We start from the raw sequence: 56,928 nt of genomic DNA, 5'->3' as shown, positions 1-56,928 counted from the left end.
CGACGCCCCTGGTGGCCCCGGCACGGGGCCTGCCGAGCCGAACGGCGGCGAGACCCTGAGCAACAAGGCCGCGAAGAAGCGTCGTCGGCGCGAACCACCGCCGGACCCGGCTCCGCTGGCCGGTCTCGTCGACGCGCACACCCACCTCGCGGCGTGCGGCGGACGCGACGCCGACGCGGTCCGCGCGATCTGCGACCACGCGCAGGCCGTCGGCGTCGACCATGTGGTCACCGTCGCCGACGACATGGTCGACGCGCGCTGGGCGGTCGCGGCCGCGGAATGGGACGATCGGGTCTACGCGGCGGTGGCCTTGCATCCGATGCATGCCGGGGATCTGAACGACGAGACCGCGGCCGAGCTCGAACAGATGGTGCGTCACCCGCGGGTCGTCGCGGTGGGCGAGACGGGTCTCGACTACTACTGGCCCGGGAAGTCCGACGAGTGCGCGCCACCCGGGGTGCAGCATGAGACGTTCCGCTGGCACATCGACCTCGCGAAGCGGGTGGGCAAGCCGCTGATGATCCACAACCGTGAGGCCGACCGGGATCTGCTGGACGTCCTGGCCGCGGAGGGCGCGCCCGAATCCGTGATCATGCACTGCTTCTCCGGTGACCGAAATGTTGCACGCGAATGTGTCGAGCGTGGCTTCATGCTCAGTTTCGCCGGCACTGTGAGCTTCGCCAACGCCGAGGAACTCCGGATCGCGGCCGAACTCGTGCCCGACGACCAGCTTCTCGTCGAGACCGACGCGCCGTTCCTGACCCCGCATCCCTACCGTGGCCAGCCGAATCAGTCGTATTGCCTGCCGTACACGGCGCGGGCGCTCGCCGAGGTGCGCGGGGTGACGGACGCGGAGATGGCACAGACCCTCGGGGCCAACGCGCGCCGGGTGTACGGCATCCCTTTGCCATAATCTGGCCGGTTCGTTATCGTACTGTGATCCGCCTGGCCGGCGTGCAGATCCAGTCGGCCGACGTGGTGCCAGTGTTGCCTATCAGGATGTCGTGCCCTTGCCTTCCTTGCCGAACCCAGAGTCGTCCACCCCGGCGTCGCCAAAAGCGGTCTTCTCCAAGATCAACGGATCGAACTCGTTGCGTGTCCGCGTCGCGGTCGGCGCCGTCTGCGCCACCGTCGCGGCCGGCGGGATCATGGGCGTCGCCATGCACAAGAACGTCGCGATCGACGTCGACGGCGACGTTCGGCACGTGTCCACCATGGCGATGTCCGTCGAGAGCCTCCTCGAGTCCGAGGGGCTCGCACCCGCGGACGGTGACAAGGTGAGCCCCGGCCTGGACTCCGGATTCGGCGACGGCCAGACCATCAAGGTCAACCGGCTCAAGGAGGTCACCCTCGACGTCGAGGGCAAGCCGGAGAGGATCGTCACCAACGCCTCTACCGTCGATCAGCTGCTGGCCGAACGCGGGCTGAGCCACGCCGCCGAGCAGGCCGTCTTCGGCAACGAACTCCCGGTCGACGGCGGCGAGATCGACGTCGCGCTGCCCAAGCCGGTGACTCTCGTCGACGGCCCGGCCAAGAAGCGTCCGACCGTCGCCGCACACACCGTCAAAGATCTGCTCGAGTCACTCGGGACGCCGCTGGGCGCCGAGGACAAGGTCACCCCCGCGGCCGACACCAAGGTCACCCCGAACCTCAAGATCGTCGTCACCCGGATCAAGACCGAGGACGTCACCCTCACCGAGCCCGTCGCTCCGCCGGAGGTCAAGAAAGAGGACCCCACCCTCGTCCGCGATCGCAAGGTGGTCGAGAAGAAGGGGACTCCCGGCGAGGCGCGTGTCACCTACAAGGTCACCACCGTGAACGGCCGGGTCGTCAAGCGCGACAAGCTGACCAGCGAGGTGCTCAGCGAGCCCGTCGCGGCCACCGTCCGCATCGGCACCAAGCCGGGTGCGCCGTTCGTGCCGCCGGGGTCGGTGTGGGACGCGCTCGCCGCGTGTGAGGCGACCGGCAACTGGGCGATCAACACGGGCAACGGCTTCTACGGCGGCGTCCAGTTCGACCAGAACACCTGGGAGCGCTGGGGCGGTCTCGAGTACGCTCCGCGAGCCGACCTCGCCAGCCGCGAGGAGCAGATCGCGATCGCGAAGAAGACCCAGGCGGTCCAGGGCTGGGGCGCGTGGCCGTCCTGCTCGTCCAAGCTGGGCCTGCGCTGATCGGCGAGACGCCCGCGGGCACACCCGACGAGTCACCTGCGGGCACGCCCGACGAGGCCCCGCGCCTGCTCGGACCCGCGCAGATCCGGGAGCTCGCAGCCGAGGTCGGTGTCCGGCCGACCAAGACGCTGGGACAGAACTTCGTCCACGACGCGAACACGGTGCGACGCATCGTCGCGGCGTCGGGTGTCGGCGCCGGCGACACCGTCCTCGAGGTCGGCCCGGGATTGGGCTCGCTCACCCTCGCGCTACTCGGGACGGCCGGCAAGGTCGTCGCGATCGAGATCGATCCGGTTCTCGCGCAACGTCTTCCGGACACCATCGCGGAGTACGCGCCGAGCCGGCAGGACAATTTCGAGGTCATCCTCGCCGACGCCCTGCACGTGACGCGCGACGACCTCCCGGTGGTACCGACCGCCCTCGTCGCGAATCTGCCGTACAACGTCTCGGTGCCGGTCCTGTTGCACCTTCTCGGACTGTTCCCCGAGATCACCACCGCGCTCGTGATGGTGCAGGCGGAAGTCGCCGACCGTCTCGCCGCGGGTCCGGGCAGCCGGACCTATGGCGTACCGAGCGTCAAGGCGCGTTACCACGGACGCGTGAGCCGGGCGGGTTCGGTGGGACGCAACGTGTTCTGGCCCGAACCCAAGGTCGAGTCAGGACTCGTCCGCATCGAACGCACCGACGACCATTCGACCGACCCGCTCGACCGGCAGCAGGTGTTCGCCGCGATCGACGCCGCATTCGCCCAGCGCCGCAAGACGATGCGCTCGGCCCTCGCCGGCTGGGCGGGATCGGCGGCCGAAGCCGAACGCCGACTGCGCGAGGCCGGTATCGATCCCGGCGAGCGGGGCGAGAAGCTCGACGTCGACGACTTCGTCCGGCTCGCACGCACCACCTGATGGGGTTTGCTGCCTGCGCCTGCGCCTGCGCCTGACGAAAACCGCCCCTGGAATCCACCCACAGGAGGCGTCGCGGCGACACATCGTCGCTCGCGGCCGCCCGCGGGGCGGATCTCAGGGGCGCTTTCGGACTCAGTTCGACGCGGCTCGCAACTTCTCCAGCAGCGCGGGTGCGGCGTCGCGTAGGAACTCGTCTTGCGTGTCGCCTCCGATCTGGACGAGCGCGATGTCGGTGAAGCCGGCCTCCCAGAAGGGTTTCACGGCCTCGACGATCTGATCGAGGTCGGGGCCGCACGGGATGTTGCCAGCGACGTCGTCCGGCGTGACGAACTGGGTCGCGGCGGCGAATCCCGCGGTGGTCCGCAGGTCGGCGTTGACATCCCATCCGCCGGCGAACCACCGGAACTGATCGTGCGCACGTTCGATCGCCTTGTCGCGGTCGGGATCCCAGCTGATGGGGATCTGCCCGATCGCGCGGGACCGCTGTCCGTCGACGGTCGTCGTCGACTGGTGCGCGTTCCAGGCGTTGATGAAGTCGGCGTCGGGTTCGACGGCGATCAGGTGGTCGGCGAGCGGGCCGAACGTCTCGATGCCCGCGTTGCCTGCGACCGCGACACCGATCGGGACCGGCTGATCGGGGAGATCCCAGATCCGGGCGGCGTCGACCTGGAAGAACTCGCCGCGGAAGTCGACGAGCTCGCCGGTGTGCAGCTTGCGGATGATCTCGATGGCCTCGGCGAGCATGTCCTGGCGGTCGGCGACCGACGGCCAGCCCTCGCCGACGACGTGTTCGTTGAGGTTCTCGCCCGAGCCCAGACCGAGGGTGAAGCGACCGTCGGCGAGGATCTGCAGCGTCGCGGCCTTCTGCGCGATGATCGCCGGGTGATAGCGGATCGTCGGGCACGTCACGTACGTCATCAGGTCGACCCGCTCGGTCGCGTGGGCGACGGCTCCCAGGACCGTCCACGCGTACGGTGCGTGACCCTGGGCCGAGAGCCACGGAAAGTAGTGGTCGCTCGACACCTCGAAGTCGAAGCCGGCGTCTTCGGCGCCGACGGCGTACCGCACCAGCTCTTTCGGGCCGGCCTGCTCGGTCATCAGGGTGTAGCCGAATCGCGTTGCCATGGGGTTCTCCTCTGCGAGATCGGTCGCTTCGGTGTAGGCGTTGAGTCGTAGGTCCGAATCCGGGACGCTCGAGACGGTGGTGCCCGGACGGTGGACGTCCGACGACGGGGCGCGGTTCTCGACCCCGGAAACGAGGTGCAGATGCCGGACCACAAAGCGGATGGGTCGATCGACACCGTGCTTCTCGATGTCGACGGTACCCTCGTCGACTCGACCTACCTCCACGCGTTGGCGTGGATGCGGGCCTTCGCGGGCCACGACCTGATCCCGCAGTGGTGGCGGGTGCACCGGGCGATCGGCATGGGCGGCGACCGCCTCGTCGGCGAGATCTGCGGCGACGAGGTGGAGGACTCGCTCGGCGATACGCTCCGCGACGACTGGGAGGGGCACTACCGCCGGCTGCTACCCGACGTCCGTCCGCTCCCCGGCGCAGCCGACCTGGTCCGAGGGTTGCTCGACGCCGGGTATCGGGTGGCTCTCGCGTCGTCGGGGAAGTCGGAGTTCACCGATGCGGCGCTGGAGTCGATGGGGTTGTCGCGGAACGACTTCGCCGCCGTGACGACCTCGGACGACGCCGACTCGTCCAAGCCGGCGCCCGATATCCTGTCGGTCGCACTCGACGAGGCCGGCGGCGGGCGGGCCGTGGTCGTCGGCGACACGGTGTGGGATGTGGCGTCGGCGCACCGGCTGCCGGCGGAGTGCGTTGCGGTGCGCTCCGGCGGGTTCTCGGAGGGTGAGTTGCGCGACTCGGGGGCGGTGCTCGTCGTCGAGCACGTCGGTGAGCTCGTCGACCGCGACTGGCGTCCCTGAGCGACGGCGTCGATTGGCGCGAGGCCGACCCCGGGGCGCTAGTCTGGATCATTGTGTCGCGTACGTCGCTGTCGGTGGTGTCGGACTCCGTCACCGCACGGGCTCCGTCGAAGGTCAATCTGCACCTCGGGGTCGGTCCGCGCCGCGAGGACGGGTATCACGACCTGGTCACCGTCTTCCAGGCGCTGTCCCTGCACGACGACATCCGGGTGGCCCGTGCGAACGAGACGACCGTGACCGTCCGCGGTGAAGGCGCCGGGTCGGTCCCGGCCGACGAGTCCAATCTCGCGGTACGCGCGGCGTTGGCACTGGCCGACTGGGCGGACCGGTCCGGCAAAGTCGCCATCGACATCGACAAGACGATCCCGGTGGCCGGCGGCATGGCCGGTGGCAGCGCCGACGCCGCGGGGGCGCTCGTCGCACTCGCCGCCCTCTGGAAACTCGACATCGGCCGGGACGACCTCGCCACGATCGCCGCGGGTCTGGGCAGCGACGTCCCGTTCGCGTTGCATGGCAACACCGCGCTCGGCACCGGGCGCGGCGAACGGTTGATGCAGGTCCTCTCCCGCGGGGAATTCCACTGGGTCCTGGCACTCGCGCGCGAAGGGCTGTCCACGCCGGCGGTGTACCGCGAACTGGATCGGTTGCGCGGCAGCCGTTCTGGCGAGTGCGCCGACGACGACGAACGCGACCTGCTCCGACGCCCCGACGAACTGATGCAGGCGCTGGCGTCGGGCGACCCGCGCGCGGTGGCGCCGCTGCTGCACAACGATCTACAGCCCGCGGCGCTCTCACTGCAGCCGACGCTCCGCCGGACGCTGCGTGCCGGGATCGACGCCGGAGCGTTGGGCGGCATCGTGTCGGGGTCGGGTCCGACGTGCGCCTTCCTGTGCGCCGACGAGACCAGCGCGGTGAACGTCGCGGCGGAACTGTCCGGCGCCGGAGTTGCTCGCTCGGTCCGCACCGCAAGCGGTCCGGCTGCCGGGACGCGAGTCCTGGGAGCCGATCTCCGGCGCTGATCACCTACGGTTGATCGATGCCCCGTAGACCCTTCGCAGTCGTCGCGTCGACCGTCGTCGCCCTGCTGCTCGGGCTGTCGGCGGTCGCCATGCCGGGCTCCGCCGTGGCCGCCGCACCCGCCGACGGGTTCGTGTTCACCACCACCGAGGTCGCCGACGACGAACTCCCGTCGTCGGCCCGAGCGGGGACCCGGATCACCTACGCGACGCGCGATCAGAACGGACGTCCGGCGATGTCGAGCGGCGTGTACTGGGTGCCCGAAGGCGTGCCGCCCGCCGGCGGCTGGCCGATCGTCTCCTGGGCGCACGGGACGGTGGGCCTTGCCGATGAGTGCGCGCCGACCCTGCACCGCCTCGGCGACGGCGTCGAGGCGCCGGTGCGGGCGGCACTCGACGCCGGCTACGCGGTCACCGCAACCGACTACGCCGGGCTCGGATCGGCGGGGGAGACGGAGTACCTCGGCGGCCGGGCGGCCGCGTATTCGGTACTCGACATGATCCGTGCGGCACGGTCGGTCGACCCCTCACTCGGGTCGCGGTGGGTGTCGACGGGTCATTCGCAGGGCGGTCACGCCGCACTTCATGCGGGCCGCCTCGCCGCGGAGCACGCACCCGAACTGCCGGTCGCCGGCATCGTCGCGATCGCCCCGGTGTCGTCGCTGGAGAACCTCTTCGGACTGTTCGGCCCGCGCGTCCCGGGTCTCGGCGCGCTGAATGTCCTGAGTGCGCCGTTCCTGTTCACCCTCGCCGGTCTCGACCACGCCCATCCGGAGCTCGGTGTCGCCGACTTCCTGACCGCCGACGGCAAGCGTTTCCTCGACCGGGCGCGCGCCCGGTGCAACGGCGATCTGGTCGACGCGCTGCGGTCGGTGTCACCGGGTTCACTCGTCGCGTCGTCGTTCACCGACGAGCAGGAGTTCCGGAACGCCCTGCGCGAGTACGCGGAGGTCCCCACGTCCGGATACCCGGCGAAAGTCACCCTCGCACACGGGTTTCTCGATCCGGTTCTGCCCTACCCGCTGTCCCGGTCCCTGCGGTCGGCGATGCGCGACGCGGGCACCGACGTCGACCTCAAGACCTACGCGCGTGCCGATCACAGCAGCGTCGTCGACGAGTCGCTGCCCGACGTGATGACGGCGATCCGGGAGTCGTTCGGCCGCTGACGAGATCCTTCGCCGACGAGCGGGCCCGGGCCGCCGGTCATTCGAGGGCTTCGCCGAGCTCCATCCAGCGGTCCTCGACCTCGGCCAGCTCGGTCTCCATGGCGCGGATGCGTTCGGTCTCGGCGGCGAGCCCCTGGTAGTCGGACTGATCATGGTCGGCCAGCGCCGCTCGCGCGGAGTCGATCGTGCTGTGCAACTTGTCGATCCGACGCTCCAGGGCGGCCAGCTCCTTGTTCGCCGCGCGCAGCTCCGCGCCGCTCAGGGCCGAACCCGACCCACCGCCCGTCGACGTCGAACGGCCCGAACCCGAACCGCTCGAACCCGATCCGCCCGAGCCCGATCCGGAGGCGGCCGCCTTCGACTGCGCCGCACGGAGTTTCAGGAACTCGTCGACCCCGTTCGGGAGGTGCCGCAACTTGCCGTCGAGGACGGCGAACTGCTGATCGGTGACCCGTTCGAGGAAGTACCGGTCGTGCGAGACGACGATGAGCGTGCCCGGCCAGGAATCGAGGAGATCCTCGAGCGCGGCGAGCATGTCGGTGTCGAGGTCGTTGGTCGGCTCGTCGAGGATCAGCACGTTCGGGGCGTCGAGGAGGATCAACAGCAGCTGCAGGCGTCGCTTCTGTCCGCCGGACAGATCGCGGACCGGGGTGGAGAGTTGCGCGCTGTCGAAGCCCAGCCGTTCGAGCAGCTGCGACGGCGAGAGTTCCTGCGCCTTCGACCCGGCGCCGAAGGTGTAGGTGGTCTGCAGTTCCGTGATGACCACGCGGACCGGATCGTCGAGGTACCGGTCGAGGTCGTCGAGGCGCTGCGTGAGGGTCGCGACCTTGACAGTTTTGCCGCGCTTGACCCGTCCGCCGGTCGGCTCCACCGTCCCGGCGATGAGACCGAGCAGCGTGGACTTGCCCGCGCCGTTGACCCCGAGGATGCCGGTGCGCTCACCGGGCGCGAGCCGCCACTCGACGCCGTCGAGGACGTTGCGCTCGCCGTAGGACACCGACACGTCGAGCAGGTCGACGACGTCTTTGCCGAGACGTGCGGTGGCCAGGGACTGCAGGGCGACGGTGTCGCGAACCGGCGGTACGTCGGCGATCAGTGCGTTGGCCGCGTCGATTCGGAACTTCGGCTTGGATGTCCGTGCCGGGGCGCCCCGACGCAACCAGGCCAGTTCCTTGCGTGCCAGGTTCTGCCGGCGCGCCTCGATGGTCGCGGCCTGCCGGTCGCGTTCGACGCGCTGCAGGATGTAGGCGGCGTATCCGCCCTCGAACGGTTCGACGATCCGATCGTGCACCTCCCAGGTGACGGTGCAGACCTCGTCGAGGAACCACCGGTCGTGGGTGACGACCATCAGTCCGCCGGCGTTGGCCGGCCAGCGGCGCTTGAGGTGCTGTGCGAGCCAGGTGATGGCCTCGACGTCGAGGTGGTTGGTCGGCTCGTCCAGCGCGAGGACGTCGTGCTCACCGGCCAGCAGCCGTGCCAGGGACACCCGGCGTCGCTGACCACCCGACAGCGACGCGGTGGGCGCGGTCCACTCGACGTCCCCGAGTAGTCCCCCGATGACGTCGCGGACGCGGGCGTCGCCAGCCCATTCGTGTTCGGGACGGTCACCGACGACGGCGTGCCCGACGGTCTCGTCGTCGTCGAACACGTCGACCTGATCCAGCACGCCGACCCGTACGCCGCCCCGGACGGTGACGCGACCGGAATCGGGCTGCATCCGTCCGGCGAGCATCGCCAATAGGCTCGACTTGCCGTCGCCGTTGCGCCCGACGATTCCGATGCGGTCGCCCTCGTTGACGCCGAGGGACACCGACTCGAAGACCTTGGTGGTCGGGTATTCCAGGCCTAGGGTTTCCGCGCCGAGTAGATGAGCCACCCGACAAACGCTAGTGGGTGGCCGGTGTCGGGCTAACGGCGGATGGCCCCGTTGATCATGGCTGCGAAGGCGACGGCGCCGGCCTGGTTGACGTGGAATGGCAGGGCGATGCGATTCGACAGCGAGCTCTCGTACCAGGGGCTGATCAGGTTGCACGCATCGTGCCCCGCCGATCGGCGGTTGGCGTCGATGAAGGTGCCACCGACCTTGGTCGACGCCCGCCAGAGCGCGCCGTTGGCGCGGTTGAAGACCTCACGCATCCACCGGGCGTCGGGGTCGCTCAGCGGGACGAGCGGCCAGCATCCGCTGAACCCGATGAAGCCACCCAGGCCGACGACGATGATCTGGGCGTTGGGTGCCTTCTTCCGGACTGCGCGCAGCGCCGGGGTCACCCGGCTCTCCATCAGGTCGATCCGACGCCGGACCTCGTTCTCGAGGCCGCGGTTGTGGCGGCAGCGCCGGTCGGTGAACGCGGGCGTCCGGCATTGGTTCAGGATCGCGTTCCATCGCATGTCGTTGCCGCCGATGCTCACCGTGATCAGTTGCGCGTCGCGCGGGACCAGATGCAGCTGAATCGGCTTCGTGCCACCGCTGGTGTGCTGGGGGGCCTGGTACAGGTGCGCCGCCTGGGCGCCCGCGCACGAGGCGTCGATGAAACGTCGCGGCAGAGTGGCCCCGGCGACGAGGGTCGGGTAGTTGAACGCCGACCGCTTGCAGCCGCCGAAATACGCGGGGGTCGGGGTGTAGAAGCTCCCGGACGCACGCGAATCACCGAGCGCCACGTAGGTGCCACCGGTGTACCGCGCCGGGGCCGCCTGCGCGGGCGCGGACACCGCCGCCATCAGCGACACCACGAACGCGGTGACCAGCACCGTCGCCAATACACGGACCCCACCCCGGACAAACCCCACCAACGCACACCACTTCCGCTACCCGCCGATTGCTCAGGGAATCTTAAGGCACGACCGGCGGACGGGAAACCGGACTGGGCTGAGCGTTCACCGGTGTTGTCGGTACGCATCGGTCGACTGTTACCGCGGGCTGCGCGAACCCTGCCGCGGGCGTGAGCGGCGGATATCACACGAGCAGGCTGAAGACCACCCGTAGGAAACGGACAGCTGCCGATGGGTTGCCCGGCCCGGCTCCGTGGGGTGGTTTTCAGGGAGCGACAGTCGGAGCGGCGACCTGCATGACACCTACAGGCCGAGGTCCTTGGCGATGATCGTCTTCATGACCTCGCTGGTGCCACCGTAGATGCGGGTGACGCGGGTGTCTGCGTACAGCCGGGCGATCGGGTACTCCAGGACGTAGCCGTACCCGCCGTGCAACTGCAGGCACTTGTCGATGACCTTGCCGGCGGTCTCGGTGGCGAACAGCTTCGCGCGGGCCGCGTCCGGGACGGTGAGTTCGCCCTCGTTGTGGAGTTCGAGTGCGCGGTCGACGATCGCGCGGATCGCCTCGACCTCGGCAGAGCACTCGGCGAGCACGAACTTGGTGTTCTGGAACGCGGCAACGGGTTTGCCGAAGACGTCGCGCTCCTTGGTGTAGGCGATCGCATGCTGGACGGCTGCCGCGGCGGTGGCCGACGCCCCGATGGCGATGGTGAGTCGTTCCTGCGCGAGGTTGTGCGCGAGGTACGAGAACCCGGCTCCCTCCTCGCCGAGCCGGTCGGACACGGGAACCTCGACCGAACTGAACGAGAGTTCGGCGGTGTCGGAGGCCTTGAGTCCGATCTTCTCGATCTTGCGGCCCACCGAGAATCCCTCGGACTTGGTGTCCACCACCAGGATCGACAATCCGGCACGACGGTTCTCGGGATCGAAAGGTGCGGTCCGGGCGACGACGAGGACGCGATCGGCCAGTGCGCCGCCGGTGATGAACGTCTTCGCGCCGTCGAGTACGTAGTGCGATCCGTCCTCGGACAGCTTGGCGGTGGTCGAGATGTTGGCGAGATCAGAACCGGTGCCGGGTTCGGTCATCGCGATCGCGAACATCAGCTCGCCGGAACAGAATCCGGGCAGCCAGCGCTGCTTCTGCTCGTCGGTGGCGTACTCGACGAGGTAGGGGAGGATCAGGTTCGAGTGCACCGAGTAGCTGCCGAAGGTGACACCCGCGGCCGAGGTCTCCTCGGCGATCACCATCGAGTAGGTGAAGTCGGAGACACCGCCGCCGCCGTACTCCTCGGGCGCCTCGATGCCCAGGACGCCGAGTTCGCCGAGCCGGTTGTAGAACTCACGCGGCGGATGTCCCTGTTTCTCCCAGTCGTGATAGACGGGCGCGACCTCCTTGGCGATGAAGTCCCGGACGGTCTTGCGGAACGATTCGTGGTCCTCGGTGAAGATGCGACGCAGCATGTGGTCCCTCGAAACTGTTGTGGGCGGACGGGTCTGACGAGATTCGACTCGCGGCGGTCATTTCTCGCGATATTCGCGCAGGAGTCCCTTGGAGATGATCTGTTTCTGTATTTCGCTGGTGCCCTCGCCGATCAGCAGGAAGGGTGCGTCGCGCATCAGCCGCTCGATCTCGAACTCCTTCGAATAGCCGTAGCCACCGTGGATTCGAAAGCTGGCCTGGGTGACCTCGGCGCAGTACTCGCTGCACAGGTATTTGGCCATCCCGGCGGCGACGTCGTTGCGCTCGCCCGAGTCCTTCAGGCGTGCCGCATTGACCATCATCAGGTGCGCGGCCTCGACTTTCGTCGCCATCTCGGCCAGCGAGAACGCGATGGCCTGGTGTTCGGCGATGGGCTTGCCGAAGGTGGATCGCTGCTGCGCATACTTCACGCCGAGTTCGAATGCGCGCTGGGCGATCCCGCACGCGCGGGCGGAGACGTTGACGCGGCCGACCTCGACGCCGTCCATCATGTGCGCGAACCCGCGGCCGCGCTCGCCGCCGAGGATGTCGGACGCGGATGCGCGATAGCCGTCGAAGATCAGCTCGGTGGTGTCGATGCCCTTGTAGCCCATCTTGTCCAGCTTCCGCGGGATCGTCAGCCCGGGCCGCACCTCGCCGAAACCGGCGGGCTTTTCGACGAGGAAGGTGGTCAGGTTCTTGTGCGGTTTCTCGTTGCCCTCGTCGGTCCGGACCAGCGCGGCAACGAGAGTCGACGATCCGCCGTTGGTCAGCCACATCTTCTGTCCGTCGATGATGTATCCGTCATCTCCGTCGCGCTTGGCGCTCGTCTTGATCGCCGCCACGTCCGACCCCAGTTCCGGTTCGGACATCGAGAACGCGCCGCGCACCTCGCCGGTCGCCATCCGGGGGAGGAACCGCTGCTTCTGGTCGTCGGTCCCGTGCTGCCGGATCATGTACGCCACGATGAAATGGGTGTTGATCACCCCGGACACACTCATCCAGCCGCGTGCCAGTTCCTCGACGCACAGCGCATAGGTCAGCAGGGATTCGCCGAGCCCGCCGTACTCCTCGGGGATCATCAGACCGAACAAGCCCATCTCGGCCATGCCGTCGACGATGGCCTGCGGGTACTCGTCGGCGTGCTCGAGCTCCTGCGCGGTGGGGATGATCTGTTTGTCGACGAACGAGCGGACATTGGCCAGGATCTCCGTCTGGATCTCGGTGAGGCCGAGGGTCTGCGCGAGGCGGGTCATGGTGGTGGCTTGTCTCCGAAGTCGGTCGGGGTGCGATCGCACCGTCGGGCGGGCGCGTGTGCGACTTCACACAGGTCCGTCTCACAGCATGCACTCATCGACCGCGCTGAAGTAGTCGCGCTGAACTAAGGGAGTGATAGCGCGAGCCAATGGCACGCGCGCCTCCCATAGGCAGGGCCTCATCGACCGTGAGTGTGAACCGACTTGTCTGCCAGGCGCCCCGGTGGTCGGCTCGTCAGAACGGGCGATCACGTCCGCCGGCGTCGTACACGTCTGACACAACCGTCATCCTTGCCCCGACATCGAGGAGTCCTCATGCGTGATGCAGTGATCGTCGACGCGGTCCGCGCGCCCATCGGCCGCCGTCGCGGCGCCCTGTCCGGGATCCATCCCGCCGACCTGTCCGCCCATGTACTCGAGGCGCTCGTCGAGCGGACCGGCATCGATCCGGCTGTCGTCGACGACGTCGTCTGGGGCTGCGTCAGCCAGACCGCCGAGCAAGCGGGCAACGTCGCGCGAACGGCCGTGCTCGCCGCCGGCTGGCCCGAGAGTGTCCCCGGAACCACCGTGACTCGCGCTTGCGGGTCGAGCCAGCAGGCGGTCAGCATGGCGGCCGCGGCGGTCGCCTCGGGCCAGCAGGACGTCGTCATCGCCGGCGGCGTCGAGTCGATGAGCCGGGTCCCGATGGGCAGCGCCGCGCCGAACGGCGAGCACCAGCCGCCCACGGTCCTCGACCGTTACGGCGTCGACAGGTTCAGCCAGGGGATCGGCGCCGAGATGGTCGCCGCGAAGTGGGGATTGGATCGCACTCGCCTCGACGAGTATTCGCTGCGATCACACGACCTCGCCGCGCAGGCGGCCGACCGCGGAGCCTTCGACGCCCAGCTGGCCCCGATCCCGGGCGTGCTCGAGGGCGACGAGGGAATCCGGCGCGGCGGCACCCTCGAGTCGTTGGCCAAGCTCGCGCCGGCCTTCAGCGAGGACGGCGTCATCCACGCCGGCAACTCCTCACAGATCTCCGACGGGTCCGGTGCCCTGCTGATCATGTCCGGCGAGACCGCGAAGTCGCACGGTCTCACGCCGATCGCCCGAATCCACACCGCGGTCGTCGCCGCCGATGATCCGGTGATCATGCTGACCGGGCCGATCCCGGCAACGGCGAAGGCGCTCAAGCGTTCGGGGCTGTCGATCGACGACATCGGCGCCTTCGAGATCAACGAGGCGTTTGCCCCCGTGCCACTGGCCTGGCAAGCCGAGGCCGGCGCCGACATCGAGAGACTCAACCCGCTGGGCGGCGCGATCGCCGTCGGCCACCCCCTGGGCGGGTCCGGCGCGATCCTCATGACCCGGCTCGTCCATCACATGCGCGACAACGGGATTCGATACGGACTGCAGTCGATGTGCGAGGCCGGCGGGATGGCCAACGCCACCATTCTCGAACTGATCTGACCACGGAGCCTCCGCCCTGAGATGCGAGGAGCGCAGGCGGCCCCCTCTGCTCCCTGAGGTGCGGGGAGCGTCGGCGGCCCCCCTGTTCCCTGAGGTGCGAGGAGCGTCGGCGGCCCCCTCTGCTCCCTGAGGTGCGAGGAGCGTCGGCGGCCCCCCCTGTTCCCTGAGATGCGAGGAGCGTCGGCGGCCCCCTCTGCTCCCTGAGGTGCGAGGAGCGTAAGCGACGAGCCTCGAAGGGTCTCGTACGGCGACCCGCCAGACCCTTCGTGACGCTCGCAAGCTCGCTCCTCAGGGGGCAGGGGCGGGCTCGCAAGCTCGCTCCTCAGGGAGCAGCAAACATCACCACGAAAGGTACTGAACAACAATGGAACTCAACGGACTGTCGGTGGCGATCACCGGTGGCGCATCCGGTCTCGGCCTCGCGACGGCCCGACGTGTCATCGACGCCGGCGGCCTGGTCACCCTGATCGATCTGCCGACCTCGGACGGACAGGCCGTGGCCGACGGGCTCGGCACCGCGGCCTCGTTCGCCGCCGCCGACATCACCGATCCCGAACAGTTCGCCGCCGCACTCGATGTCGCCGACGACCGCGGTGGCCTGCGCGGACTGGTGCACTGTGCCGGAGCCGGCCGGCGCATGCGCATCCTCGACAAGGAGGGCAGGGCGGGTTCGGTCGAGGACTTCGAGTTCGTCGTCAAGCTGAACCTCGTCGGGTCGTTCCATGCGCTGTCGCTGGGCGCGGAACGCATCGCGCGGCTCGAGCCGATCGAGGGCGAACGCGGCGCCATCATCATGACCGCGTCGGTTGCGGCGTTCGAGGGACAGATCGGCCAGATCAACTATGCGGCATCGAAGGCGGGCATCGTCGGGATGACGTTGGTCGCGGCCCGCGACCTGGCCGGCAAGCTCATCCGGGTGAACACCATCGCTCCCGGCACGATGGACACCCCGCTGCTGGCACGCCTGCGCGACGACGTGCGTGCGTCACTGGAGGCGAGCATCCCCCATCCGGCACGACTGGGCCGGCCGGAGGAATTCGGGCAGCTCGCGGCCTCGATCCTGGAGAACTCCTATCTCAACGGCGAGACCATCCGCCTCGACGGGGCGATCCGGATGGCACCGCGCTGAGCCGACCGATTCGAGAATCAGCGCTGGGCGCGCTTGACCAGGTTGCGTCCGATGATGAGCCGCTGGATCTCGCTGGTGCCCTCGTACAGGCGGAGCAACCGCACCTCGCGGTAGATGCGCTCCACCGGGACGTCGCGCATGTAGCCGCTGCCGCCGTGGATCTGGACCGCGAGATCGGCTACCTTGCCGACCATCTCGGTGCAGAACAGCTTGGCGGCTGACGGGGCGATGCGCCGGTCGGTGTCGTCGACCCAGGCGCGGGCCGCTTCGCGCACCAGTGCTCGCCCGGCCATCACGCCGGACTGCTGGTCGGCGAGCATGGCCTGTACCAACTGGAACTCGCCGATCGCGGTACCGCCCTGGGTCGCCGTCGCGGCCCACGACACCGACTCGTCGAGGGCGCGCTGCGCGGTGCCCACCGAGAGGGCGGCGATGTGAACCCGGCCGCGCGCCAGGCTCATCATCGCGGCCTTGTAGCCCACGTCCTCGCTGCCACCGACCAGCGCCGACGCCGGGACACGCACATCGTCGAAGTGCACGTCGGCGGTCCAGGCGCCCTCCTGGCCCATCTTGCGGTCCTTGGCGCCCACGCTGAGCCCCGCGGCGTCGGCGGGGACGAGGAACACTGCGATGCCGGTGCCGTCGTCGTCGGCCGGGCGGGTTCGGGCGAACACGACGAACAGATCGGCCAGCGGGGCGTTGGTGATGAACCGTTTCTCGCCGGTGATCACCCAGTCGTCGCCGTCGCGGACGGCCTTAGTGCGGAGTCCGGCCGGGTCGGAGCCGGCCCCCGGCTCGGTCAGCGCGAACGAGGCGACCACCTCGCCGGACGCGATCTTCTCCAGCCACGCGGTTTTCTGCTCATCGGTGCCGAAGTGCACGAGTACCTGGCCGGCGATGCCGTTGTTGGTGCCGAACATCGACCGCAGCGCCAGGGAGGTGTATCCCAGTTCCATCGCGAGTTCGACGTCCTGGGTCAGGTCGAGGCCCAGACCGCCCCATTCCTGCGGGATGGCGTAGCCGAAAAGACCCATGTCCTTGGCCGTCTGGCGGATGTCGTCCGGGATCGCGTCCGTGTCGAGGATCTCCTGCTCACGCGGGACCACCGCCTCGCGGACGAACTCACGCGTCGCGGCGAGAATGTCGGCGAAATCCTCGGGTCCCACCCGGGAGGTCGAGGCTGGTTGCATCACACCGGTCATGCGCCCACTCTGCGCGTTCGCACCTCGGCCGTCCAATACGAAACCGGGATCGATCCGATAGCCGCTGCGTATGAGCGTGGAGGGGTTCGACGGGGGACGATCTCGATAGATTGAGTTCACCCACCCGCCGGCGCGGCGCCCTGTCGCTGTTCGCCGTTCGCTCTCCACCGACCTCACGGGGCGGTGGGACCCCGGAAGGACGACACGACACATGTCACGCACCACCGCGCAGCCGCTGCTCGAAGGACGTACCGCCGTCGTGACCGGTGGCGCGCAGGGCATCGGTTTCGAGATCGCCAGATCGTTCGTCGAGGCCGGCGCTCGAGTCGTCCTCGGCGATCTCGGCCTCGACGCCGCGCAGGCTGCCGCGGACGAACTCGGCGGTAGCGAGGTGGCCCGGGCGGTGCGGTGTGACGTCGTCGACGCGGCCGAGGTCGACGCACTGCTGGCGACGGCGGTCGAGGTCTTCGGGTCTCTCGACGTCGTGGTGAACAACGCGGGGATCACCCGGGACGCCACGATGCGCACGATGACCGAGGAGGATTTCGACCAGGTCATCTCGGTGCATCTCAAAGGCACCTGGAACGGCACGCGTAAGGCGGCGGCGATCATGCGCGAGGCCAAGCGCGGTGCGATCGTGAACATCTCGTCGCTGTCGGGCAAGGTCGGCATGGTCGGGCAGACGAACTACTCGGCGGCCAAGGCGGGCATCGTCGGCCTCACCAAGGCCGCGGCCAAGGAGATGGCCCATCACGGCGTACGGGTCAACGCGATACAGCCCGGTCTGATCCGGTCGGCGATGACCGAGGCGATGCCGCAGAAGGCATGGGACCAGAAGATGGCGGAGATCCCGATGCGACGCGCCGGCGAGGTCGGTGAGGTCGCGAGCGTCGCATTGTTCCTGGCGTCGGACATGTCGTCGTACATGACGGGCACCGTCCTCGAGGTGACCGGCGGCCGCTTCATGTGAGAGTCGCTCTCACTTAGACAACTTCGCACCATCGAACCCGAAAGGTCATCCATGCGCGACGTGGTCATCTGCGAACCGGTACGGACCCCGATCGGCCGCTACGGCGGGATGTTCAAGAATCTCACCGCCGTCGATCTCGGGGTCGCCGCGTTGACGGGGATGCTCGATCGCACCGGACTCGACCCGGGGAAGGTCGAGGACGTCATCCTCGGTCACTGCAACGGCAACAGTGAGGCGCCCGCCCTGGGACGAGTGATCGCCCTCGACGCGGGGTTGCCGATCACGGTGGGCGGCATGCACATCGACCGTCGTTGCGGCTCGGGACTGCAGGCCGTCATCCAGGCCGCATACCAGGTGTCGTCGGGCGACAACGACGTCGTGGTCGCCGGTGGTGCCGAATCGATGAGCAATGCGTCGTTCTACTCGGTGGACATGCGGTGGGGTGGTGCACGAACCGGGATCGCCATGCACGACAGTCTGGTTCGCGCCCGCTCGACCGCCGGCGGAAAGAACTACCCGGTGCCCGGCGGCATGATCGAGACGGCCGAGAACCTGCGCAAGGAGTATGAGATCTCCCGGGAAGAGCAGGACGAGCTGGCTGTGGCATCGCACGAACGAGCGGTCCGCGCTCAGAAGGACGGCGTACTGGCCGAGGAGATCATCCCGGTCACCGTTCCCTCGCGAGGACGCGACCAGGTCATCGACACCGACGAGCATCCGCGCCCGGATGTCTCGGTGGAATCGTTGTCGAAGCTCAAGCCGATCATGGGCAAGACGGACCCGGATGCGACGGTGACGGCGGGCAACGCCAGCGGCCAGAACGACGCCGCGTCGATGGCGATCGTGACCACGCCCGAGGTCGCCGAGAAGCTGGGTCTGCGCCCGCTGGTCAAGCTCGTGTCCTGGGGTCTGGCCGGGGTACCGCCGCGCACCATGGGGATCGGGCCGGTGCCGGCGACCGAGAAGGCCCTCGCGAAGGCCGGACTGACGCTCGCCGACATCGACGTCATCGAACTCAACGAGGCCTTCGCCGCGCAGGCGCTCGCCGTCACCCGCGAGTGGGGTTTCGGCCGGTTCGGCGCCGGCGGCGATTTCGATCGCACCAACGTCCATGGCTCGGGAATCTCACTGGGACACCCGGTCGGGGCCACCGGCGGCCGCATGCTGGCCTCGCTGGCGCGCGAGCTGCACCGGCGCGGGGCGCGATACGGTCTGGAGACGATGTGCATCGGCGGTGGTCAGGGACTCGCGGCGGTCTTCGAACGCGTCGGCTGACCCCAAGACTCACCGGACCCCACCCGAGTCGCTCCGGTGGGGTCCGGTGTTCCAGTCGGTCATCCCACCGATTCGCGCACGAGGTCGACGAAAGCCTGGCCGACGGCCGACAGGGACGGCGGGTGAAAGGCGATCGCGAAGGGACGCACGACATTCGGTTCGATCTCGCGGATGACGACCGGGGAGTCCGCCGACTCCGCGACGGACCGCTCGAGGAGCGTGCCGCCGATGCCGGACTCCACCATGGGGAGCCGTTCCTCGCGGATCTCCGACAGCACGGCGAGCGGCGGCCGGACGCCGCCGACACGGATGGCCTCCTCGAACTCGTCGGCCACCGAGTAGCCGCGCGGCACGAAGACCATCGGGATCGGCGGCAGGTTGTTCAACGGGATCGGGCCCTCGGGTACCTCGGTGCCCGGCGGGTAGACCAGGACGTGTTCGTGTTCACCCATCACGATCACCTCGAGGTCGTCACCGGCGATCGGCAGGTGAGCGACGGCGAACTCGCAGTGACCGTCCTCGATCGCCGACGCGGCCCTGGTCTCGTCGCGTAACTCACCCAGCCGCACCGACACTCGTGGATACGCGGCACGGAACCGGGTGACGAGGTCGACGACGGGTCCGACGGCGGTGGCGGCGAAGGCGAGGATGTCGAGATGACCGGTGAGTTCGTCCTCCGACGCCGAGAGCAGGTCGTCGACGGCATCCATGTCGCGCACGATCTGACGTGCGGGACCGACCATCGTCCGCCCGGCCGCCGAGAGCACCATCCCGCGGCCGATGCGGTGGAACAGCTGCACCCCGAGTTCGCGTTCGAGCGCCCGGAGTGCTTGGGACACGGTGGGTTGAGCGACGCCGAGAGCCGAGGCCGCACCACCGATGCCCTTGTTCTCCACCACCGCCAGGAAGTACTCGACCTGCCGCAATTCCATGGTGGAAGTCACCAGTCCCGTGGTTCGGCGGGATCCGGAGCGATCCCGCAGTGGACCTTCGCCGCGGAGATGAAGGCGAGCGCGGCCGGCGAGGGGAGCCCGGATCGCAGCACGAGTCCCCACGCCCGCGTCAGCGGCGGGTCGAGCGCGAGTCGCCGCAGTCCCGCGAGCTGCCGTTCGGCCACGGTGCAGGGGAGAACCGTTGCCCCCGTTCCCTTCTTGACCAGACTCCACACCGCGGAAGGCAGCTGGCAGTCGACCACCACGTTCCTTCCGTCCTCGTCGAGGAGCCCGTCGAGCAGCCCCGCCGTGATCGGGTCGCTGTGATCGATGACGAGGGGTAGTGAGCGCACCGCCGAGTGCGGTATCGGATCCGGCAGTCCGTCGGCGAGCGGCGCCGGCGCCGCGACGACCAGTTCCTGCTCGGCCATCGGGATGGCGGTGAAAGTCGCGTGCTCGGCGGTCGAGTCCATGATCCCGACCTCGGCCTCGCCGGATCGCAGCGCCGACAGCACTCCTGCGGGGCTGTCCGCGGAGACGACCCGTACGGACAAGTGCGGGAAGCGTTCCCGGAACAGACGCACGACGTTGACCACCGGGTCCACGCTGAACGCCGCGTAGGTCACGACGTCGACGCGGCCGGCACGCAGCTCGCGAACCGCGTCGACCTTGGCCTTGGCACGGTCGACGTCGGCCAGGATGCGGCGGGCGGCGACGTCGAGTTTGCGTCCGGCCTCGGTGAGTTCGAGCCGGCGCCCGGTGCGGTCGAACAACGTGACGCCGAGGCGCTTCTCGAGCGTGCGGATGGCCTGGGACAGCGACGGCTGTGATATGTAGAGGGACTGGGCGGCCTTCGTGATGCCGCCGTGGTCGACCACGGCGACGAAGTAGGTCACGAGGTGCAGGTCCACCCCGGTCACTCTAGTGAACCCGGCGGGAGGTCATTTGCCGGTCCATCGCGGCGCCCGCTTCTCCGCGAAGGCGACGGCACCCTCTCTCGCGTCGTCGGAGGCGAACACCGGGCCGAGATGATCCCACTGCTTCTTGATCAGTTCGGGATCGGTGTAGCGGATGGCCATCGAGGTGACCTGTTTGGTGGCACGGACGGCGAGCGGGCCGTTGGCCGCGATGACGGCGGCCAGTTCGCGTGCGCCGGCGAGCGCCTCGCCGGGCTCGGTGACGCGGTTGACCAGTCCGAACTGGTGGGCGCGTTCGGCGGTGAGCGGGTCGCCGGTCAGCGCGAGTTCCATCGCGACCTGGTACGGCAGGATCTTCGGCAGGCGGAGCAGTCCGCCGGCCGCGGCGGCGAGTCCGCGCTTGACCTCGGGGATGCCGAACTTGGAATTGCTCGCCGCGACGACGAGGTCTGCCGACAGCGCGAGTTCGCATCCGCCGGCCAGCGCCCAGCCCTCGACCGCGGCGATGAGGGGCTTGCTCGGTGGCGCCTCGGTGAGGCCGCCGAACCCGCGGCCCTTCAGCGACACCTGCTCGCCGCGGGCGAAGGCCTTGAGGTCCATTCCGGCGCAGAACGTGCCACCGGCGCCGGTGAGGATGCCGATGGTGAGGTCGTCGCGCGACTCGAGTTCGTCGATCGAGGCGGCGATGCCCTCGGAGACCTCGAGATTCACGGCGTTCTTCGCTTCGGGACGATTGATCGTGATGACGGCGACGCCGTCGGCGAACTCGGTGAGCACTGCACTCATGGGATCTCCTGGAGTTGGTGGACGGAGGGGACGTCAGGTGCCTTCGGACGTGGAGACCGATTGTGGCGCAGGCGGTGTGTCGCCATCGGCGAGGAACCAGCGGACCGGGCCCGGTGCGGCCGGGTCGTCGGCGGGTACGCGAGCGTCGAGGATGCCTCGCTCCTGCAGGACGATCAGGTGGGCGTGCGTCTCCCGCAGCGCGAGTCGGCTGAGGGTGAGCGACAGCTCCTCGAACGGGCGTGACCAGGTCACCGACCGGGTGATCTCCCAGGCCGAGCTCTCCGGATGCCGGGCGACGGTCGCGGTGATCTCGGCGAGCCGGTCCTCGTGGTGCTCGAGCAGGCCGGTCACCCGGTCGCCCAGACCTCGGAACCGGTACTCGTGGGACGGCAGCGCCTCGTGGTCGCGCATCTTCTCCGTGTTGGCCAGCGAGATCAGGTAATCGGCGAGGGGATTGTCGGTCTGCATGGGGTTGGTCGAGATGTTCGGACTGATCCGCGGCAACAGGTGGTCGCCGGTGAAGATGACACCGGCGGTGTCGTCGGCGAAGCAGAGATGTCCCGCGGTGTGGCCGGGCGTCCAGATGGCTCGGAGATCCCAGCCGGGGATGTCGAGGGGGGCGTCGCCGGTCAGTTCGCGGTCGACGGTCCGGCCGTCGGGCATGCGGATGAAACCGATGAACCCTTCGTCGGCGACCTCGGTCGGTGCGCCGAGCATCCGGAGTTCGGACCGCGCCTGCCGGAGCTGGCTCTCCACCTCGTCGTCGGAATGGTGGCGCAGGTAGCGGGCGTCGTCGCGATGCATCCACAGCTCGGCGTCGACGTGCTCGAGGAGACGCGGCACGAGCCCGAAGTGGTCGGGATGGAGATGGGTCACACCGATGGAACGGACGTCGGTGATGTCGTGTCCGGTGGAGCGGATGCCTGCGACGAGGACATCCCACGACTCGTCCGACGGCCAGCCGGCGTCGATGAGCGCGAGGCCGCCGTCGGGCAGTCCGAGGGCGTAGACGAGGATGTAGCGCAGCGGATTGGGACCCATGGGCACCGGGATCGACCACAGTCGCGGCCGGACCTCCTCGACCGGCGGCAGCACCTTGTCGGCCCAGGCCTGTTTCTGCAGCACACCGGTGACCTCGATCGGGACCATCCAGCCTCCTCCTCGGGTGCGTCGTTCGCGCGAGGGCACCGCGACGAGTGTTGCAGTGATCTGTGCCATCCGATCACGAGACGACTTCGAGGCTCAAACTGGGTGCGGCTCAGACACCCTGAGGTAGGACCTATGAGTCGAGTTCGTGCCCGAGCGCACCGGCATGGTCGCAGCCCGCCGCCACCTCGCCCACGAGGCGTCCCGCGAGTTCGGGCTGGATGAGCGGGAAGAGATGACTCGCGCGCGGGACGATGGTGAGGGTCGCGTCCGCCGCGGCTTCGACGAACCGTCGCTCGTGGACCCGGAACTGATCCTGACGCCCGTTGACGAAGACCGTGCGGCCCGGATAACGACCGACCTCGCCGAGCGCGTCGAAGTGCTTGAGCTCGGCCACGACGTCGGCGATGGACCCGAGCGACAACCCGCCGATCTCCATGTCCTCGGACACCTGCCTGCCGACGGCCAGGCGGGTGAGCGCCTGGCTGATGACCGCCGCCTGGCGTGGCAGGAGCGATGTCACCGCCCCGAATGTCTCGAACGGTGCCGCGAGGATCCGACTGGGTTGCGCGGTCGCGCACATGGGCACCAGCGCCGCGACGTGATGTGGATGGCGACTCGCGGTCGCCATCGCCACATAACCGCCCATCGACATGCCGGCCACGACCGCCGGCCGGCCGAACCGCTCGATCTCGGCGACGACGGCGTCGACGGCACCGTCCATCGTGAACCTCTCCGCCCGACGCCGTCCGTGCCCGGGGAGATCGGGGGTGGCGACTTCCCTGCCCGCAGAGGCCGTCGACGCCACCGCGGCAGCCACCCGGTGCAGTGTCGCTCCACTCACCCGTATCCCGTGGACGAGGACGACGGGGGTGGGTTCGTCCACCGGCGGATCGGTCGCGGCAAGGGCTGACGGAGGCATCGCACGCAGTATGAGGGCACCGCGGCCACGGCGCGGGCCGTGTCACCGAGTGTTCGTCAGCGGTCTTCCTGGACGTCGACGGCGGGTTCGGCCGAGGGGGCTTCGTCATCCGCGCCCGTCGGGGAGACACGCCGCTCGATTCCGATCCGGTCGAGGAACCCGGCGTCGTGGGAGACCACCAGCAGCGCGCCGGACCATGCCTCGAGAGCGTCGACGAGCTGCGTGACGGTGTCGAGATCGAGATTGTTGGTCGGTTCGTCCAGGATCAGGAGTCTCGGTGTCGGGTCGCCGAGCAGGGCGTCGGCCAGGGCGACGCGCAGGCGCTCGCCGCCGGACAGTTCGGCGAGCGCGCGATCGGCGCGGGCGCCCCGGAACAGGAAGCGCGCGAGGTGCGCCCGGACCTCCTGGGTGGAGATGTCCGGGTGGGTCCGCGCCAGGTGTTCGGCGATCGAGACGGTCGGGTCGGCGAAGGTGATCTGCTGGGGCACGAACGCGTAGGGCACGACCACGGATTCGCGGGCGATCACGTCGGCGATCAGCGTGGATTTCCCGGAACCGTTGGGCCCGACGAGCGCCACCCGCTCGGGTCCGTCGACGCGCAGGCGGTCGTCGACGATGATCTGGGCACGAGGGGCGACCTCCGGCGTCGGTACGACGATCCGCGCGGTGCGATCGGCCCGGATGTCCTCGCGGGCCTCGTCGAGACGTGTTGCCGCGGAGGCCACGTCGTCGCGATGGGCGTTGCGCAGTTTGCCCGCCGACACCTGGGCCTCGCTCCGGCGATTGTGCGCGACGATCTTCGGCACCCGCTTCTCCCGCTCCGCGGTGGCACCTGTCCGGGCCCGCCGGTCGAGTTTGATCAGGGCCTCGGACATCTCCCTTCGCTGCTTGCGCAGGTCGCCGGCCGCGGTGGCGACCGCGGCCTCGGCAGCTTCCTGCTCGGCGTCGACGATCTCGCGGTACTGCGAGTACGGGCCGCCGAACAGCCGCACGCGACCGCGATAGAGCTCGACCGTCGCGTCGACACGCTCGAGGAGTTCGAGGTCGTGACTCACCACGACGACCGTGCCCGTGAACGAGTCGATGGCGTCGAAAAGCCTTGCGCGGGAGTGGGTGTCCAGGTTGTTGGTCGGTTCGTCGAGAAGCAGGATCGCCGGGTTGGCGATGAGCGCGGCGACGATCGCCAGCAGGGTGGCCTCACCGCCGGACATGGCGCCGACCGCGCGGTCGAGGTCGCGTGGCAGGCCCATCTGCTCGAGGAGACCGATCGCGCGCTCCTCGACACCCCAGTCGTCCCCGACGGCGTCGAAGTCCTGCGGGTCGACCGACCCGTTCTCGATTCGTTCGATCGCACAACGGATCTCGTGGATGCCGAGGGCCCGGGCCACGGTGGTGGACGGGTCGGACTGCGGGTCCTGCACGACCACACCGACCTCGGTTGTCGACGCATCGCCCGCGGCGGTGATGCTGCCGGACGCCGGACGCAGCCGGCCCGCGATGAGGCCGAGGAGCGTCGATTTGCCCGCGCCGTTCGCGCCGATCAGGGCATACGTCTCGGCGCCGAGAGTGAGGTCGAGGTGATCGAAGACGACAGTCCCGTCGGGCCAGGCGAACGAGACGTCGGACAGCACGATGGAAGACGGCATGAGCGCTCCTGAAGTGGGTCGGGAACACCGACGAGTCGTCGGTGAGGTCCACCGGCAGGTTGCCGGCGGCCGGGGCCACTTCAGTTCTTCATCGGGTGGATCACTCCTCGAGTCCGCGTGCAAGTGGTGACCACCGTAGCGGATGCACTCGGACTTGCCAACGGATTATCTGCCACGCGTGCCGGTCGGGGTCACCGCTACGGTTGGGGTATGTCTTTTCTCCGCACCTCCGTGTCCAACGGCGTCGGCGAGATCGTCCTGGACCGCCCCAAGGCCCTCAATGCGTTGGACCAGAGCATGATCGACGACATGTACGTCACCCTCGGCGAATGGGGTGACGACGACGCGATCGACACCGTCCTGGTGACCTCGGCGAGCGAGCGGGCCTTCTGCGCCGGTGGTGACATCCGCGCGATCCGCGAGCACGCCATCGACGGCGATGCGGCGTCGATCAGCAGATACTTCGGCAGTGAGTACCGACTCGATCAGCTCGTCGCCGACTACCCGAAGCCGTACATCAGCCTGATCGACGGGGCGGCGATGGGCGGCGGACTCGGCATCAGCGTCCACGGCGAGATCCGGGTGGTCACCGAGAAGGCGATGATCGCGATGCCCGAGACGGCGATCGGATTCTTCCCGGACATCGGTTCGACCTACTTCCTTCCGCGGCTTCCCGAAGGCGTGGGCATGTGGCTCGGTCTCACCGGCGCCCGGATCCGCGGTGTCGACGCGGTGGCCGTCGGTCTGGCAACGCATTTCGTCTCCTCCGCGGACCTGCCGGCGGTCGCCGACATGATCCGTTCCGGCGCACCGCTTGCCGACGCGCTGGCCACCTCCGGCACCGAGCAGACGAGCGACGTGCCGTTGCAAAAGATCGGTGAGTACTTCGCCGACGACAACGTCAACGCCATCCTCGGCGGCCTGCGCGGCGCGGTCGGCGACGACTGGGCCCAGGAGATGGTGGGTCTGCTCGAGAGCGCCTCACCCACGAGCCTGTGGGTCACCGCGGCGATGATCAGTGCCGGTGCGAAGTCGGGAATCGACGAGTGCTTCGACCGCGAACTCCATGCGGCGCAGGAGATCACGAAGAGCCACGACTTCCGCGAGGGTGTGCGGGCAGTGCTCGTCGACAAGGACCGGAGTCCCGTGTTCGATCCGGCCGCGATCGACGACGTCGACCCCGCACTGGTGGCACGGATCGTCGGTGCCGCCGCTGGTTGAGCCGGTGACGAGCGCAGCCGCCGGGCCGAGCAAGCGACGAAGGAGCGCGTCGAGGTCGAGGAGCCGTGTCGAAGCCACCTCGCGCCATGTGTCTCAGGGCGTGAGCTGAAACCACCCCGACAGTGCGACGGTGTCCGTCGAATTGCCTTCGGCGTCCGGTCGTTTCGTCGTCGACGATTCGTCGAGGTCGTGGGGGACGTCGTCGTCGGGAGCGAGGGGGTTGGCGTCGACCCGCGTCGCCGCCGGGCAGGTGAACGATCCGGCCGCGAGTTCGCCCGACATCCCGGTCACGCTGAGCTGGCATGCGGAGGAGTGGTGGTAGACGCCGTTGATCGAGACGCCGATCTGGGCGTTGATCGGCCTGGTCAGCGGTCCGACGGTCGGACGCGTCGCGCCCACGGGCGGTAACAGCCCGCCGGTCAGCTCACTGATCAGGAACTCGATCTGCGCGCCGCCGGTCCCGGCGTCCTTGAACACGAAGAGCAGTGAGTCGGGTGGCACGTCGGGTCGCGACGGTCCCCACCGGTCGAACTCGTAGCAGTTCGGCTCGTCGGTGGGGGTGGCGCCCGCCGCGGGTCCGCGACCGGAGTCTGCGGGGGTCTTCCCGACCGCGACCTTGATGTCCCCGTGGCGGAACTCGAAGTCCTGACCACTGCGGTCGACGCTGCCCTGAGGCGGTTTCTCGGCGCAGATCGCGGGATCGACCGGCCGCGAGGTCGGCGTCGGGGTCGAGGATGTGGCCGTGGACTGCGGCGGGGTGTCCGAGCCGCAGGCGGCGACGCACACCGACACCGCCGCGGCCAGCAGCACGGCGGCGCGCACGGGCCGTCCCCGCGAGCTCACCGACCGGTCAATCCGCAGCCGCGACAAGGGGTTCGAGGGTGAGGTCGGGGTGTTCCTTCTCGATGTACTGCAGGCGCCACTTGTCGCTGAAGAGGGCCAGGACCGCGCCGTCGGTGCGGGTGAAGACCTCCACGCCGCGTTGCCGGTTCAGTTCGGCCGCGCTGTCGGCGTCCGTGCGGCGGGCAAGGCTGTAACCCAGAGGTTCGATGATCGTGTCGACGTTGTATTCGGCCTTCATCCGGGCGGTCACGACCTCGAACTGCATCGGTCCGACGGCGGCGAGCACCGGTGAGGCCTCGCCACGGGTCTCGTTGCGCAGCACCTGGACCACGCCCTCGCTCTCGAGCTGATCCATGCCCTTGCGGAACTGCTTGTACTTGTCGGCCGTGGTGGCGCGCAGCGTCGAGAAGTGTTCGGGTGCAAAGGACGGGATCGGCGGGAACTGCACTCGGGGGCCGTCGTAGAGAGTGTCGCCGGGTGCAAGCGCGGTCGCGTTGACCAGGCCGACCACGTCGCCGGGATAGGCGGTGTCGACCGTCGAGCGGTCGCGGCCGAAGACGGCCTGGGCGTACTTGGTGGCGAACGGTTTTCCGGTCTGTGCGTGGGTGACGACCATGCCGCGCTCGAACTCGCCGGACACGATCCGCATGTACGCCAATCGATCCCGGTGGCTGGAGTCCATCCCGGCCTGCACCTTGAAGACCACCGCGCTGAACGGGTCGGTGACCGGGCGGGGGTTGCCCTCGATGTCGGCCCGGGGGCCAGGCGGCGGGGCGAGCTCCACCAGGATCTCGAGGAGTTGCCGCACACCGAAGTTGAGCATCGCCGAGGCGAAGATCATCGGCGAGGTCTGCCCGGCGAGGAACAGCTCCTGATCGTGGTCCTGGCCCATCTCGGTGAGCAGCTCGCTCTCCTCGAGCGCCGAGGACCACTCGTCGCCCTCACGGGCTTGCGCGTCGTCGGCGGACATGATCTCCTCGGGCGCGATCTTGGCGCCACCGGCGGTACGGGTGAAGTGCACGTACTCGCCGGTCCGCCGGTCGAGGAGGCCACGGAAGTCGCCCGCGATGCCGACCGGGAAGAACAACGGCGTCGGGGTGAGACCGATCCGCTCCTGGATCTCGTCGATCAACTCGAGCGGACTGTGCCCCGGCCGGTCCCACTTGTTGATGACCGTGATCACCGGGATGCCGCGGTGGCGACACACCTGGAACAGTTTCAGGGTCTGCGGCTCGAGCCCCTTGGCGGCGTCGATGAGCATCACCGCCGCGTCGACCGCGGTCAGCACGCGGTAGGTGTCCTCGGAGAAGTCGGCGTGCCCCGGGGTGTCGACGAGGTTGATCACGCTCGGGACCTCGGGATCCGCCTGCACGGCGGCGGAGTAGTTGAACTGCAGTGCCGTCGAACTGACGGAGATGCCGCGGGCCTTCTCCATCTCCATCCAGTCCGAGACGGTCGACTTGCGGCCCGCCTTGCCGTGGACGGCACCGGCCTCGCTGATCATCCGCGCGTGCAGCGCCAACGCCTCGGTCATCGTCGATTTGCCGGCGTCGGGGTGGGAGATGATGGCGAAGGTACGACGACGCGTCACTTCGCGACTGATCACCTCGGAACTCACGAGGTTCGAGGCTACCGGGCCTGCAGGGGGCGGCCAAACTCGCGCGCGGATGAGCACCGGGGGCAGGTTGTGCCGGTCTGTGACAGCTGGTGCCCCTGGCCCCCGGCGGGAACCCGTCACCCCCGCTCTGCGTCTGATCATCGTGCAGCTTCCCCCAGGCCTTCGACGCCGCGCTCTCGCCCGTGACGGGGTACTCACCATGGCCGACGCACTCGAGTTCGGTCTCACGCGGTCCGGGGTGCGGCGTCGGGTCGACTCCGGAGACTGGATACCGCACTCACGCGGGGTGTACACGCTGGCCGATCATCCGACGACCTCGACCACCCGTGCGCGACTGGCAGTCGCGAGCGTGGGCAGCTGCGCGGCGCTGTCCGGACTCGGGGCCGCGTGGTGGCACGGGCTCGCGGACGGGCCGCCGAAGAAGTTCACGGTCACCGCACCGCGATCACGACACTGCACTCCGGTCGAGGGCGTTCGGGTTCGGCGTCGCCGCCTCGCGGACGCGGAGGTGGTGACACGCAAGGAGTTGCTGGTGACAGCGCTGCCGCTGTCCGTGCTCGAAGCCGCGGTCGAGAGCGACAGTGGCATCCTCGACAATGCTCTACTCGTTCGCAAGGTCTCGGCGTCAGCTACGTGTCGCCGCCGATCGTCGACGAGGCAAAGAGGACGGAGCCGAGATCGCGGCTCTCGTGGACGGCGTCGAATCCGGAGCACGCTCGGTGGCAGAGCGCCTCGCCGTCGACGTGTTGAGCGCCGGGGGTGTGAGCGGTTGGTCGTGCGGTCACCCGGCCGGCGGCTACTTCATCGACCTCGCGTTCCCGGACCGGAAGTTGGCAGTCGAGATCGACGGCATGGCGTTCCATCGCGACGCGGAGACGTTTCAGCGAGACCGCCGACGCCGAAACGACCTCATCGCACTGGGTTGGACCGTTCTCAACTTCACGTGGAGTGACCTGCGGGAGCGGCCCGATGACGTCGTGGCGCGTGTCCGCCACGCGCTGGACCTGCAGCGCGACCGGCCTGCATGACAAATCCGGGGGCATTGTGAGCCGCCGAGCGGCTCACACTGCCCCCGCACTCGATACCGATGTCCTACTCGAACGGAACCGGCGGCATGGTCACGACCTGCGCGGCGTAGGAGAGTCCGGCGCCGAAGCCGAGCAGCAGAGCGGTCTGTCCGGGCTGTGCCTTGCCGGTCGACAGCAGGTCCTCCATCGCGAGCGGGATCGAGGCGGCACTGGTGTTGCCGGTGTACTCGATGTCCTTGGCCACCACCGCGTCGTCGCGCAGTTTGAGGTTCTTGGCGAGCAGCTCGTTGATGCGGGCGTTGGCCTGGTGGGGGACGAAGACGTCGAGGTCTTCGGAGCCGAGCTTGGCGGCCTCGAGGGCGCGGTGGGCGACCTTGCCCATCTCGAAGGCGGCCCAGCGGAACACCGCGGTCCCCTCCATGCGCAAGAAGGGGCGCTGGGTGCGGTCGCTGTCGAGGAAGGTCACCCAGTCGTGATCCTGGCGGATGGCGTTGAACTGGGAGCCGTCCGAGCCCCAGATCACCGGGCCGAGCTGCTGTTCCTCTGTCGGTCCGACGACGACGGCACCCGCGCCGTCGCCGAAGATGAAGCAGTTGGTGCGGTCGGTCATGTCGAGGGCGACCGAGAGCTGTTCGGCGCCGATGACCAGCACGTGGGTGGCGCTGCCGCCGCGGATCATGTCCGAGGCGAGTGCCATGCCGTAGCCGAAGCCGGCGCAGCCGACGGTGACGTCGAAGGCGGGGACGCCGTTGGCGCCCAGCTCGGTGGCGACCTTGGTGGCGCCGGCCGGGGTCAGGAGCAGGTGGGTGTTGGTGGCGAGGATGACCGCGTCGATGTCGGAGCCCTGCAGCAGCGCGTTGGCGATCGCCTTGCGGCCGGCGTTGACCGACATCTCCATGACGCTCTCGTCGCGACGTGCGAACCGGCGGGTCTTGATTCCCGTCCGGGTGTAGATCCACTCGTCGGAGGAGTCGATCTGCTCGCAGATCTCGTCGTTGGTGACGACGCGTTCGGGGCGGTACGCGCCGATGCCGAGCATGCCGATGTTGTTGATGCCAGTGGTGTCTGCGATGACCGCCATGGTGAACCCTTCCAAAACGTGCCCGGCGAATATGTGACCCGACATACGACCGTACTCACACGGTCTCTTACTGGGAAGTAGCGGTACCCCGCTCGGAATCGTTACCGGGTCGCCAAATGCGGACCGAAGTCGTCCTCGATGCGCGAAATGCTGGTCCGCAGATCGGTCGAACACATTCGGGGCGTCGGAAAGTCGCCTCCAGGTACGACGATCAGCACACGATGACGTGCGCGCAACGCAGAACGCAACAGCCACCACGCCGGTCAGCTCATCGTCGACGGCACGGAGAAGGGGAGTCCGCATGATCCACGCACGCGGGTTGGTCCAGGTGTTCCACACCGGGAAAGGGAAGAAGAAACGCGAGGTGAGGGCCGTCGACGGTGTCGATCTCGACATCGCCGAGGGGGAGGTGGTCGGGTTCCTCGGTCCCAACGGCGCGGGCAAGACCACGACGCTGCGGATGCTGACGACGCTCCTGCGGCCGACTGCGGGAACCGCGACGGTCAACGGATTCGACGTGGTCGCCGACCCGGTCTCGGTCCGGCGCAGCATCGGATACGTCTCGCAGGCCGGCGGCACCTTCAGTCAGGCGCAGGCCGGCGACGAGATCGTCGACCACGGCATGCTCTACGGACTGTCCCGGGCCGAGGCGACGCGCCGCGGCCACGCCCTGTTCTCTCAGCTGCAGCTCGACGGTCTGTGGGAACGGCAGCCCAAGAACATGTCCGGTGGCCAGAAGCGCCGCCTCGACATCGTGATGGGACTGGTCCACGAACCGTCCCTGGTCTTCCTCGACGAGCCCACCACCGGGCTCGACCCGCAGGCCCGGGCGAATCTCTGGGACCACATCCGGCGCCTACGCACCGATCGCGGCGCAACGGTCTTCCTCACCACGCACTACCTCGACGAGGCCGACGAACTGTCCGACCGGATCCTCATCATCGACAACGGCCGGATCGTGGCCGCCGACACCGCCGACAACCTCAAGGCACAGGTGTCCGGTGATCTGGTGGCACTCGAGGTCGCCGACTCCGCGGCCGTGTCCACCGCCGCGGAGAAGCTGGCCTCGGTCACCGGTGGCAGCGGCGAAGGCCGGATCGAGGTCGACGGCCGGCACGTCCGAAGCCGGGTGCCCCGGGCCGGCCGGGCGGTTCCCGGGTTGCTGCGCGACCTCGACGCCGCGGGCATCACCCTCGATTCCATCGAGGTCATCCGGCCGACGCTCGACGACGTGTTCCTCACCCTCACCGGCCGGTCGCTGCGCGATGCCGAGACCGAACGAGGCAACGACATCGCCTCGGACACAACCGATCCCGATCTCCGCGCGGCCGACGCCGCACCGTCCGAACTCAACCAGCAGGGGGCCAACCGATGACCACATTCCTCCGCGAGAGCACCATCGTGTTCCACCGCCAGATACGCATGAATCTGCGGAACCCGGCCTGGGTCCTCATCGGGGTGATGCAGCCGATCCTCTACCTCGTGCTGTTCGGGCCACTGCTGAAGCCGCTCGTCGCGCAGTTCCCGGGCGGCGCGGACAACCCGTACACGTTCCTGGTTCCCGGTCTGCTCGTGCAACTCGGGCTGTTCGGTGCGCTGTTCGCCGGTTTCAGCTTGATCGGCGAATGGCGCGAAGGCGTCATCGAGGCGGAGCGAGTGACCCCGGCCAGCCGCACGGCGCTGCTCACCGGTCGCCTCATGCGGGACATGCTGCAGCTTCTCGTCCAGGCTCTGATCCTGGTGGTGCTGGGCTATCTCATGGGCATGCGCGGTTCGGTGGTCGGGGTGATCCTCGGCATCGTCATCACGATGCTGATCGGAGGTGCGTGCGCCGCGGCGTCGAATGCCCTCGCACTCACCACGAAGAGCGAGGACGTGATGGCGCCGCTCATCAACATGGTGATGATGCCGGTCCTGTTGCTGTCGGGCATCCTGCTCCCGATGACCCTCGGGCCGTCGTGGCTGCAGAGCCTCAGCGACTTCATGCCGTTCCGGTGGATCGTCGACGCCGTGCGCGACACCTTCTCCGGCGACCTCGCCAGTGCTCAGGTCCTGTGGGGTGTCCTTGCCTCGCTCGTCCTCGCCGGACTCGGAACCCTCTGGGGCACGTCGGTCTTCCGCAAGGAGAACGCGTGACCGTTGGTCCGGGGGGCTGCCCGCTCCGCTCCCTGAGGAGCGCCCGGAGCTTGCGGAGGGCGCGTCACGAAGGGTCGGCTACCGGGGGTGCGAGACCCTTCGTGACGCTCGCAAGCTCGCTCCTCAGGGAGCAGTGGGTCGTCAGTCGAAGCTGGTGATCGCCGGGGCCGGGGGGAGGGTTGGGTCGTCAGTCGAAGCTGGTGATCGCCGGGGCCGGGGCCGGGGGCAGGGTTGGGTCGTCAGTCGAAGCTGGTGATCGCCGGGGCCGGGGGCAGGGTCACGACCGCGCCGGCGTAGCTGAGGCCGGCGCCGAAGCCGAGGAGCAGCGCGGTCTGCCCGCCCCTGGCCTTGCCGGTCGCGAGCATCTCCTCCATGGCGAGCGGGATCGAGGCCGCCGAGGTGTTCCCGGTGTTCTCGATGTCGTTCGCCATCGGCAGGTCGTCGGGGAACCCGAGGTTCTTCTTCATCAGGTCGTTGATGCGGGCGTTGGCCTGGTGGGGCACGAAGACCTCGATGTCCTCGACGCCGACGCCGGAGGTCTCCAGCACGGTGGCGAGGGCCCTGGGGAGGGTGATGGCCGCCCATCGGAACACCTTGGGTCCCGCCATCGTCACGACCATGCGTCCGACCGGGTCGGTTTCGGGGTCTTTGTCCTGGTAGGCCTGCGCACGGTCCATGTACTCGGGAATGTCCCAGTTCTGGCCGATCGCCTCGGCGTTCTCGCCGTCGCTGCCCCAGACGGTCGGGGAGATCCCGTTGTCCGCGCTCGGGCCGACGACCACCGCCCCGGCGCCGTCGCCGAAGATGAAGGCGGTGTTGCGGTCGGTGGGATCCATGACCACCGACATGGTCTCGACGCCGACGAGGAGGACGTACTCGGCGCTGCCGGCGCGGATGGTGTCGGCAGCGACCCCGAGCCCGTAGCCGAAGCCGCCGCAACCGGCGGCGACGTCGTAGGCCGGGATGCCGTTGAGGCCGATGTCGTAGGCGACGATCGGCCCGCCGTGGGGGATCTTGGTCTTCCAGCTGTTGGTGGCGAGGATCAACGCGCCGATCTTGTCCTTCGCGATGCCGGAGTTCGCGATGGCCCGCTCGGCGGCCGCGGCGGCCATGGACCGTGCACTCTCGTCGCCGCTGATCCAGCGGCGATTGCGGATGCCGCTCCGCTCGAAGATCCACTCGTCGGAGGAGTCGAGAACTTCGCACACCTCGTCGTTGCTGACCAGGCGTCGCGGCCGGTAGGCGCCGATGCCGAGCATCGAGACGTTCTGGTGTCCGGTCTTCACCGAGAGGTTGACCACTGTTGCCGATCCCTTCGCATTGCCTGCCGCAGCGATTCTACGGCCGCGCTGCCGCCCGGTAGGGGGTCCTCACCAGGCGTGCACGGTGTTCTGTGCGGACTCCAGATCCTGTCCGACCAGTAGTTCGACGGCGTCGCAACCGTTGGCGATCAGGAGTTCGACCTCGCTGCGAGCCGAGGACGGGAACGGTTTCAGCACGAAATCGGCGGGATCCTGACGGCCGGGCGGCCTGCCGATGCCGATGCGCACACGCAGATAGTCGCGTGTGCCGAGTGCCTGGCTGAGCGACCGCAGCCCGTTGTGGCCGCCCTCGCCCCCGCCGCGTTTCAGGCGGACGGCGCCGAAGTCGATGTCGAGTTCGTCGTGGACGACGATCAGGTCGTCGACGGACACCGAGTAGAACTTCGCGAGCGGACCGATCTGACGGCCGGACTCGTTCATGTAGGTGCGCGGCTTGGCCACGAGAACCGGCTGGCCGCCGAGGCGTACCTCGGCGACCTCGGCGCCGGACTTCTTGTGCACCTTCCAGCGCGCGCCGGCCGAGGCGACGAGGCCGTCGGCGACCATCGCGCCGACGTTGTGCCTCGTCTTCTCGTACCTGGACCCGGGATTACCCAGGCCGACAATCAATTTCACCACTCGTACCGAGTAGTCGAGGGTGGGGTTACTCCGACTCCTCGGCCGCCTCGGCGGCCTCGCCCTCGGCTGCGGCGTCGGCCGAGCCGTCGGCGTCGGACTCGGTGGCCGCGAGCTGCGCCTCGGTGACCGCGACGATCAGGGTCTCGGGATCGGCGGTGAGGGTCACGCCCTCGGGCAGGTCCAGATCGGAGGCGTGCACGGACAGGCCGGCCTCGGCACCTTCGACGCTGACGACGATCTGCTCGGGGATCGACAGGGCGTCCGCCTCGACCTCGATGAGGCTGGTGTCGGAGACGACCAGCGTGCCCGGGGCGGCGTCGCCCTCGACGATGATGGCGACCTCGACGGTCACCTTCTCACCGCGACGGACGATGAGCAGGTCCGCGTGCTCGATGTAGTTGCGGATCGGGTGGACGTCGACCTGCTTGGTGAGCGCCAGCTGGCTGTCGCCCTCGATGTCGAGGTCGATGATGGCGTTGAGGCCGTTGTTGCGCAGGATCGCGGCGAAGTCGCGCGCAGGCAGGTGCAGGTGCTGCGGATCGGTGCCGTGGCCGTAGAGCACGGCGGGAACCTTGCCCTCGCGACGTGCACGGCGTGCTGCGCCCTTGCCCTTTTCGGTGCGGGTGCTGACCGAGAGCTTGCTGGCCTGGTTCGACATGTGGGTCTCCTCGTGGGTGGTGTGCGGTCTGTCGGCGTCGCGACGAGCAACACCGGGCACGAACACCGACCGCGGAACCCGCCGGTCGCCGACCGAGGAGAACTACGATGGCCGCGCCGATAACGGTGACTGGGTCACCCTCGCCGAGACAACGGCGATCAGAGTAGTCGACGACCTGCTGGGATGTCACATCGCCCGCTGTCGGCGCCGAGCTCGGGGATACTGGTCTGCCATGACCCCACAGACGCCGATCGAGATCGTGACGACCCTTCTGACCGAGTTCGCGCGGGGCGACGTACCCGCCGCGCTGGAGACCATCGACGACGACATCGCCTACACGAACGTCTCGCTGCCGACGATCCGCGGGAAGCGGAAGGTGGCCGGTGTCCTGGGCGGAGTGGCACGCAAGGACTCGGTGGGATTCAACTACCGGATGATCAACGTGAGCTCCGACGACACCGGCGTCGTGTTGACCGAGCGGGTCGACGAACTCCGACTCGGTCGGTTGCATCTCCAGTTCTGGGTGTGCGGCCGCTTCGAGGTGCGGGAGGGCCGGATCACGGTGTGGCGCGACTACTTCGACTATTTCGACATGACGAAGGCGCTGGTGCGAGGTGTGGCCGCGCTGGCCGTGCCGTCGGTGCAGCGGCCACTGCCCGCGCCGGCCGTCCCGGCCTGACCCGACCGCGGCCGGCGCTCAGAGGATCTCGTCGAGCTTGTCGATGGGTCGCGGGATGCGAGTGCCCTTGGCGGTCACGACGATCGGACGTTCGACGAGGACGGGGTGCTCGACCATGGCGTCGAGGATCTGATCGTCGGTGGCCGATGCGAGATCGAGTTCCTTGTACAGGGCCTCCCGCTTGCGGGCCGCCTGTGCGGGCGTGAGCCCGGCATCGGCGAACAGCTCGACGAGCTGGTCGCGGCTGTACGGCTCGTCGAGGTACTTCACGACGGTCGGCTCGATGCCGGCGTCGCGCAGGGCCTGCAATGCCTTCCGCGAGGTCGAGCACTTCGGGTTGTGATAGATCGTCGCGTCCACGGGTCACACGGTACCCGGGTCGACTGCGCAGCCCTTCGTGGCTCGTCGACCTCGACGCGCTCCTTCGTCGCTTGCTCGGCCCGGCGGCTTGCGCTCCTCGCACCTCAGGGAGCAGGAAGCAGGTCGTTCTCTCGGATTAGGGAGCAAAGAGCTGAGGTGCTAGCGGAGCGTCCCTTTGTTCCCTGAGGTGCGAGCGGAGCGTCCCTTTTGTTCCCTGAGGTGCGAGCGGAGCGAGCCTCGAAGGGTCAGGCGATACCGTCGAACAGGCTTGTGACGGAACCGTTCTCGAAGACCTCGCGAATCGTCTGCGCGAGCAGCGGGGCGATGGAGAGGACGGTGAGGTTCGCGAAGCGCTTCTCGGCCGGGATCGGCAGGGTGTCGGTCGCGATGACCTCCTTGGCGCCACAGTTCGCGAGGCGCTCGGCCGCGGGGTCGGAGAACACACCGTGGGTGGTGGCGATGATGACGTCGCCCGCCCCGGCGTCCTTGAGGACCCGCACCGCGCCGGCGATCGTGCCGCCGGTGTCGATCATGTCGTCGATCAGGATGCAGGTTCGTCCTTCCACCTCGCCGACGACGCGGTTGGACTTGACCTGGTTGGGCACCAACGGATCGCGGGTCTTGTGGATGAACGCCAGTGGTGCGCCACCGAGGGTGTCGGCCCACTTCTCCGCGACACGTACGCGACCGGAGTCGGGGGAGACCACCGCGATGTTGTCGGTGCCGTATTTGCCGCGGATGTACTCGGCGAGCTGCCCCTGCGCGTGCATGTGGTCGACGGGCCCGTCGAAGAAGCCCTGGATCTGATCGGTGTGCAGGTCGACGGTGATGATCCGGTCGGCGCCCGCAGTCTTCAGCAGATCGGCGATGAGGCGGGCCGAGATCGGCTCGCGCCCGCGGTGCTTCTTGTCCTGGCGGGCGTACGGATAGAACGGGAGGATCACGCTGATTCGCTTGGCCGAGCCGCGCTTGAGGGCGTCGATCATGATGAGCGCCTCCATGACCCACTGGTTCAGCGGGTACGGGCAGCTCTGCAGGACGAACGCGTCCGAGCCGCGCACCGAGTCCTCGAAACGAACGAACAGTTCGCCGTTGGCGAAGTCGCGGGCGGTCTGCGGGGTGACCTTGATGCCCAGTTCATCGGCGACTGCTTCGGCGAGTTCGGGATGGGCACGACCAGAGAACAGCATCAGGTTCTTCTGGTTGTCAGTGGTCCAGGTCATGAAAACTCTTCTGTTGGTGTCGTTTCGGATCTGCAGGGTCGAGCGCGGGTCGGGGTGTCAGGCCGGCCCGGAGTCGTTCTCGCGCGCCTCGAGGGCCGCGCGCGCCGCCGCGGTGTCGGGCCGCTTGCGCACGACCCAGTCCTCGATGACGCGTTGTTCTCCCGCCGAGACCGCGAGGGCCCCCGGCGGTACATCTTGCCGCACGACGGTTCCGGCTCCGGTGTACGCCCCGTCGCCGACGCTGACCGGGGCGACGAACATGTTGTCCGAGCCGGTGCGGCAGTGATCGCCGATCACCGTGCGGTGCTTGGCAACCCCGTCGTAGTTGACGAAGACGCTCGACGCGCCGATGTTGGAGTGCTCGCCGATGGTCGCGTCACCGACATAGGTGAGGTGCGGGATCTTCGACCCGTCACCGATGGTCGCGTTCTTGGTCTCGACGAAGGTGCCGATCTTGCCCGCGACCCCGAGGGCGGTCCCGGGTCGGAGGTAGGCGAACGGGCCGACGGTGGCGTCGGGGCCGATGACCGCGTCGCTGCCGTGTGTACGGATCACCTGGGCACCTGCTCCGACAGTGACGTCGGTGAGGGTGGTGTCGGGTCCGATGACCGCGTCGGCGGAGATGTGGGTGCGGCCGTGCAGCTGGGTGCCCGGTTCGATGTGCGCGTCGGGCTCGATGGTGACGTCGATGTCGATCCACGTCGTGGCGGGGTCGACGACGGTCACCCCGTCGAGCTGATGGCGGCGGATGATCCGGCGATTGAGTTCGGCACCGAGAGCGGAGAGCTGGGCGCGGTCGTTGCAGCCGGCCACGAGCACCGGATCGGCGACCGTGAACCCACGGACCGCCCGGCCCTCGCCGCGCGCGATCTCGACGATGTCGGTGAGGTAGTACTCGCCCTGCACGTTGTTCGTGGACAGCTTCGACAGACCGACTCGCAGCGCGGCGGCGTCGAAGGCGTACACGCCGGCGTTCACCTCGGTCACGGCGCGCTGCTCGGGGTTCGCGTCCTTGTGCTCGACGATGGCGGCGACGGCGTCTCCGTCGCGGATGATCCGTCCGTATCCGGTCGGGTCGTCGGCGACGAAGCTCGTCAGCGTGACGGCGGCTCCACCGTCGGCGAGGTGGGTGTCGACGAGGGCGCGCAGGGTGTCGGCGTCGAGCAGGGGGACGTCGGCGGCGGTGACGACGACGGTGCCGTCGAAATCGTCGGGCAACCCGCCGAGTCCGACCCGGGCGGCGTCGCCCGTTCCGCGCGGCGCGTCCTGTTCGGCGATCCCGACCTCGACGCCCAGCAGTGCGCCGATCTCACCGATGGCCGCCGTGACCCGTTCGCGCTCGTGGCTGACGACCGCGATCAGATGCTCGGGTTCGATGCCCGCCGCGCCGTGCAGCGCATGGCCGAGGAGTGAACGTCCGCCGATGGTGTGCAGGATCTTCGGGGTCTTGGACTTCATGCGGGTACCGGCGCCCGCGGCCAGGACGATCACGGCCACGGATGGCGACGTTCCCGTCATCGAATGCCCACCCTCTTCCTGATCGGTGACTGCCGCGATCATGTCTGCTCGACGGCGGCGGCGGGGGTCGCAGACCCGACCCGCGGTCGCACGTCGGGTGCGATCCTACGCATCGGTGCCCGGTGGCAGAAATGCAGCGCGCAGTTTGTGCCGGATCCTCCCGACCGGGCCTGATAGAACACATAGGGACCGCGAACGCCGAGCGATCAATCGGTAGAACCTGCCGATGTCCCAGTGGATTGTCACAGACGGATCAGGGTGGGTGCGGGAGACAGAACCACGCGTGCCGGAGTTGTCCGGTTCGTGAAACGACCACACGGAGGTAGTGAATGAGCACGCAGAAGACGGCCATCGTCACCGGGGCCGCACGGGGGATCGGCGCGGCCGTGGCCAGGCGCCTGGCCGACGACGGACTGGCGGTGGCCGTCCTGGACCTCGACGCCGACGCCTGCGCCGACACGGTCAAGGCCATCACCGACGCCGGCGGCAAGGCCGTCGCGGTGGGTGCCGACGTCGCCGACGAGGCCTCGGTGAACGCCGCGGTGGACAAGGTCGTCGCCGAACTCGGCAAGCCGACGGTGGTCGTCAACAACGCGGGCATCACCCGCGACAACCTGCTGTTCAAGATGACCGTCGACGACTGGGACGCGGTGATGGCCGTGCACCTGCGTGGCGCGTTCAATGTCACCAAGGCTGTGCAGAAGTACATGGTCGAGGCGGAGTGGGGACGCATCGTCAACCTGTCGAGCACCTCCGCGCTCGGCAACCGCGGACAGGTCAACTACTCGGCGGCCAAGGCCGGCATGCAGGGATTCACCAAGACCCTGGCCATCGAACTCGGCCGGTTCGGCGTCACCGCGAACGCCATCGCCCCCGGTTTCATCGAGACCGAGATGACCGCCGCCACCGCCGAGCGCATCGGTGTGCCCTTCGAGGACTTCAAGCGTGCCGCAGCGGGCCAGATCCCGGTCAACCGCGTCGGCGTGCCCGAGGACATCGCCCACACCGCGTCCTTCTTCATCAGCGAGGGTGCCGGCTTCGTGTCGGGTCAGGTCGTCTACGTGGCCGGCGGCCCCAAGGACTGATCACCTCCTGGACCACGACTCCGGCTCCCAGGCCTCGATCGAGGTCTGGGAGCCGAGTTCTCGTCGAGTGGTCACCTGGCGTGCGTGCCCCCGGGCTGTGGCACAATCGTCAGCGCAGTGATCCGCCATGGTGTAATCGGCAACACTCCTGATTTTGGTTCAGGCATTCTAGGTTCGAGTCCTGGTGGCGGAGCTCATGAGTCGAGGCGCGACGGCGCCCTTTCTCGGTGCCCGGGCGGGTTCACCCCGCCGGTCGTGCCAGCCCCAGATTGTCCCGCAGCGTGGTGCCCGCGTAGTCGGTGCGGTGGACACCGAGCTCCTGGAGGATCGGCACCACCTCGTCGACGAACCGATCGAGTCCGCCGGGCACGATGTGGGGCACCAGGATGAAGCCGTCGGCGACGTCGGCCTGCACGAAGTCGTTGATCGTGTGCGCGACCGTCTGCGGTGAGCCGACGAACGACTGGCGGCCGGTGACCTCGATGATGAGTTCGCGCGTGGTCAGGTTCTTCGCCTCGGCCAGGTCGCGCCACTCGCGCGCGACGGCGACCGGGTCACGGTGCATGCGCACGCTCGCGCGTCCCTTGGCGACCGTGTTCTCGCCCGGGACCGGATCCACCTGCGGCAGCGGACCGTCGGGGTCGTGGTCGGAGAGGTCGCGATTCCACAACTGCTCCAGGAACTTGATCGCCGTCTGCCCGCTGACCTGCTGCAGGCGCACCTCGTGGGCGAGTTCGGCTGCCTGCGCGTCGGTGTCGCCGACGACGAAGGTGGCGGCGGGGAGCACCAGGAGCTGTTCGGGGTGCCGTCCGTACGCGGCGAGTCGCCGCTTGACGTCGGTGTAGAACGCCCGCCCGGCATCGTAGGTGGCGTGCCGGGAGAAGATGGCGTCGGCGGTGGCGGCCGCGAACTCCCGGCCCTCGTCGGAGTCCCCGGCCTGGAAGATGACCGGCCGCCCCTGCGGCGGACGAGGCGTGGGAAAGTGTCCGCGAATGTCGAATTGTGTACTGGCGAACTCGAATTCACCGGCATCGGGGCGTGCCAGGAAGTGGCCGCTCGCGGTGTCGGCGAGCACGTCGTCGTCGCGCCACGAGTCCCAGAGCGTCGCGGCCGCGGTGAGGGACTCCTCGGCACGCGCGTACCGCTGGTCCTCGGGCAGATAGCCGCCTCGACGGAAGTTCTCTCCGGTGAACTCGTCCCACGAGGTCACCACGTTCCACGCCGCACGTCCGCCGGACAGGTGATCGAGGGTGGCGAATTGCCGTGCGACATCGACCGGTTCGTTGAAGGTCGAGTTGATGGTGCCGGTCAGGCCGAGGTGGGTGGTCACCGCGGCCAGTGCGGACAGGACGGTGAAGGTGTCCGGTCGTCCGACCACGTCGAGGTCGTAGATCAGCCCGTTCTGCTCGCGGAGCCGCAGTCCTTCGGCGAGGAAGAAGAAGTCGAACTTCCCGCGCTCGGCGGTCTGGCGAGATGGACGAACGAGTCGAACTCGATCTGACTGCCCGACTCCGGATCGCTCCACACCGTGGTGTTGTTCACCCCGGGGAAGTGGGCGGCGAGATGCACCTGCTTGGTCATGCGACACCGGCCTTTCCAGCGGCGAAACGGTTGGACGGCCGTGCCAGACCGAGGTGGCCCCGCAACGTCGGCGCGGTGTAGGAGTCACGGAATCGGTTGCGACGCTGCAGCTCCGGCACGACCTCCCGCGTGATCACGTGTAGGTCCTCGGGCACGGCAGCCGGGTGCAACCGCACCCCGCTCACCCCGTCGACGGCTGTCCAGCGTTCGATCTCGTCGGCGAGCCCGGCCGAGGTGCCGACGAAGGCCGCGCTGTCGGGAGTGAACGGTTCACCCGCCCACTCGTCGAGTTGCGCCCGGCGTGCTCTCGCCGCCGACTCCGACGCGGCGAGCACGGCGAACAGATCGACGAACAGGAGTGCGGGGTCGGCGATCCCGCGACCGGCGTCGGAGTGGGCGGTGCCCACGGCGTCCACCGCACGCACGGCGTCGTCGACGTCGCGGGGGTTGATGAACCCGAGGTCGGCGGCCCGGCCGATCACCCGCAGGTCGGTGGGATGTGCGCCGGTCGCCGCGATGACCGGCCGGCCCTGGGGTGGTCGTGGCGTGATGGCGGGACCCCGCACCGAGAAATGGTCTCCGGCGAAGTCGATGTAGTGCAGCTTGTCCCGGTCGACGAACCGACCGGTCGCGACGTCGCGGATCTCGGCGTCGTCCTCCCACGAGTCCCAGAGCAGTCCGATCACGGTGGCGAAGTCGAGGGCCTCGGACGCGAGGTCGGCGAGCACCGCGGGGTCGTCGGGAAACCGTCGCCGGCCGAACAACGCGGCCTCGTCCGGATCCGCGGTGGTGCGCAGGACGACTCCGGCACGTCCGTTGCTCACGTAATCGAGTGTCGCGATCGCCTTGGAGACGTGGAACGGCTCGGTGTGGGTGGCGGTCGCCGTCGGGATCAGCCCGATCGACCGGGTCGTCGGGGCGAGACGGGAGGCGAGCAGTACCGAGTCGAGTCCCGCGGTCGCCCGGTCGGTGCGTGGATGCCCGCGGTGCAGGGCGAACGAATCCGCGAGGGTGACGAAGTCGAGCAGCCCGGCTTCTGCCTCCGCGAGCCGTTCCTGCCAGTGCGCCGCCGTGGTCAGGGTGTGGGCCTGGGCTCCGGGTGCCCGCCACGCGCCCGGGTGCGACCCGGCTCCGTCCAGCGCCACGGCGACGTGCACGTGCTCGGCCATGGAGTCCTCCCTCAGTCGTGTCGTCGATACCTGTCCCTGGATCGAACGGTGGCGGAGATACCGTGGATTCCGGGCGTCGGTCATCGGATCGCGGTGGGCCAAACCCTTCCGATAAACCGGCGGCCACGCTTCGGTGGTCAGGATGAGGTGTGTTCGGCGCAGGACTCGAGTCGGTCGGAGAGCGGTGTGACGGGAAGAGAACCGATACCGCTGTCGGTGCTGGATCTCGCCCCGGTCACCGAGGGGAGTGACGCCGCGACAGCGGTGCGCCGCAGCGTCGCGCTGGCCCAGCACGCCGAACGCCTGGGCTACCGACGGTTCTGGCTCGCCGAGCACCACTTCGTCGCGGTGGCCAGTTCGTCGACGACAACACTCATCGGGCTGATCGCCGCCGCGACCGAGTCGATCCGCGTGGGGTCGGCGGCGGTGCAGAGCGGCCTGCACACCCCCGTGTCGATCGTGGAGGCGTTCGGGACGATCGACGCGCTGTATCCCGGCCGGCTGGACCTGGGGCTCGGGCGTTCCGCTCAGCGCCGCACCGAATTGACCAGCACCGACCGGCAATCCGCACCGCGCGCGCCCGCACCCCGACAGCCCGACCAGATCGTCGACGGCCTGCTCATCCCGACGCCGTTCCCCGTCGAGTCGATCCTGAACGCACCGCGGGTCGTCGCCGCGTTCGAGGCGTCGCAGTTCGACGGTGCGTCACCGCCGGACTTCGACGACGCCGTCGGCGACGTCCTCGCGCTCCTGGCCGGCGACTTCGAGCACCACGACGTCGAGCTGACCGCGGTGCCCGGGCGCGGCGCGGACGTGGCGGTCTGGATCTTCGGGAGCAGCAAGGGCCAGAGCGCGCAGACCGCGGGTGCGCGGGGGCTGCCGTTCGTCGCGAACTACCACGTCAGCCCGAGCACGGTTCTCGAGGCCGTCGAGGCGTATCGCAGCGCGTTCCGGCCGTCGCCGGTCCTGGCCGAGCCGTATGTGATCGTCTCCGCGGATGTCGTTGTCGCCGAGGACGAACCGACGGCACGTCACCGCGCGTCCACGTACGGGCACTGGGTGCACGGCATCCGCAGCGGGGCGGGCGCGCAACCGTATCCCGACCCGGACACAGCGGATTCCCTCGACGACGATGCGCGCCCTCTCGTCGACGATCGGGTGCGCACCCAGTTCGTCGGCGATCCCGAGTCCGTCGTCGACGGGCTGCGGACGCTCGCCCGGGTGACCGGTGCCGACGAGTTGCTGGTCACCAGCGTCACCCACGACTTCGACCATCGGCTGGCGTCGCATGAATTGCTCGCCACTGCATGGGGATTGGAAGGACACTGACGTGACCGGCTTCGATGCAGCGGGTTTCGGACGACGCACGGGTGCGCGGTCGTCGTTGGGTACGCTGTTCGCCGCCCTGCGGTGTCGCGTCGACGTGGACCTTCTCGCCGCGGGCGCTGCCCTGCATCCCGAGGCGCCGCCCCTGGGATTGCCGCTCGAGACAGCAAGAACGGTCGGTCGCGGACAGCCCTTGTAGGTGGTTTCCGGTGGCACCATGGGGTTCCTCGGCGACGACCGTCGTCGCCGGCGAACAGCCCACGAGGAACGCCCACCATGCACGAGACCCCGGATGAACTCCGCGAACTCCAGACCCTTCTCGACGCCTCCCTGTCCCGCTCGACGGACCATCTGCGTTCCATCATCAGCAGTGACAACACCGTCGGCGCAGCACAACTCGTCGACATCCTGACCGGGATGCGTGTTCTCGCGCTCTCGACCGTGACGGCGTCGGGTGAACCGAGGATCAGTGCCGTCGACGGACATTTCCTCCATGGGAAGTGGATCTTCGGCACGGCGCGCGCCGCCGCGAAGGCCCGACATCTCGCCGCCCGTCCCGCCGCGAGCGTCGCGCACATCCAAGGTGAGGAACTGGGTGTCTTCACCCACGGGACCGTCGAGATCCTCAACCCGCGCGACGGCGATCGGGCCCACGACTGGCCTGAGTTGGTCGCCCACTTCCGGGAGGTCTACAACGACGACGAGTTCGACTGGGGCGCCGAGGTCGTCTACTACCGGCTGCACCCGCACTGGATGACGGTGTTCGCGCCGAACCAACCTCGTTGACTGTGCGTCGAAATCCGTTGACCGTGCGTCGAAATCCGTCGATCGTGCGTCGATATTCGTTGACTGTGCGCAACAATAAGTCGACTGTGCGTCCAATGGGCTCGACTGGGGCCTGATCACCTGCGCTACGCGATCGCTGATCAGCTGGGCCACGTCGGATCAGTGGTCGAGCCGACGAGCCCGACGCACAGTCGACGGTTCGTCAGTCCACCGGGACGATGAAGCCCTCGTCCTTCAGCCAGTCGTAGGCGACGTCGGAGGGATCGGCGCCGTCGATGTCGATGAGCCCGTTCAGTTCCTGCATCAGCGGGTCGGTGAGTTTGGCCGACACAGGTGCCATGAGTTCGGCGATCTCCGGATTGGCATCGTTGAGTCCGGTGTTGACCACGACGCATCCGCTGTAGGGCAGGAAGAACTTCCGATCGTCTTCGAGGACGACGAGATCAAGGTTCTTGATCCGACCGTCCGTCGAGTAGACCATTCCGAAATTGCAAGGCTCGCTACGCGCGGTGGAGGTGTAGACCACGCCGGAATCCATCATGGTCACGTTGCTCGACGGCACCCCGCCGGGCTGGTCGAGCGGAATGTCGTAGGCCTTCAGCATCGGAATGAATCCGTCGGCGCGCGAGTAGAATTCGTCGTTGATGCAGAAGGTCCGCTCGGACTCGGGGAGCTTGGCGATGTCGGACATCGTCTTGACGTTCAGCCGCTCGGCGGTCGGTGACGACGCGGCGAACGCGTAAGTGTTGTTGAACGACGCCGGCGGGAGCCACTCGACCCCGTTCGCGCGTTCGGCGTCGCGGACGCGTTCGTAGAGTTGCTGCGGGTCCGAGATCGTCTCGGTCTCGCCCAGGTAGGTCTGCCAGGCGGTCCCGGTGTACTCCCACACGATGTCGGCGTCGCCGTTGAGAACTGCCTGCCGGGACGACATCGAGCCCGGCGCGTTGGTGAGATCGTCGACGTCGGCGCCGGCGGCCGCGAGGTACGTGGCGGTGATCTTCCCGAGCAGTACCTGCTCGGTGAAGTTCTTGGACGTCACCGCGATGGAGGTTCCCTCGAGCGGGCGTTCGCCGCCGGGAAGGGAAGCGGGACGGAAGGTTCCGGACGAACTGACCAAGCCGCACGCCGACAGCATCATCAGGACCGCGGCCGACGCCGCCAGGACCGTTGCGACGCGACGGGCGCGGACCGGATGGAGGCGGGTCATCATGCGATCCCCCGAGGAGTCGCGGCGAGTTCGACGAGGCGTCCGAGCCAGTCGATCGTCATGGCGAGCAGCGCGACGAGGATCGCACCGGACACGAGCAGCTTCGGCAGGAACAGGGTGATCCCCGTGGTGATGAGCGTGCCGAGGCTGGTCGCCCCGATGAACGTGCTCAGGGTGGCGGTGCCGACCAGGATGACCAGTGCGGTCCGGACACCGTTGAGGATGACCGGCACGGCCAGGGGGAGTTCGACCTGGACGAGGGTGCGCACCGCCGACAGGCCGATGCCTCGCGAGGCCTCGACCGTCCGCTGGTCGACCTGCCGCAGCCCGACGATCGTGTTCTGCAGGATCGGAAGCACCGCGTAGACGACCAGGCCGACGACGGCGGTGGTGAAACCGGTGCCGAGCCAGAAGGTGAACAACACCAGGAGTCCGATCGCGGGGGCCGCTTGTCCGATGTTGGCGATGTTGACCGCGATGGGGTTCAGCCAGCGCAGGGCGGGACGGGTGAGCGCGATGCCGAGCGGAATCGCGATCACGACGACGATGATCGTGGCGACCAGCGTCAGCTGGATGTGATCGAGGATGGTGGCACGCAGCGCCGGCCACGACATCGCGGCGCTCTCCGTGCTGGTGAAAGTGGTGTTCGCATACCAGATCACGAAACCGACGCCGACGACCACGATCACCAGGGGCTCGAACCACACATCGATGGGAATCCGGGCGAGTCGCCGCCGGAAGCCACTCGGAACCGATTCTGGTGCAGGCGGTTTCGCGGTCTCGGTGATCCGTGCCTCTTCGGCGATGAAGCCGGTCACCGCTCGACGCTCGTCTCGGGAGTGACGCCTCCGGCGACGTGCTCGGCGCCGGAGTCGTCGTCGGCCGCCACGACCGGGGTCTCGACGGGAGCCGACCCATCGGCGTGGTCGAGGTAACCGACCTCGGCATCGTCGTCTCGCACGGTGGCGAGCTGCCCACGGATCGCCTCCATCACCGACGCGATGTTCAGCGCGCCGACGACGGCGCCCCGACCGTCGGTGACGAGAACGCCACCCTGGCTGGTCGCGAGCATCGAGTCGAGGGCGTCGTTCAGCGTCGAGGACTGCGCGACGACGGGGAGCCGGGGATCGAGGTAGTCCGAGACCTCCGGCTTGGCGCGGATCTCCTCGACCGACGGCCAGGCGCGGGGGCGGCCGTGCTGATCGACGACGGCGACCCAGTCCTCGCCGGCCGCTTTCGCGCGGGCGACCACGGCGCCGGACGGTTCTCCGACGCGGGCGGTGACCACCTCTCTGATGTCGACGTCGCGGACGCGGGTGAGCGTCAGGTGGGCGAGTGTCGCACCCGAACCCACGAACTCCTCGACGAAGGGACTCGCCGGGTTGGCCAGGATCTCCTCCGGGGGCGCGAACTGCTCGATGCGCCCGCCCTCGGAGAGGATCAGCACCTTGTCGCCGAGTTTGGTCGCTTCCTCGAAGTCGTGGGTGACGATGACGATGGTCTTGGCCAGCTCGTGTTGGATCGCGATCAGCTTGTCCTGCAGGCGGGCTCGGGTGATCGGGTCCACGGCGCCGAACGGCTCGTCCATCAGCAGCACCGGGGGATCGGCGGCGAGCGCGCGTGCGACGCCGACGCGCTGCTGCTGACCACCGGACATGTCCTTGGGGAGCCGGTCGGCGAAGGTCGCGGCATCGAGTCCGACGAGGTCGAGCAGGTATTCGGTGCGTTCGGCGATCCGCTTCTTGTCCCAGTTGAGGATTCGCGGGATGGCGCCGATGTTCTTGCTCACCGACCAGTGCGGGAACAACCCGCCGGACTGGATGACGTAGCCGATCGACTGGCGCAGTTTGTCCGGGTTCTCCGCGGTGACGTCGCGTCCGCCGATGTAGATGCGCCCCTCGGTGGGTTCGATGAGGCGGTTGATCATCTTCAGCGTCGTCGTCTTGCCGCATCCGGACGGGCCGACGAAGGCGACGATGTCGCCGGCGTCGATCTCCAGGTCGAGGCGCGCGACGGCCGGTGTGGTGCTTCCCCGGTAACGCTTGGCCACACCGTCGAGCCGGATGGACTCGCCGGTGACGTTGCGGTTGTTGCCGTTCGGCGCGGAGGAGGTGGCGGTGTCGGTCATGAGAGTCCCTTGGAGATGGTGAGGCGGCCGAGCAGAACCAGGAGAGCGTCGAAGATGAGGGCGATGATCACGATCAGGATCGTTCCGGCGAGCGCCATTTCGAGTGCATTGGCACCGCCCAGGCGGGAAAGTCCGTTGAAGATCAGGGATCCCAGGCCGGGTCCGAGAACGTAGGCGACGATCGCCGCGACACCGACGATCATCTGGGTCGACACACGGATGCCGGTCAGGATCACCGGCCAGGCGATCGGCAACTCGACCGTGAGCAGGATCCGCCATCGCGAAAGGCCGATGCCGCGGGCGGATTCGACCACGGACGGCGGCACCGACCTCAAACCGACCACCGCGTTGCCGATGACCGGCAGCGTGGCGAAGAAGGCGAGCATCAGAAACGACGGCGTCACACCGAGTCCGAAGGGCACGATCAGCAATGCGAGCAGGGCGAGCGACGGAATGGTCAGCGCCACACGGCTCGACGTCAGCGTGAGCGCACTCGCCAGCGGAAGCCGGTAGACGACGGCGGCGACGACGATGGCCACGGCCGTACCCACGAGCACTGTCTGGAAGGACAGCGACGCATGCTGATACGTCAGGAAGGTGAGGGATCGAGCGTTCTCACTGAGATAGTCCCACAATTGCACTGTTGCTGTCCCATCCCCGGGGCAGGCGAGCCCCCCGGTGTCTCGAAAGACATTACGCACGGACGGGCAATACTGCCGACATTTGGACCGATCCAGTGTGACTTCGACGCGGCGTGGGTCGATCTCCCCGCCGTGCGGTGTCATGCTGGAAAAGTGAGTGAGAGTGCGCTGACCACCGCAAAGGTCGATGCCGACGACGACCGGCTCCTGCTGGCCGCGGCCGTGCGTTCCTGGACGCGGATCGTCGCCTGGTTGCTGAGCGTCGGCGGATCGATCGGTTTCGTCGCGTCTTTCGTGCTGACCGTCGAACGGTTCGAACTGGCCGCAGACCCCGACTACGTGCCGTCGTGCAACTTCAATCCCGTGCTGAGCTGCGGGTCGGTGATGGCCGAGCCCCAGGCCGCACTCTTCGGCTTCCCCAACCCGCTGCTCGGTATCGCGGGCTTCGCGATCGCCGTCACCACCGGTGTGGCCCTGCTCGCCGGGGCTCGCCTCGCCGGGTGGTACTGGGCCGGACTCCAGGTCGGGGTGACCGCGGCGATGGTGTTCATCTCCTGGCTGATCTACTCGAGCCTGTACTCGATCGGGGCGCTCTGCCCGTACTGCATGGTCGTATGGGCGGTGACGCTGCCGATCTTCGTCTTCGTCACGGTGCGCAACGCGCACGCGAGTGGTCTCACCTCGCGTTCACGCGTCGCGCTGGCCCTCGCGCGCAACCACGCCCCGATTCTGGTCGCGGCCATCGGCCTCGTGATCGTGCTGATCGCGGTGCGGTTCTGGTCGTACTGGTCGAGCCTGTACTGACACCACTCGGCCGGACCGTTCGGAATCCGCGGCGTCGCGCCCTACGCTGGGGCCATGGCTATCGGGCGTCCGTCGGAAGGTTCGGCCGAGGTGCAGCGCGCACCTCGAGCACGGATGACCGGTGCCCAGCGCCGGTTGCAGCTCATCGAGGTCGCGCGCGGCCTGTTCGCCGAGCGCGGTTTCGAGGGCACGTCGATCGAGGAGATCGCCCAGCGCGCGGGCGTCTCGAAGCCGATCGTCTATGAGCATTTCGGCGGCAAGGAAGGTTTGTACGCGGTCGTCGTCGACCGCGAGATGGAGACCCTCCTGGAGATGGTGACCTCGTCGCTGTCGAAGAACCGGTCGCTCTACCGCATCCAGCAGGTCGCCCTCGCGCTGCTGACGTACATGGAGGAGCGCACGGACGGATTCCGCATCCTCGTACGCGGGGACAGCACCGCCGCCACGGGCGAGACGGCCACCTACTCGAGTCTCCTCAACGACGCCATCAGTCAGGTCGAGCACATCCTCGCCGGCGATTTCGAACGACGGGGTTTCGATCCCACGCTCGCCCCGCTGTATGCGCAGGCGCTCGTCGGGATGGTGTCGGTCACCGCCCAGTGGTGGCTCGACGTGCGCGAGCCGTCGAAAGAGGTCGTGGCGGCTCACCTCGTCAACCTCTGCTGGAACGGACTCACCCGGCTCGACCCCGACCCCGCGCTCGTCGGACCCGACTATGTGGAGTCCCGGAGGCGGACGAGCGCCGACGACGCCTGACCCGGGTCTCGTCTCGCGGGTCCGCGGTAGCGGTGTCGACCCGCCCCGAGCTGCACGGCGGGGCAACGGGTCCGCGTCTATGGTTGATTCACTCTGCGTCCCCCGGCCGGAAGGATCCACCGATGTCGACCCCGAGCGGCGCTGACCGGCCGAACACCGCTTTCGGCTGAGGCGCCTCGGACATGGAGACCGTCGGGATCTACCTGGTCGTCATCTTCGGATGCGGGTACCTCGCTCGCGCGGCGCGCCTGCCGACCCTCGTCGGCTACCTCGCCGCCGGATTCATCTTGCACGCACCGGGAATCGACGAGCTGCCGATCATCGACACGATCGCCGAGCTGGGCGTGACGATCCTGTTGTTCACCATCGGCCTCAAGCTCGACGTACGGATGCTGCTCCGGCGCGAGGTGGTCGTCACCACGGCGGTGAACCTCCTGGTCATCCTCGGGCTGACCACCGGATTCCTCGGCCTCCTGGCCGCCCTCGGGGTGCCGATGCTCACCGACGAGGGCTGGGAGACATTGGCGCTGTTGGGCTTTGCGCTGTCGTTCTCCAGCACCGTGTTCGTGGTCCAGGTCCTCGACGAGCGGTCGGAATCCCACTCGCTCTACGGCCGCATAGCGATCGGCGTCCTCGTCCTCCAGGACATCGTCGCCGTCGCCTACCTGACCGCGATGCAGGGCGAACCGCCGAGCCCGTGGGCGCTTGCCCTCGTGTTGCTGATCCCCGGCGCGTGGCTCGTCCGCCGCCTGTGGAACACCCTCGGCCACGGCGAGTTGCAGACGCTGTTCGGAATCGTGATGGCCCTCGTGCCCGGGTATTGGCTCTTCGAATCCGTCGGCATGAAGGGCGATTTCGGCGCGATGGTCATCGGCGTCCTGCTCGCTTCCCATCCGCGCGCGGGGGAGTTGTCGCGCACGTTGTTCGGTCTGCGTGAGCTGCTCCTCGTCGGCTTCTTCGTGTCGATCGGGCTGCACGTCACCCCCACGACCGAAACGGTTCTGCTCGGTCTGCTGCTGATCGTCCTCCTGCCGTTCGAGGGTGCGGTGTACACGCTGGTCCTCTCCCTGTTCGGCCTGCGTCGCCGGACGTCGATCCTGACCGGACTCGCGCTGGCCAACTTCTCGGAGTTCGGGCTGATCGTGATCGCGACCGGTGTGGGAGTGGGGATGATCGGCGAGGACTGGCTCGTGGTGACGTCGGTGGCGGTGGCGGGGAGCTTCGTGTTCTCCACCCTGGTCAATCGCCGCGGCACCGGCCTGGTGACCCGGTTGTCGGCGTTCGTCCCGACCACGGCCGCGGCCCGGGCCCACCCCGACGACGCCCCGATCGTGCTGGCGCCGGCGCGCGTACTGGTCCTCGGCATGGGCCGCGTCGGGCACTCGGTGTACGAGCGGCTCGTCGACGAATACGGCCTTCCGGTGATCGGCGTGGAGAACGATCCGCTCAAGGCGGGCGAACTGGCCGCACGCGGCGTCCGGATCCTCGACGCCGACGCCACCGAGGCCGACTTCTGGGACCGCGCGGTCGGCGTCCACGAGCTCGAACTGCTCGTCCTGGCGATGCCCTTCCACGGCTCCAACCTGGTCGCGCTCGAACGGATCGAGGAACTCGGCGTCACCGGGACCGTGGCGGTCGTCGCGCAGTACGACGACGAGCGCGACGAACTGCTCCAGCGCGGCGCGGACGTGGCGTTCCACATCTACGAGGGCACCGGTGTCGGCCTGGCCGACGCGGCCGCCGAGGCAGCGGGGCTGGAACGGTGACGCCGACGCCTCCGCGAGCGGGTCGTCAGCCGCCCGCACCGGGAGCGTCGTCGCGCGTCCAGAGATCCTTCTGCATGTAGACACAATCGATCCACTGGTCGGCCTTGTGTCCGATGGCGCGCAGGCGACCCACCTCGTCGAACCCGAACCGACGGTGTAACGCGATCGAGCCCTCGCCGCCCGTCGCGGCGATCACCGCGACGATGTGGCGGACGTTGTCCGGGTTCGCGCGATCGAGCAGCGCCGACATCAGAGCCGTACCGATCCCGCGCCCGGCCTGACCGGGCCGCACGTAGATCGAGTCCTCGGTCGACAGGTCGTAGGCCGGCATCGTCCGGAACGTCCCGAGGTAGGCGTAGCCGACGACCTGCTCGACACCGTCGTCGACGGCGCGGGCCACCACGAACGGCCGGCCCGCGGCCGTGATCGCGGCGTGCTTGGCGTGCCATTGCGACAGGGACGGGACCAGATAGTCGAAGGTCGCGACGGTGTTCTGCACGTAGTGGGCGTAGATGTCCGCGACGGCCGCGCAGTCGTCGATCGTCGCGTCGGTCACCCGGATCGGGGTCGAGGGTGCCTCGGATGCGCGCTCGCTCATGCCGACGAGGTTAGGACAGCTGCCCCGGCCGCGGGAACTCGCGCTGACCGGGCGGGGACGGGCGGATCGTCGCCCCATAGAATCGACGGAGTGTCGACGCCGTCTGCTCTGTCCGGTCTGGCCGCGCTCGCGTGTGCGGACAAGTCCTTCCGCGAGGTGCACGCGCACCGGAACGAGCGCCGGCTGGACATCACCGCGCCCGATGCAGCGCGGCCCTTCCTCGTCTCGTGCCTGGTCGCCGGCGCCGATTCCCCGCTCCTCGTCGTGTCGGCCAACGGCCGGGAGGCCGACGATCTGACCGCCGAACTCGCCGAGCTCCTCGACGACGCCGGCGCCGTCGCTCAGTTCCCGTCGTGGGAGACGCTGCCGCATGAGCGGCTCTCGCCGAGTGCGGACACCGTGGGCCAGCGACTCGCCGTACTGCACCGGCTCGCCAACCCCGGTGACACTCCGTTGCGGGTCGTCGTGACCACCGTTCGCTCGCTCGTCCAGCCGATGGCCCCCGGCCTCGGCGACGTCGCGACCGTGACCCTGCGCGAAGGCATCGAGGTCGACTTCGACGCTCTGCTGTCCCAACTCGTCGAGATGGCCTACGAGCGCGTCGACATGGTCGGCCGCCGGGGCGAGTTCGCGGTGCGCGGCGGCATTCTCGACGTGTTCCCGACCACCGCCGACCATCCTGTGCGAGTGGAGTTCTGGGGCGACGAGATCACCGAGATGCGTGCCTTCTCGGTCGCCGACCAGCGCAGCCAGCCCGAGGTCGAGACCACTGAGGTGCGGATCCACCCGGGCCGCGAACTCCTGCTGACTGACAAGGTCCGTGCACGCGCCGGCGACCTGGCGGCGAGCAACGCCGACGACCCGACCCTCGCCGAGATGCTCGGCAAACTGGCCGAGGGCATCCCGGTCGAGGGGATGGAGGCGCTGATCCCCGCGCTCGTCGACGGCGACATGCAGTTGCTGACCGAGGTGATCCCGGACGGCACCCGGGTCCTCGTCCTCGACCCGGAGAAGGTGCGGACCCGGGCGTCGGACCTGTCGAAGACGGGTGCGGAGTTCCTCGAGGCATCGTGGACCGCCGCCGCCATGGGTGCGGGAGTGCCGATAGACGGACGGTCCTCGGCGAGCCTCGGCATCGATCTGCAGGCCAGCGCGTACCGGCCGTTGGACGAGGTGTTGAAGACGACGCTCGACGCCGGGTGTCCCTGGTGGACGCTGAGTCCACTCTCGACCGGCAGCGGTGACGAACTCGAACTCGATCTGGCTCCAGGTCCCGCGCCTCGGGGCGACGACCGTGAGATCGCCGCGATGTTCGCGCAGTTGCGCGCGCACGTCGCCGACGGCAAGCCGGCGGCGATCGTGGTGGCGGGCAAGGGTACCGCCCAACGCGTCGGTGAGCGCCTGTCCGACGCCGAGGTGCCGCATGTGATCGCCGAACCCGGGCACCGTCCGCAGGCCGGCGAGGTCACCGTGTTCTGCGCGCCGCTGCGCGCCGGGATCGTCTGTCCCGATGCAGGACTCGTGGTCGTGGCCGAGGCCGACCTCACCGGCTCCCGGGTCGCCAACGTCCGGGACGGTCGCCGACTGCCGGCCAAGCGGCGCAACCAGGTCGATCCGCTGGCGCTGACCGCGGGTGACCTCGTCGTACACGACCAGCACGGCATCGGGAAGTTCGTCGAGATGATCGAACGGACCGTCTCCGGTGCCCGGCGCGAGTACCTCGTGCTGGAGTACGCCTCGAGCAAGCGCGGTCAGCCGGCCGATCGGTTGTACGTCCCGATGGACGCACTCGACCAGCTCTCGCGCTATGTCGGCGGCGAGCAGCCGTCGCTGTCGAAACTCGGCGGCTCGGACTGGCAGAACACCAAGCGCAAGGCGCGCAAGGCCGTTCGCGAGATCGCCGGCGAACTCGTCCAACTCTATGCCGCCCGTCACGCCGCGCCGGGACACGCCTTCGGGCCCGACACGCCGTGGCAGCAGGAGATGGAGGACGCCTTCGACTTCACCGAGACCGTCGACCAGCTCACGGTGATCGCCGAGGTCAAGGCCGACATGGAGCGTCCCGTTCCGATGGACCGCGTCGTCGTCGGCGACGTCGGCTACGGCAAGACCGAGATCGCGGTCCGCGCCGCGTTCAAGGCCGTGCAGGACGGCAAGCAGGTCGCCGTCCTCGTTCCGACGACGATTCTCGCGCAACAACATCTGCAGACCTTCACCGAGCGGATGAGTGGTTTCCCGGTGCGGGTGCGCGGCCTGTCGCGGTTCACCGACCCCAAGGAATCCCGCGAGATCACCCAGGCGATGTCGAAGGGCGAGGTCGACGTCGTCATCGGCACCCACCGTCTGCTGCAGACCGGGATCGTCTGGAAGGACCTCGGACTGGTCATCGTCGACGAGGAGCAACGATTCGGTGTCGAGCACAAGGAACACATCAAGTCGCTGCGCACCCACGTCGACGTGCTCACGATGTCGGCGACCCCGATCCCGCGCACACTCGAGATGTCGATGGCCGGCATCCGGGAGATGTCGACGATCCTCACCCCGCCCGAGGAACGGCATCCGGTCCTGACCTACGTCGGCGCCTATGCGCCGAAACAGGTCGCGGCCGCCATCCGCCGCGAACTGCTGCGCGACGGTCAGGTGTTCTATGTGCACAACCGGGTCTCGACCATCGACAAGACGGCCAGGGACATCGCCGCGATGGTCCCGGAGGCGAGAGTCGTGGTCGCGCACGGTCAGATGAACGAGGACCAGCTCGAGCGCACGGTGTCGGGGTTCTGGAATCGCGAATACGACGTGCTGGTCTGTACGACGATCATCGAGACGGGCCTGGACATCTCGAACGCCAACACCCTGATCGTGGACCGCGCCGAGAACCTCGGCCTCTCGCAACTGCACCAGCTGCGTGGACGCGTCGGCCGCAGTCGCGAGCGCGGATACGCCTATCTGCTCTACAGCCCCGACCGGCCGCTGACCGAGACCGCCTACGACCGGCTCGCGACGATCGCGCAGAACAACGAGCTCGGCGCGGGAATGGCGGTGGCGCTGAAGGATCTCGAGCTGCGCGGCGCCGGAAACGTGCTGGGCGCCGAACAGTCGGGGCATGTCGCGGGCGTGGGGTTCGATCTCTACGTCCGTCTGGTCGGCGAGGCGGTGGAGGCGTATCGCGCTGCCGCGGACGGGAAACCGGTCGAATCGCGGGAGACGGGTGAGGTACGCATCGATCTTCCCGTCGACGCACACATCCCGGTCGAGTACGTCGACTCCGATCGCCTGCGCCTCGAGGCGTACCGCAAGCTCGCGTCGGCGACCGACGACGCCGCGGTCGATTCGGTCCTCGTCGAACTCAACGACCGGTACGGTCCGCCACCGGTGGAGACCACGCGCCTCGCGTCCATCGCCCGACTGCGGTTGCGGTGCCGGGAGCGTGGGATCAGCGAGATCGGCCTGGCCGGTCAGGGTCTGAAGATCTCGCCGCTGTCACTCCTCGACAGCGAGCAGGTCCGTCTGCGCCGGCTGTACTCCTCGGCAACCTACCGGGCCACCACATCGGTGGTCACGCTGCCGATCCCGCGCACCGGGGGCGTCGGGTCGGCGCGTCTGCGCGACGACGAGCTGATCGAGTTCGTCACGACGTTCCTCACCCAACTCAGGCCCGAGCCGGTCGGCGAGAGCGTCTGATAAGCACCCATCAGGGCCGGGCGGATGACGATATCGGGCTGTTGCAA

49 protein-coding genes, 1 tRNA gene and 2 pseudogenes (1 of these 52 only partly in view) are annotated in these 56,928 nt (G+C 68.5%); 24 read left to right on the top strand and 28 right to left on the bottom strand.

Features of this window, described 5'->3' with window-relative positions; all coding sequences use genetic code 11:
- The 3 genes from AMD30_RS08205 to rsmA all read left to right on the top strand — a co-directional run.
- Positions 1–913: the 3' portion of a TatD family hydrolase gene (locus tag AMD30_RS08205; protein WP_055475299.1), read on the top strand. 5 nt of this gene lie to the left of the window's left edge; 913 of the gene's 918 nt are visible here — the last part of the coding sequence; its start codon lies off the left edge, out of view; its stop codon occupies positions 911–913.
- Positions 914–1,004: 91 nt separating this feature from the next.
- Entirely contained in the window at positions 1,005–2,171 is a 1,167-nt protein-coding gene (locus AMD30_RS08200; protein WP_197282756.1) for a resuscitation-promoting factor, read from the top strand.
- Positions 2,135–3,073, top strand: coding sequence for a 16S rRNA (adenine(1518)-N(6)/adenine(1519)-N(6))-dimethyltransferase RsmA (gene rsmA, locus AMD30_RS08195; RefSeq protein WP_055475298.1), 939 nt, complete (start codon positions 2,135–2,137; stop codon positions 3,071–3,073). Before AMD30_RS08200 ends, rsmA begins: the two co-directional genes overlap by 37 nt.
- 132 nt (positions 3,074–3,205) lie before the next feature.
- Here rsmA and AMD30_RS08190 read toward each other — a convergent pair whose 3' ends face one another.
- The gene (locus tag AMD30_RS08190) at positions 3,206–4,198 is read right to left on the bottom strand and encodes an LLM class F420-dependent oxidoreductase (protein WP_055475297.1); all 993 of its coding nucleotides are present in this window, start codon (positions 4,196–4,198) and stop codon (positions 3,206–3,208) included.
- 141 nt (positions 4,199–4,339) lie between these two features.
- Here AMD30_RS08190 and AMD30_RS08185 point away from each other — a divergent pair, with 141 nt between their 5' ends.
- Genes AMD30_RS08185 through AMD30_RS08175 form a run of 3 tightly spaced genes read left to right on the top strand, consistent with a single transcriptional unit; the run spans position 4,340 to position 7,190 of the window.
- Positions 4,340–5,008 carry an HAD family hydrolase gene (locus AMD30_RS08185; RefSeq protein ID WP_055475358.1) on the top strand — a complete coding sequence of 223 codons (669 nt, stop codon included), beginning with the start codon at positions 4,340–4,342 and terminating at the stop codon, positions 5,006–5,008.
- 53 nt (positions 5,009–5,061) lie between these two features.
- A complete protein-coding gene (locus AMD30_RS08180; protein WP_010844377.1) occupies positions 5,062–6,027 on the top strand; it encodes a 4-(cytidine 5'-diphospho)-2-C-methyl-D-erythritol kinase in 966 nt (321 codons plus the stop codon).
- Between the two features lie 17 nt (positions 6,028–6,044).
- Positions 6,045–7,190, top strand: coding sequence for an alpha/beta hydrolase (locus AMD30_RS08175; RefSeq protein ID WP_055475296.1), 1,146 nt, complete (start codon positions 6,045–6,047; stop codon positions 7,188–7,190).
- A gap of 37 nt (positions 7,191–7,227) precedes the next feature.
- Here the strand turns inward: AMD30_RS08175 and AMD30_RS08170 are convergent, their stop codons facing one another.
- The 4 genes from AMD30_RS08170 to AMD30_RS08155 form a co-directional block, all read right to left on the bottom strand.
- The gene (locus AMD30_RS08170) at positions 7,228–9,066 is read right to left on the bottom strand and encodes an ABC-F family ATP-binding cassette domain-containing protein (protein WP_055475295.1); all 1,839 of its coding nucleotides are present in this window, start codon (positions 9,064–9,066) and stop codon (positions 7,228–7,230) included.
- A gap of 32 nt (positions 9,067–9,098) precedes the next feature.
- Positions 9,099–9,938: an SGNH/GDSL hydrolase family protein gene (locus tag AMD30_RS08165; RefSeq protein ID WP_148281259.1), complete on the bottom strand. Its 840-nt coding sequence runs from the start codon at positions 9,936–9,938 to the stop codon at positions 9,099–9,101.
- Positions 9,939–10,262: 324 nt separating this feature from the next.
- Positions 10,263–11,420 (bottom strand): acyl-CoA dehydrogenase family protein, encoded by a 1,158-nt coding sequence (locus AMD30_RS08160; RefSeq protein WP_055475294.1) that lies wholly within the window; start codon positions 11,418–11,420, stop codon positions 10,263–10,265.
- A gap of 57 nt (positions 11,421–11,477) precedes the next feature.
- On the bottom strand, positions 11,478–12,674 hold the full coding sequence (locus AMD30_RS08155) for an acyl-CoA dehydrogenase family protein (protein WP_055475293.1): 1,197 nt from the start codon (positions 12,672–12,674) through the stop codon (positions 11,478–11,480).
- A gap of 315 nt (positions 12,675–12,989) precedes the next feature.
- Between AMD30_RS08155 and AMD30_RS08150 the strand changes: the two genes are divergently transcribed.
- A complete protein-coding gene (locus AMD30_RS08150) occupies positions 12,990–14,123 on the top strand; it encodes a thiolase family protein (RefSeq protein WP_055475292.1) in 1,134 nt (377 codons plus the stop codon).
- 364 nt (positions 14,124–14,487) lie between these two features.
- Positions 14,488–15,252: an SDR family NAD(P)-dependent oxidoreductase gene (locus AMD30_RS08145; protein ID WP_055475291.1), complete on the top strand. Its 765-nt coding sequence runs from the start codon at positions 14,488–14,490 to the stop codon at positions 15,250–15,252.
- A 17-nt stretch (positions 15,253–15,269) separates the two neighbouring features.
- Here the strand turns inward: AMD30_RS08145 and AMD30_RS08140 are convergent, their stop codons facing one another.
- Positions 15,270–16,454 (bottom strand): acyl-CoA dehydrogenase family protein, encoded by a 1,185-nt coding sequence (locus AMD30_RS08140; protein WP_055475357.1) that lies wholly within the window; start codon positions 16,452–16,454, stop codon positions 15,270–15,272.
- A 211-nt stretch (positions 16,455–16,665) separates the two neighbouring features.
- Here AMD30_RS08140 and fabG (AMD30_RS08135) point away from each other — a divergent pair, with 211 nt between their 5' ends.
- Entirely contained in the window at positions 16,666–17,424 is a 759-nt protein-coding gene (gene fabG, locus AMD30_RS08135; protein WP_055475290.1) for a 3-oxoacyl-ACP reductase FabG, read from the top strand.
- Between the two features lie 51 nt (positions 17,425–17,475).
- On the top strand, positions 17,476–18,699 hold the full coding sequence (locus AMD30_RS08130; RefSeq protein ID WP_055475289.1) for an acetyl-CoA C-acetyltransferase: 1,224 nt from the start codon (positions 17,476–17,478) through the stop codon (positions 18,697–18,699).
- Positions 18,700–18,758: 59 nt separating this feature from the next.
- Here AMD30_RS08130 and AMD30_RS08125 read toward each other — a convergent pair whose 3' ends face one another.
- The 6 genes from AMD30_RS08125 to AMD30_RS08100 all read right to left on the bottom strand — a co-directional run bounded on the left by AMD30_RS08125 (position 18,759) and on the right by AMD30_RS08100 (position 25,048).
- Complete coding sequence (locus AMD30_RS08125; protein WP_055475288.1) at positions 18,759–19,631, bottom strand: LysR family transcriptional regulator; 873 nt, start codon at positions 19,629–19,631, stop codon at positions 18,759–18,761.
- 8 nt (positions 19,632–19,639) lie between these two features.
- Positions 19,640–20,542 (bottom strand): LysR family transcriptional regulator, encoded by a 903-nt coding sequence (locus tag AMD30_RS08120; protein WP_055475287.1) that lies wholly within the window; start codon positions 20,540–20,542, stop codon positions 19,640–19,642.
- A gap of 30 nt (positions 20,543–20,572) precedes the next feature.
- Complete coding sequence (locus AMD30_RS08115) at positions 20,573–21,334, bottom strand: crotonase/enoyl-CoA hydratase family protein (protein ID WP_055475286.1); 762 nt, start codon at positions 21,332–21,334, stop codon at positions 20,573–20,575.
- 33 nt (positions 21,335–21,367) lie between these two features.
- A complete protein-coding gene (locus tag AMD30_RS08110) occupies positions 21,368–22,483 on the bottom strand; it encodes an MBL fold metallo-hydrolase (RefSeq protein ID WP_055475356.1) in 1,116 nt (371 codons plus the stop codon).
- 130 nt (positions 22,484–22,613) lie between these two features.
- Positions 22,614–23,402 (bottom strand): alpha/beta fold hydrolase, encoded by a 789-nt coding sequence (locus tag AMD30_RS08105; protein WP_055475285.1) that lies wholly within the window; start codon positions 23,400–23,402, stop codon positions 22,614–22,616.
- 56 nt (positions 23,403–23,458) lie between these two features.
- Positions 23,459–25,048 (bottom strand): ABC-F family ATP-binding cassette domain-containing protein, encoded by a 1,590-nt coding sequence (locus AMD30_RS08100; RefSeq protein WP_055475284.1) that lies wholly within the window; start codon positions 25,046–25,048, stop codon positions 23,459–23,461.
- 210 nt (positions 25,049–25,258) lie between these two features.
- On the opposite strand from AMD30_RS08100, the gene AMD30_RS08095 reads away from it, so the two are divergent.
- Positions 25,259–26,269 carry an enoyl-CoA hydratase/isomerase family protein gene (locus AMD30_RS08095; protein ID WP_055475283.1) on the top strand — a complete coding sequence of 337 codons (1,011 nt, stop codon included), beginning with the start codon at positions 25,259–25,261 and terminating at the stop codon, positions 26,267–26,269.
- A gap of 93 nt (positions 26,270–26,362) precedes the next feature.
- Here the strand turns inward: AMD30_RS08095 and AMD30_RS08090 are convergent, their stop codons facing one another.
- Together AMD30_RS08090 and AMD30_RS08085 are read right to left on the bottom strand one after the other, a co-directional pair.
- On the bottom strand, positions 26,363–27,091 hold the full coding sequence (locus AMD30_RS08090) for a hypothetical protein (protein ID WP_156354194.1): 729 nt from the start codon (positions 27,089–27,091) through the stop codon (positions 26,363–26,365).
- A gap of 28 nt (positions 27,092–27,119) precedes the next feature.
- Complete coding sequence (locus AMD30_RS08085) at positions 27,120–28,730, bottom strand: peptide chain release factor 3 (RefSeq protein ID WP_010844280.1); 1,611 nt, start codon at positions 28,728–28,730, stop codon at positions 27,120–27,122.
- Between the two features lie 142 nt (positions 28,731–28,872).
- Here AMD30_RS08085 and AMD30_RS08080 point away from each other — a divergent pair.
- A pseudogene (locus AMD30_RS08080) lies at positions 28,873–29,758 on the top strand (DUF559 domain-containing protein).
- A 64-nt stretch (positions 29,759–29,822) separates the two neighbouring features.
- Here AMD30_RS08080 and AMD30_RS08075 read toward each other — a convergent pair.
- Entirely contained in the window at positions 29,823–30,839 is a 1,017-nt protein-coding gene (locus AMD30_RS08075; protein WP_010844282.1) for a beta-ketoacyl-ACP synthase III, read from the bottom strand.
- A 301-nt stretch (positions 30,840–31,140) separates the two neighbouring features.
- Here AMD30_RS08075 and AMD30_RS08070 point away from each other — a divergent pair, with 301 nt between their 5' ends.
- Together AMD30_RS08070 and AMD30_RS08065 are read left to right on the top strand one after the other, a co-directional pair.
- On the top strand, positions 31,141–32,214 hold the full coding sequence (locus tag AMD30_RS08070) for an ATP-binding cassette domain-containing protein (protein WP_055475282.1): 1,074 nt from the start codon (positions 31,141–31,143) through the stop codon (positions 32,212–32,214).
- Positions 32,211–32,975 carry an ABC transporter permease gene (locus tag AMD30_RS08065; protein WP_010844284.1) on the top strand — a complete coding sequence of 255 codons (765 nt, stop codon included), beginning with the start codon at positions 32,211–32,213 and terminating at the stop codon, positions 32,973–32,975. The genes AMD30_RS08070 and AMD30_RS08065 overlap by 4 nt, the downstream gene beginning before the upstream one ends.
- Before the next feature lie 239 nt (positions 32,976–33,214).
- Here AMD30_RS08065 and AMD30_RS08060 read toward each other — a convergent pair whose 3' ends face one another.
- From AMD30_RS08060 to AMD30_RS08050, 3 genes are all read right to left on the bottom strand, one after another.
- Positions 33,215–34,234, bottom strand: a complete 1,020-nt coding sequence (locus AMD30_RS08060) for a beta-ketoacyl-ACP synthase 3 (protein WP_051129850.1) — start codon at positions 34,232–34,234, stop codon at positions 33,215–33,217.
- A gap of 111 nt (positions 34,235–34,345) precedes the next feature.
- The gene (gene pth / locus AMD30_RS08055; protein ID WP_035718102.1) at positions 34,346–34,912 is read right to left on the bottom strand and encodes an aminoacyl-tRNA hydrolase; all 567 of its coding nucleotides are present in this window, start codon (positions 34,910–34,912) and stop codon (positions 34,346–34,348) included.
- A 28-nt stretch (positions 34,913–34,940) separates the two neighbouring features.
- Complete coding sequence (locus AMD30_RS08050; RefSeq protein WP_014926013.1) at positions 34,941–35,573, bottom strand: 50S ribosomal protein L25/general stress protein Ctc; 633 nt, start codon at positions 35,571–35,573, stop codon at positions 34,941–34,943.
- Between the two features lie 232 nt (positions 35,574–35,805).
- On the opposite strand from AMD30_RS08050, the gene AMD30_RS08045 reads away from it, so the two are divergent.
- Positions 35,806–36,252: a limonene-1,2-epoxide hydrolase family protein gene (locus AMD30_RS08045; protein ID WP_014926014.1), complete on the top strand. Its 447-nt coding sequence runs from the start codon at positions 35,806–35,808 to the stop codon at positions 36,250–36,252.
- Between the two features lie 18 nt (positions 36,253–36,270).
- Here AMD30_RS08045 and arsC read toward each other — a convergent pair whose 3' ends face one another.
- The 3 genes from arsC to glmU all read right to left on the bottom strand — a co-directional run bounded on the left by arsC (position 36,271) and on the right by glmU (position 39,353).
- A complete protein-coding gene (gene arsC, locus AMD30_RS08040) occupies positions 36,271–36,612 on the bottom strand; it encodes an arsenate reductase (glutaredoxin) (RefSeq protein WP_055475281.1) in 342 nt (113 codons plus the stop codon).
- Positions 36,613–36,857: 245 nt separating this feature from the next.
- Positions 36,858–37,835, bottom strand: a complete 978-nt coding sequence (locus AMD30_RS08035) for a ribose-phosphate diphosphokinase (RefSeq protein WP_010844290.1) — start codon at positions 37,833–37,835, stop codon at positions 36,858–36,860.
- 57 nt (positions 37,836–37,892) lie between these two features.
- A complete protein-coding gene (glmU, locus tag AMD30_RS08030) occupies positions 37,893–39,353 on the bottom strand; it encodes a bifunctional UDP-N-acetylglucosamine diphosphorylase/glucosamine-1-phosphate N-acetyltransferase GlmU (RefSeq protein ID WP_055475354.1) in 1,461 nt (486 codons plus the stop codon).
- 329 nt (positions 39,354–39,682) lie between these two features.
- Between glmU and fabG (AMD30_RS08025) the strand changes: the two genes are divergently transcribed.
- Entirely contained in the window at positions 39,683–40,438 is a 756-nt protein-coding gene (gene fabG, locus AMD30_RS08025; protein WP_010844292.1) for a 3-oxoacyl-ACP reductase FabG, read from the top strand.
- A gap of 121 nt (positions 40,439–40,559) precedes the next feature.
- A tRNA-Gln gene (locus tag AMD30_RS08020) sits at positions 40,560–40,631 on the top strand.
- A 48-nt stretch (positions 40,632–40,679) separates the two neighbouring features.
- Here AMD30_RS08020 and AMD30_RS08015 read toward each other — a convergent pair.
- Both AMD30_RS08015 and AMD30_RS08010 read right to left on the bottom strand, forming a co-directional pair.
- Positions 40,680–42,019 (bottom strand): annotated as a pseudogene (locus AMD30_RS08015) (NtaA/DmoA family FMN-dependent monooxygenase).
- Positions 42,016–43,188, bottom strand: a complete 1,173-nt coding sequence (locus AMD30_RS08010) for an LLM class flavin-dependent oxidoreductase (protein WP_055475280.1) — start codon at positions 43,186–43,188, stop codon at positions 42,016–42,018. Before AMD30_RS08010 ends, AMD30_RS08015 begins: the two are co-directional and overlap by 4 nt.
- Positions 43,189–43,374: 186 nt before the next feature.
- On the opposite strand from AMD30_RS08010, the gene AMD30_RS08005 reads away from it, so the two are divergent.
- From AMD30_RS08005 to AMD30_RS07995, 3 genes are all read left to right on the top strand, one after another.
- Positions 43,375–44,517, top strand: coding sequence for an LLM class flavin-dependent oxidoreductase (locus AMD30_RS08005; protein ID WP_055475353.1), 1,143 nt, complete (start codon positions 43,375–43,377; stop codon positions 44,515–44,517).
- Between the two features lies 1 nt (position 44,518).
- Complete coding sequence (locus AMD30_RS08000) at positions 44,519–44,713, top strand: hypothetical protein (protein ID WP_055475279.1); 195 nt, start codon at positions 44,519–44,521, stop codon at positions 44,711–44,713.
- A 77-nt stretch (positions 44,714–44,790) separates the two neighbouring features.
- Positions 44,791–45,300: a pyridoxamine 5'-phosphate oxidase family protein gene (locus AMD30_RS07995; protein WP_055475278.1), complete on the top strand. Its 510-nt coding sequence runs from the start codon at positions 44,791–44,793 to the stop codon at positions 45,298–45,300.
- Positions 45,301–45,502: 202 nt separating this feature from the next.
- Here the strand turns inward: AMD30_RS07995 and AMD30_RS07990 are convergent, their stop codons facing one another.
- Genes AMD30_RS07990 through AMD30_RS07975 form a run of 4 tightly spaced genes read right to left on the bottom strand, consistent with a single transcriptional unit; the run spans position 45,503 to position 49,276 of the window.
- A complete protein-coding gene (locus AMD30_RS07990; RefSeq protein WP_055475277.1) occupies positions 45,503–46,510 on the bottom strand; it encodes a glycine betaine ABC transporter substrate-binding protein in 1,008 nt (335 codons plus the stop codon).
- On the bottom strand, positions 46,507–47,325 hold the full coding sequence (locus AMD30_RS07985; RefSeq protein ID WP_010844299.1) for an ABC transporter permease: 819 nt from the start codon (positions 47,323–47,325) through the stop codon (positions 46,507–46,509). The genes AMD30_RS07990 and AMD30_RS07985 overlap by 4 nt, the downstream gene beginning before the upstream one ends.
- On the bottom strand, positions 47,322–48,635 hold the full coding sequence (locus AMD30_RS07980) for an ATP-binding cassette domain-containing protein (protein ID WP_055475276.1): 1,314 nt from the start codon (positions 48,633–48,635) through the stop codon (positions 47,322–47,324). Before AMD30_RS07980 ends, AMD30_RS07985 begins: the two co-directional genes overlap by 4 nt.
- Complete coding sequence (locus AMD30_RS07975) at positions 48,632–49,276, bottom strand: ABC transporter permease (protein ID WP_010844301.1); 645 nt, start codon at positions 49,274–49,276, stop codon at positions 48,632–48,634. Before AMD30_RS07975 ends, AMD30_RS07980 begins: the two co-directional genes overlap by 4 nt.
- 153 nt (positions 49,277–49,429) lie before the next feature.
- Here AMD30_RS07975 and AMD30_RS07970 point away from each other — a divergent pair, with 153 nt between their 5' ends.
- From AMD30_RS07970 to AMD30_RS07960, 3 genes are all read left to right on the top strand, one after another.
- Positions 49,430–50,080, top strand: coding sequence for a vitamin K epoxide reductase family protein (locus tag AMD30_RS07970; RefSeq protein ID WP_055475275.1), 651 nt, complete (start codon positions 49,430–49,432; stop codon positions 50,078–50,080).
- A 54-nt stretch (positions 50,081–50,134) separates the two neighbouring features.
- A complete protein-coding gene (locus AMD30_RS07965; protein WP_035718099.1) occupies positions 50,135–50,836 on the top strand; it encodes a TetR/AcrR family transcriptional regulator in 702 nt (233 codons plus the stop codon).
- Positions 50,837–51,018: 182 nt separating this feature from the next.
- Positions 51,019–52,602 carry a cation:proton antiporter family protein gene (locus AMD30_RS07960; protein WP_055475274.1) on the top strand — a complete coding sequence of 528 codons (1,584 nt, stop codon included), beginning with the start codon at positions 51,019–51,021 and terminating at the stop codon, positions 52,600–52,602.
- A gap of 25 nt (positions 52,603–52,627) precedes the next feature.
- Here the strand turns inward: AMD30_RS07960 and AMD30_RS07955 are convergent, their stop codons facing one another.
- The gene (locus AMD30_RS07955) at positions 52,628–53,200 is read right to left on the bottom strand and encodes a GNAT family N-acetyltransferase (RefSeq protein ID WP_055475273.1); all 573 of its coding nucleotides are present in this window, start codon (positions 53,198–53,200) and stop codon (positions 52,628–52,630) included.
- 90 nt (positions 53,201–53,290) lie between these two features.
- Here AMD30_RS07955 and mfd point away from each other — a divergent pair, with 90 nt between their 5' ends.
- Entirely contained in the window at positions 53,291–56,881 is a 3,591-nt protein-coding gene (gene mfd / locus AMD30_RS07950) for a transcription-repair coupling factor (protein WP_055475272.1), read from the top strand.
- Positions 56,882–56,928 lie beyond the last annotated feature (47 nt).

The organism is Gordonia sp. HS-NH1, assembly GCF_001418765.1.
In the GTDB taxonomy this organism is placed as follows: Bacteria; Actinomycetota; Actinomycetes; order Mycobacteriales; family Mycobacteriaceae; genus Gordonia.
This window is presented reverse-complemented; position numbering and strand designations above follow the sequence as displayed.

Coding starts and splice junctions, on each gene's coding strand:
- AMD30_RS08150 (WP_055475292.1), top strand. CDS start 12,990: ATGCGTGATGCAGTGATCGTCGACGCGGTCCGCGCGCCCATCGGCCGC.
- AMD30_RS07995 (WP_055475278.1), top strand. CDS start 44,791: ATGCACGAGACCCCGGATGAACTCCGCGAACTCCAGACCCTTCTCGAC.
- AMD30_RS08175 (WP_055475296.1), top strand. CDS start 6,045: ATGCCCCGTAGACCCTTCGCAGTCGTCGCGTCGACCGTCGTCGCCCTG.
- AMD30_RS07965 (WP_035718099.1), top strand. CDS start 50,135: ATGGCTATCGGGCGTCCGTCGGAAGGTTCGGCCGAGGTGCAGCGCGCA.
- AMD30_RS08010 (WP_055475280.1), bottom strand. CDS start 43,188: ATGGCCGAGCACGTGCACGTCGCCGTGGCGCTGGACGGAGCCGGGTCG.
- fabG (WP_010844292.1), top strand. CDS start 39,683: ATGAGCACGCAGAAGACGGCCATCGTCACCGGGGCCGCACGGGGGATC.
- AMD30_RS08100 (WP_055475284.1), bottom strand. CDS start 25,048: ATGCCGTCTTCCATCGTGCTGTCCGACGTCTCGTTCGCCTGGCCCGAC.
- AMD30_RS07955 (WP_055475273.1), bottom strand. CDS start 53,200: ATGAGCGAGCGCGCATCCGAGGCACCCTCGACCCCGATCCGGGTGACC.
- AMD30_RS08155 (WP_055475293.1), bottom strand. CDS start 12,674: ATGACCCGCCTCGCGCAGACCCTCGGCCTCACCGAGATCCAGACGGAG.
- AMD30_RS08190 (WP_055475297.1), bottom strand. CDS start 4,198: ATGGCAACGCGATTCGGCTACACCCTGATGACCGAGCAGGCCGGCCCG.
- AMD30_RS08050 (WP_014926013.1), bottom strand. CDS start 35,573: ATGTCGAACCAGGCCAGCAAGCTCTCGGTCAGCACCCGCACCGAAAAG.
- AMD30_RS08185 (WP_055475358.1), top strand. CDS start 4,340: ATGCCGGACCACAAAGCGGATGGGTCGATCGACACCGTGCTTCTCGAT.
- AMD30_RS08060 (WP_051129850.1), bottom strand. CDS start 34,234: ATGCTCGGCATCGGCGCCTACCGGCCGCGACGCCTGGTCAGCAACGAC.
- AMD30_RS08035 (WP_010844290.1), bottom strand. CDS start 37,835: ATGACCTGGACCACTGACAACCAGAAGAACCTGATGCTGTTCTCTGGT.
- fabG (WP_055475290.1), top strand. CDS start 16,666: ATGTCACGCACCACCGCGCAGCCGCTGCTCGAAGGACGTACCGCCGTC.
- AMD30_RS08110 (WP_055475356.1), bottom strand. CDS start 22,483: ATGGTCCCGATCGAGGTCACCGGTGTGCTGCAGAAACAGGCCTGGGCC.
- AMD30_RS08105 (WP_055475285.1), bottom strand. CDS start 23,402: ATGCCTCCGTCAGCCCTTGCCGCGACCGATCCGCCGGTGGACGAACCC.
- AMD30_RS07990 (WP_055475277.1), bottom strand. CDS start 46,510: ATGATGACCCGCCTCCATCCGGTCCGCGCCCGTCGCGTCGCAACGGTC.
- AMD30_RS07980 (WP_055475276.1), bottom strand. CDS start 48,635: ATGACCGACACCGCCACCTCCTCCGCGCCGAACGGCAACAACCGCAAC.
- AMD30_RS08130 (WP_055475289.1), top strand. CDS start 17,476: ATGCGCGACGTGGTCATCTGCGAACCGGTACGGACCCCGATCGGCCGC.
- AMD30_RS08065 (WP_010844284.1), top strand. CDS start 32,211: ATGACCACATTCCTCCGCGAGAGCACCATCGTGTTCCACCGCCAGATA.
- AMD30_RS08095 (WP_055475283.1), top strand. CDS start 25,259: ATGTCTTTTCTCCGCACCTCCGTGTCCAACGGCGTCGGCGAGATCGTC.
- AMD30_RS08070 (WP_055475282.1), top strand. CDS start 31,141: ATGATCCACGCACGCGGGTTGGTCCAGGTGTTCCACACCGGGAAAGGG.
- AMD30_RS07960 (WP_055475274.1), top strand. CDS start 51,019: ATGGAGACCGTCGGGATCTACCTGGTCGTCATCTTCGGATGCGGGTAC.
- AMD30_RS08075 (WP_010844282.1), bottom strand. CDS start 30,839: ATGGCGGTCATCGCAGACACCACTGGCATCAACAACATCGGCATGCTC.
- glmU (WP_055475354.1), bottom strand. CDS start 39,353: ATGACGGGAACGTCGCCATCCGTGGCCGTGATCGTCCTGGCCGCGGGC.
- AMD30_RS08145 (WP_055475291.1), top strand. CDS start 14,488: ATGGAACTCAACGGACTGTCGGTGGCGATCACCGGTGGCGCATCCGGT.
- AMD30_RS08140 (WP_055475357.1), bottom strand. CDS start 16,454: ATGACCGGTGTGATGCAACCAGCCTCGACCTCCCGGGTGGGACCCGAG.
- AMD30_RS08045 (WP_014926014.1), top strand. CDS start 35,806: ATGACCCCACAGACGCCGATCGAGATCGTGACGACCCTTCTGACCGAG.
- AMD30_RS08115 (WP_055475286.1), bottom strand. CDS start 21,334: ATGAGTGCAGTGCTCACCGAGTTCGCCGACGGCGTCGCCGTCATCACG.
- AMD30_RS08160 (WP_055475294.1), bottom strand. CDS start 11,420: ATGCTGCGTCGCATCTTCACCGAGGACCACGAATCGTTCCGCAAGACC.
- AMD30_RS08125 (WP_055475288.1), bottom strand. CDS start 19,631: ATGGAATTGCGGCAGGTCGAGTACTTCCTGGCGGTGGTGGAGAACAAG.